The 54,835-nt window shown below is 64.7% G+C and carries 60 protein-coding genes and 1 pseudogene (2 of these 61 cut by a window edge); 14 read left to right on the top strand and 47 right to left on the bottom strand.

The annotated features are described in order from the left end of the window. The 9 genes from tolA to aspS all read right to left on the bottom strand — a co-directional run. On the bottom strand, positions 1 to 1,089 hold the 5' portion of the coding sequence (gene tolA, locus CCZ28_RS07615; RefSeq protein WP_140217294.1) for a cell envelope integrity protein TolA. Its footprint begins 15 nt before the window's first position; the window shows 1,089 of its 1,104 coding nt (coding positions 1-1,089); it begins with the start codon at positions 1,087 to 1,089; the stop codon falls past the left edge of the window. Further along, positions 1,089 to 1,535, bottom strand: coding sequence for a protein TolR (tolR, locus tag CCZ28_RS07620; RefSeq protein ID WP_058761239.1), 447 nt, complete (start codon positions 1,533 to 1,535; stop codon positions 1,089 to 1,091). The genes tolA and tolR overlap by 1 nt, the downstream gene beginning before the upstream one ends. An 11-nt stretch (positions 1,536 to 1,546) precedes the next feature. Then, positions 1,547 to 2,239, bottom strand: a complete 693-nt coding sequence (gene tolQ / locus CCZ28_RS07625; RefSeq protein WP_140217295.1) for a protein TolQ — start codon at positions 2,237 to 2,239, stop codon at positions 1,547 to 1,549. A 2-nt stretch (positions 2,240 to 2,241) separates the two neighbouring features. After that, a complete protein-coding gene (gene ybgC / locus CCZ28_RS07630; RefSeq protein ID WP_140217296.1) occupies positions 2,242 to 2,691 on the bottom strand; it encodes a tol-pal system-associated acyl-CoA thioesterase in 450 nt (149 codons plus the stop codon). A gap of 51 nt (positions 2,692 to 2,742) precedes the next feature. Beyond that, the gene (ruvB, locus tag CCZ28_RS07635) at positions 2,743 to 3,795 is read right to left on the bottom strand and encodes a Holliday junction branch migration DNA helicase RuvB (protein WP_140217297.1); all 1,053 of its coding nucleotides are present in this window, start codon (positions 3,793 to 3,795) and stop codon (positions 2,743 to 2,745) included. 4 nt (positions 3,796 to 3,799) lie between these two features. Beyond that, entirely contained in the window at positions 3,800 to 4,402 is a 603-nt protein-coding gene (ruvA, locus tag CCZ28_RS07640) for a Holliday junction branch migration protein RuvA (RefSeq protein ID WP_140217298.1), read from the bottom strand. A gap of 45 nt (positions 4,403 to 4,447) precedes the next feature. Then, positions 4,448 to 5,011, bottom strand: coding sequence for a crossover junction endodeoxyribonuclease RuvC (ruvC, locus tag CCZ28_RS07645; RefSeq protein ID WP_058761244.1), 564 nt, complete (start codon positions 5,009 to 5,011; stop codon positions 4,448 to 4,450). Beyond that, a complete protein-coding gene (locus CCZ28_RS07650; protein ID WP_058761245.1) occupies positions 5,011 to 5,757 on the bottom strand; it encodes a YebC/PmpR family DNA-binding transcriptional regulator in 747 nt (248 codons plus the stop codon). The genes ruvC and CCZ28_RS07650 overlap by 1 nt, the downstream gene beginning before the upstream one ends. A gap of 107 nt (positions 5,758 to 5,864) precedes the next feature. Continuing rightward, complete coding sequence (aspS, locus tag CCZ28_RS07655; RefSeq protein ID WP_140217299.1) at positions 5,865 to 7,640, bottom strand: aspartate--tRNA ligase; 1,776 nt, start codon at positions 7,638 to 7,640, stop codon at positions 5,865 to 5,867. 212 nt (positions 7,641 to 7,852) lie between these two features. On the opposite strand from aspS, the gene CCZ28_RS07660 reads away from it, so the two are divergent. The 3 genes and pseudogenes from CCZ28_RS07660 to CCZ28_RS24665 all read left to right on the top strand — a co-directional run bounded on the left by CCZ28_RS07660 (position 7,853) and on the right by CCZ28_RS24665 (position 9,134). Next, a complete protein-coding gene (locus tag CCZ28_RS07660) occupies positions 7,853 to 8,323 on the top strand; it encodes a Dps family protein (RefSeq protein WP_058768012.1) in 471 nt (156 codons plus the stop codon). A 166-nt stretch (positions 8,324 to 8,489) separates the two neighbouring features. Next, positions 8,490 to 8,798, top strand: a pseudogene (locus CCZ28_RS24875) (cold shock domain-containing protein membrane protein); the annotation flags it as partial. A 120-nt stretch (positions 8,799 to 8,918) separates the two neighbouring features. Continuing rightward, the gene (locus tag CCZ28_RS24665; RefSeq protein ID WP_160923550.1) at positions 8,919 to 9,134 is read left to right on the top strand and encodes a cold shock domain-containing protein; all 216 of its coding nucleotides are present in this window, start codon (positions 8,919 to 8,921) and stop codon (positions 9,132 to 9,134) included. Positions 9,135 to 9,202: 68 nt separating this feature from the next. Here CCZ28_RS24665 and CCZ28_RS07670 read toward each other — a convergent pair whose 3' ends face one another. Continuing rightward, on the bottom strand, positions 9,203 to 11,293 hold the full coding sequence (locus CCZ28_RS07670) for an LTA synthase family protein (RefSeq protein WP_140217300.1): 2,091 nt from the start codon (positions 11,291 to 11,293) through the stop codon (positions 9,203 to 9,205). A gap of 313 nt (positions 11,294 to 11,606) precedes the next feature. On the opposite strand from CCZ28_RS07670, the gene CCZ28_RS07675 reads away from it, so the two are divergent. Genes CCZ28_RS07675 through CCZ28_RS07700 form a run of 6 tightly spaced genes read left to right on the top strand, consistent with a single transcriptional unit; the run spans position 11,607 to position 18,241 of the window. Next, complete coding sequence (locus CCZ28_RS07675) at positions 11,607 to 12,566, top strand: AAA family ATPase (RefSeq protein ID WP_140217301.1); 960 nt, start codon at positions 11,607 to 11,609, stop codon at positions 12,564 to 12,566. Position 12,567: 1 nt separating this feature from the next. Beyond that, a complete protein-coding gene (locus CCZ28_RS07680) occupies positions 12,568 to 13,506 on the top strand; it encodes a DUF58 domain-containing protein (protein ID WP_140217302.1) in 939 nt (312 codons plus the stop codon). After that, positions 13,503 to 13,997 carry a DUF4381 domain-containing protein gene (locus CCZ28_RS07685; protein ID WP_140217303.1) on the top strand — a complete coding sequence of 165 codons (495 nt, stop codon included), beginning with the start codon at positions 13,503 to 13,505 and terminating at the stop codon, positions 13,995 to 13,997. The genes CCZ28_RS07680 and CCZ28_RS07685 overlap by 4 nt, the downstream gene beginning before the upstream one ends. Then, positions 13,990 to 14,988, top strand: coding sequence for a VWA domain-containing protein (locus CCZ28_RS07690; RefSeq protein WP_140217304.1), 999 nt, complete (start codon positions 13,990 to 13,992; stop codon positions 14,986 to 14,988). Before CCZ28_RS07685 ends, CCZ28_RS07690 begins: the two co-directional genes overlap by 8 nt. Then, on the top strand, positions 14,985 to 16,655 hold the full coding sequence (locus CCZ28_RS07695) for a tetratricopeptide repeat protein (protein WP_140217305.1): 1,671 nt from the start codon (positions 14,985 to 14,987) through the stop codon (positions 16,653 to 16,655). The genes CCZ28_RS07690 and CCZ28_RS07695 overlap by 4 nt, the downstream gene beginning before the upstream one ends. Further along, positions 16,652 to 18,241 (top strand): BatD family protein, encoded by a 1,590-nt coding sequence (locus CCZ28_RS07700; RefSeq protein WP_140217306.1) that lies wholly within the window; start codon positions 16,652 to 16,654, stop codon positions 18,239 to 18,241. The genes CCZ28_RS07695 and CCZ28_RS07700 overlap by 4 nt, the downstream gene beginning before the upstream one ends. Here the strand turns inward: CCZ28_RS07700 and CCZ28_RS07705 are convergent. Continuing rightward, entirely contained in the window at positions 18,229 to 18,894 is a 666-nt protein-coding gene (locus CCZ28_RS07705) for a YceH family protein (protein ID WP_140217307.1), read from the bottom strand. The two genes, CCZ28_RS07700 and CCZ28_RS07705, sit on opposite strands and share 13 nt — an antisense overlap. A gap of 243 nt (positions 18,895 to 19,137) precedes the next feature. After that, on the bottom strand, positions 19,138 to 20,043 hold the full coding sequence (yedA, locus tag CCZ28_RS07710) for a drug/metabolite exporter YedA (protein WP_140217308.1): 906 nt from the start codon (positions 20,041 to 20,043) through the stop codon (positions 19,138 to 19,140). A gap of 153 nt (positions 20,044 to 20,196) precedes the next feature. On the opposite strand from yedA, the gene CCZ28_RS07715 reads away from it, so the two are divergent. Continuing rightward, positions 20,197 to 20,634, top strand: a complete 438-nt coding sequence (locus tag CCZ28_RS07715; RefSeq protein ID WP_140217309.1) for an Lrp/AsnC family transcriptional regulator — start codon at positions 20,197 to 20,199, stop codon at positions 20,632 to 20,634. Between the two features lie 57 nt (positions 20,635 to 20,691). Here the strand turns inward: CCZ28_RS07715 and CCZ28_RS07720 are convergent, their stop codons facing one another. Beyond that, on the bottom strand, positions 20,692 to 21,480 hold the full coding sequence (locus CCZ28_RS07720) for a DUF2076 domain-containing protein (protein WP_140217310.1): 789 nt from the start codon (positions 21,478 to 21,480) through the stop codon (positions 20,692 to 20,694). A gap of 287 nt (positions 21,481 to 21,767) precedes the next feature. Between CCZ28_RS07720 and CCZ28_RS07725 the strand changes: the two genes are divergently transcribed. Continuing rightward, complete coding sequence (locus CCZ28_RS07725) at positions 21,768 to 22,334, top strand: cysteine hydrolase family protein (protein ID WP_140217311.1); 567 nt, start codon at positions 21,768 to 21,770, stop codon at positions 22,332 to 22,334. A 30-nt stretch (positions 22,335 to 22,364) separates the two neighbouring features. After that, the gene (locus CCZ28_RS07730) at positions 22,365 to 23,009 is read left to right on the top strand and encodes a YciC family protein (RefSeq protein ID WP_140217312.1); all 645 of its coding nucleotides are present in this window, start codon (positions 22,365 to 22,367) and stop codon (positions 23,007 to 23,009) included. A gap of 28 nt (positions 23,010 to 23,037) precedes the next feature. Here CCZ28_RS07730 and CCZ28_RS07735 read toward each other — a convergent pair whose 3' ends face one another. Continuing rightward, on the bottom strand, positions 23,038 to 23,577 hold the full coding sequence (locus CCZ28_RS07735) for a DUF2058 domain-containing protein (RefSeq protein WP_140217313.1): 540 nt from the start codon (positions 23,575 to 23,577) through the stop codon (positions 23,038 to 23,040). 172 nt (positions 23,578 to 23,749) lie between these two features. On the opposite strand from CCZ28_RS07735, the gene CCZ28_RS07740 reads away from it, so the two are divergent. Beyond that, positions 23,750 to 24,673, top strand: a complete 924-nt coding sequence (locus CCZ28_RS07740) for an aspartyl/asparaginyl beta-hydroxylase domain-containing protein (protein WP_140217314.1) — start codon at positions 23,750 to 23,752, stop codon at positions 24,671 to 24,673. 23 nt (positions 24,674 to 24,696) lie between these two features. Here CCZ28_RS07740 and CCZ28_RS07745 read toward each other — a convergent pair whose 3' ends face one another. The 14 genes from CCZ28_RS07745 to flhA form a co-directional block, all read right to left on the bottom strand. Next, positions 24,697 to 25,113: a DUF2802 domain-containing protein gene (locus tag CCZ28_RS07745; protein ID WP_140217315.1), complete on the bottom strand. Its 417-nt coding sequence runs from the start codon at positions 25,111 to 25,113 to the stop codon at positions 24,697 to 24,699. Beyond that, positions 25,113 to 25,592, bottom strand: a complete 480-nt coding sequence (locus tag CCZ28_RS07750) for a chemotaxis protein CheW (protein ID WP_058761264.1) — start codon at positions 25,590 to 25,592, stop codon at positions 25,113 to 25,115. The genes CCZ28_RS07745 and CCZ28_RS07750 overlap by 1 nt, the downstream gene beginning before the upstream one ends. Before the next feature lie 76 nt (positions 25,593 to 25,668). After that, positions 25,669 to 26,601 (bottom strand): chemotaxis protein CheW, encoded by a 933-nt coding sequence (locus tag CCZ28_RS07755; protein WP_140217316.1) that lies wholly within the window; start codon positions 26,599 to 26,601, stop codon positions 25,669 to 25,671. A gap of 57 nt (positions 26,602 to 26,658) precedes the next feature. Beyond that, positions 26,659 to 27,447 (bottom strand): ParA family protein, encoded by a 789-nt coding sequence (locus CCZ28_RS07760; RefSeq protein ID WP_140217317.1) that lies wholly within the window; start codon positions 27,445 to 27,447, stop codon positions 26,659 to 26,661. A 35-nt stretch (positions 27,448 to 27,482) separates the two neighbouring features. After that, complete coding sequence (gene motD / locus CCZ28_RS07765; protein ID WP_140217318.1) at positions 27,483 to 28,346, bottom strand: flagellar motor protein MotD; 864 nt, start codon at positions 28,344 to 28,346, stop codon at positions 27,483 to 27,485. 11 nt (positions 28,347 to 28,357) lie between these two features. Then, positions 28,358 to 29,098, bottom strand: coding sequence for a flagellar motor protein (locus CCZ28_RS07770; protein ID WP_140217319.1), 741 nt, complete (start codon positions 29,096 to 29,098; stop codon positions 28,358 to 28,360). 34 nt (positions 29,099 to 29,132) lie between these two features. Beyond that, positions 29,133 to 30,248, bottom strand: coding sequence for a protein-glutamate methylesterase/protein-glutamine glutaminase (locus CCZ28_RS07775; RefSeq protein WP_140217320.1), 1,116 nt, complete (start codon positions 30,246 to 30,248; stop codon positions 29,133 to 29,135). An 83-nt stretch (positions 30,249 to 30,331) separates the two neighbouring features. After that, positions 30,332 to 32,596, bottom strand: coding sequence for a chemotaxis protein CheA (locus CCZ28_RS07780; RefSeq protein WP_140217321.1), 2,265 nt, complete (start codon positions 32,594 to 32,596; stop codon positions 30,332 to 30,334). Between the two features lie 26 nt (positions 32,597 to 32,622). Next, the gene (locus tag CCZ28_RS07785; protein WP_140221303.1) at positions 32,623 to 33,411 is read right to left on the bottom strand and encodes a protein phosphatase CheZ; all 789 of its coding nucleotides are present in this window, start codon (positions 33,409 to 33,411) and stop codon (positions 32,623 to 32,625) included. Between the two features lie 19 nt (positions 33,412 to 33,430). Next, the gene (locus tag CCZ28_RS07790) at positions 33,431 to 33,805 is read right to left on the bottom strand and encodes a chemotaxis response regulator CheY (protein WP_169853335.1); all 375 of its coding nucleotides are present in this window, start codon (positions 33,803 to 33,805) and stop codon (positions 33,431 to 33,433) included. A gap of 87 nt (positions 33,806 to 33,892) precedes the next feature. Beyond that, positions 33,893 to 34,633, bottom strand: coding sequence for an RNA polymerase sigma factor FliA (gene fliA / locus CCZ28_RS07795; protein ID WP_099049413.1), 741 nt, complete (start codon positions 34,631 to 34,633; stop codon positions 33,893 to 33,895). Next, entirely contained in the window at positions 34,630 to 35,460 is an 831-nt protein-coding gene (gene fleN / locus CCZ28_RS07800; protein ID WP_140217322.1) for a flagellar synthesis regulator FleN, read from the bottom strand. The genes fliA and fleN overlap by 4 nt, the downstream gene beginning before the upstream one ends. Before the next feature lie 92 nt (positions 35,461 to 35,552). Then, positions 35,553 to 36,881 carry a flagellar biosynthesis protein FlhF gene (flhF, locus tag CCZ28_RS07805; protein ID WP_140217323.1) on the bottom strand — a complete coding sequence of 443 codons (1,329 nt, stop codon included), beginning with the start codon at positions 36,879 to 36,881 and terminating at the stop codon, positions 35,553 to 35,555. Between the two features lie 10 nt (positions 36,882 to 36,891). Next, positions 36,892 to 38,991 carry a flagellar biosynthesis protein FlhA gene (gene flhA / locus CCZ28_RS07810; protein WP_240795278.1) on the bottom strand — a complete coding sequence of 700 codons (2,100 nt, stop codon included), beginning with the start codon at positions 38,989 to 38,991 and terminating at the stop codon, positions 36,892 to 36,894. A 250-nt stretch (positions 38,992 to 39,241) separates the two neighbouring features. Here flhA and sodC point away from each other — a divergent pair, with 250 nt between their 5' ends. Continuing rightward, positions 39,242 to 39,769: a superoxide dismutase family protein gene (gene sodC / locus CCZ28_RS07815; protein ID WP_140217325.1), complete on the top strand. Its 528-nt coding sequence runs from the start codon at positions 39,242 to 39,244 to the stop codon at positions 39,767 to 39,769. Here sodC and flhB read toward each other — a convergent pair. The 19 genes from flhB to rfbC form a co-directional block, all read right to left on the bottom strand. Next, a complete protein-coding gene (gene flhB, locus CCZ28_RS07820) occupies positions 39,762 to 40,910 on the bottom strand; it encodes a flagellar biosynthesis protein FlhB (protein ID WP_140217326.1) in 1,149 nt (382 codons plus the stop codon). The two genes, sodC and flhB, sit on opposite strands and share 8 nt — an antisense overlap. A gap of 190 nt (positions 40,911 to 41,100) precedes the next feature. Further along, entirely contained in the window at positions 41,101 to 41,877 is a 777-nt protein-coding gene (gene fliR / locus CCZ28_RS07825; protein WP_140217327.1) for a flagellar biosynthetic protein FliR, read from the bottom strand. A 3-nt stretch (positions 41,878 to 41,880) separates the two neighbouring features. Beyond that, on the bottom strand, positions 41,881 to 42,150 hold the full coding sequence (gene fliQ, locus CCZ28_RS07830; protein WP_058761277.1) for a flagellar biosynthesis protein FliQ: 270 nt from the start codon (positions 42,148 to 42,150) through the stop codon (positions 41,881 to 41,883). A gap of 27 nt (positions 42,151 to 42,177) precedes the next feature. After that, positions 42,178 to 42,975, bottom strand: coding sequence for a flagellar type III secretion system pore protein FliP (gene fliP / locus CCZ28_RS07835; protein ID WP_140217328.1), 798 nt, complete (start codon positions 42,973 to 42,975; stop codon positions 42,178 to 42,180). Beyond that, on the bottom strand, positions 42,972 to 43,385 hold the full coding sequence (gene fliO, locus CCZ28_RS07840) for a flagellar biosynthetic protein FliO (protein WP_140217329.1): 414 nt from the start codon (positions 43,383 to 43,385) through the stop codon (positions 42,972 to 42,974). Before fliO ends, fliP begins: the two co-directional genes overlap by 4 nt. Before the next feature lie 3 nt (positions 43,386 to 43,388). Next, a complete protein-coding gene (gene fliN / locus CCZ28_RS07845; protein ID WP_058761280.1) occupies positions 43,389 to 43,853 on the bottom strand; it encodes a flagellar motor switch protein FliN in 465 nt (154 codons plus the stop codon). A 56-nt stretch (positions 43,854 to 43,909) separates the two neighbouring features. Continuing rightward, complete coding sequence (fliM, locus tag CCZ28_RS07850; protein ID WP_058761281.1) at positions 43,910 to 44,881, bottom strand: flagellar motor switch protein FliM; 972 nt, start codon at positions 44,879 to 44,881, stop codon at positions 43,910 to 43,912. A gap of 8 nt (positions 44,882 to 44,889) precedes the next feature. Continuing rightward, the gene (gene fliL / locus CCZ28_RS07855; RefSeq protein WP_140217330.1) at positions 44,890 to 45,411 is read right to left on the bottom strand and encodes a flagellar basal body-associated protein FliL; all 522 of its coding nucleotides are present in this window, start codon (positions 45,409 to 45,411) and stop codon (positions 44,890 to 44,892) included. Positions 45,412 to 45,531: 120 nt separating this feature from the next. Then, positions 45,532 to 46,935 carry a flagellar hook-length control protein FliK gene (locus CCZ28_RS07860; RefSeq protein ID WP_140217331.1) on the bottom strand — a complete coding sequence of 468 codons (1,404 nt, stop codon included), beginning with the start codon at positions 46,933 to 46,935 and terminating at the stop codon, positions 45,532 to 45,534. A gap of 77 nt (positions 46,936 to 47,012) precedes the next feature. Then, the gene (locus CCZ28_RS07865; protein WP_140217332.1) at positions 47,013 to 47,369 is read right to left on the bottom strand and encodes an Hpt domain-containing protein; all 357 of its coding nucleotides are present in this window, start codon (positions 47,367 to 47,369) and stop codon (positions 47,013 to 47,015) included. Positions 47,370 to 47,414: 45 nt separating this feature from the next. Continuing rightward, positions 47,415 to 47,858 carry a flagellar export protein FliJ gene (gene fliJ / locus CCZ28_RS07870; RefSeq protein ID WP_140217333.1) on the bottom strand — a complete coding sequence of 148 codons (444 nt, stop codon included), beginning with the start codon at positions 47,856 to 47,858 and terminating at the stop codon, positions 47,415 to 47,417. A gap of 6 nt (positions 47,859 to 47,864) precedes the next feature. After that, positions 47,865 to 49,211, bottom strand: a complete 1,347-nt coding sequence (gene fliI / locus CCZ28_RS07875) for a flagellar protein export ATPase FliI (protein ID WP_140217334.1) — start codon at positions 49,209 to 49,211, stop codon at positions 47,865 to 47,867. Continuing rightward, complete coding sequence (gene fliH / locus CCZ28_RS07880; protein ID WP_205894648.1) at positions 49,201 to 49,980, bottom strand: flagellar assembly protein FliH; 780 nt, start codon at positions 49,978 to 49,980, stop codon at positions 49,201 to 49,203. Before fliH ends, fliI begins: the two co-directional genes overlap by 11 nt. Positions 49,981 to 50,047: 67 nt before the next feature. Continuing rightward, positions 50,048 to 51,058 (bottom strand): flagellar motor switch protein FliG, encoded by a 1,011-nt coding sequence (fliG, locus tag CCZ28_RS07885; protein WP_140217336.1) that lies wholly within the window; start codon positions 51,056 to 51,058, stop codon positions 50,048 to 50,050. Next, positions 51,045 to 52,856, bottom strand: coding sequence for a flagellar basal-body MS-ring/collar protein FliF (gene fliF, locus CCZ28_RS07890; protein ID WP_140217337.1), 1,812 nt, complete (start codon positions 52,854 to 52,856; stop codon positions 51,045 to 51,047). Before fliF ends, fliG begins: the two co-directional genes overlap by 14 nt. Before the next feature lie 14 nt (positions 52,857 to 52,870). Then, positions 52,871 to 53,209, bottom strand: coding sequence for a flagellar hook-basal body complex protein FliE (fliE, locus tag CCZ28_RS07895; RefSeq protein ID WP_140217338.1), 339 nt, complete (start codon positions 53,207 to 53,209; stop codon positions 52,871 to 52,873). Between the two features lie 144 nt (positions 53,210 to 53,353). Further along, complete coding sequence (locus tag CCZ28_RS07900; RefSeq protein ID WP_140217339.1) at positions 53,354 to 53,656, bottom strand: ComEA family DNA-binding protein; 303 nt, start codon at positions 53,654 to 53,656, stop codon at positions 53,354 to 53,356. Between the two features lie 58 nt (positions 53,657 to 53,714). Continuing rightward, entirely contained in the window at positions 53,715 to 54,629 is a 915-nt protein-coding gene (gene rfbD / locus CCZ28_RS07905; RefSeq protein WP_140217340.1) for a dTDP-4-dehydrorhamnose reductase, read from the bottom strand. Further along, on the bottom strand, positions 54,626 to 54,835 hold the final stretch of the coding sequence (gene rfbC, locus CCZ28_RS07910) for a dTDP-4-dehydrorhamnose 3,5-epimerase (protein WP_074528261.1). The gene runs 327 nt beyond the window's last position; only the last 210 of its 537 coding nucleotides appear in the window; its start codon lies beyond the right edge, outside the window — the gene reads right to left on this strand; the stop codon is at positions 54,626 to 54,628. Before rfbC ends, rfbD begins: the two co-directional genes overlap by 4 nt.

Consider the following 54,835-nt stretch of genomic DNA (forward strand, 5'->3'; position numbering starts at 1 on the left):
CTCCGGTTTGAAGATCATGCGACGCTGACGATACAGCTGATCGAAGGTTTTGCGATCCAGCTGCTGCAGCTCACGGATACGACCGACGTTACGCACGGCCGACACCGCTGAATTATCGAATTCCTTGTTGCCACTGGAGCGGGTCACCGTAGCGCTGGTGATGGTGCCATCCGGCAGCATATTGATCTGCACCTCGACACTCATACCGTTGCGTGCCGATTGCGGACGGGTCCACTGCTCGCTGACCAGACGCACGATCAGGTCATCGAAGCTGGACGCCACCTCGTCACCCTGCTCATCGGCCAGGGCCTGCTGCCGCTGGGTGTCTTCAGACAACAATTCGGCCAGGGCCTGCGCCTTCTTGTCTTCCGCTGCCTTGCGTGCAGCTGCCTGGGCAGCCTTCTTCTTGGCTTCGTCAGCCGCTTTCTTCTTCGCCGCTTCCGCAGCCGCTTCCTTCTTGGCGGCCTCGGCAGCAGCCTTTTGTTTGGCTTCTTCCGCAGCCTTCTGCTTGGCAGCTTCTGCGGCTTTCGCCTTGGCCGCTTCATCGGCCGCCTTTTGCTTGGCGGCTTCGTCGGCTTTCTTCTTGGCGATATCCGCCTGCTTCTTCTGCTCGGCAGCCTGCTTGGCTTCCGCCACCGCCTTGGCAGACTCGGCCTGCTTCTCGGCTTCGGCCTTGGCTTCAGCGGCTTTGGCCGCCGCTTCGGCTTGCTGCGCCTTTCGAGCGTCGTCGGCTTTCTTTTGTTCCGCGGCCTCTTGCTGGGCTTCCTTCTGTTGCTGAGCCGCCTTGGCCGCCGCCGCTTCGCGCTGGGCTTCCTGTTGCTGGCGACGTTGCTCCAATTGCTCCTGCTCGTACTGTTTGGCCGCTGTCTTCTTCGCTTCCCCGGCCAGTTTCTGCTCGGTCTGGACCTGGGCTGAGCTCTTGGATTTGAGCTGCACCAGGGTCGCCTGGACGATCGGGCGGGACTCGGGCAGCTCAGGGGCAAAGGCGAAGCTGACGAACAGCAGGCCGAATATCAGCACATGCAGGGCAACCGCCCAGATGACCGGCCAGAAATAACTTTCGGACGACGAACGCTCGCGGTGTCGCATCAAGGCGCCTCGGTAATCAACCCGACGTTGGGCACGCCGGCCTGCTGCAAGGCACCCATGGCGCCGGCGACGACCCCATAGTTGGCGGCCTTGTCACCACGGATGAATACCTGGGTGTCCGGACGCTGACGCATGATGGCACCGACTTGCTGACTCAGTTGTGACAGGGATACCGCAGTCGCGGACTTGGCCTTCTGATCCGTATCCACCTCGGAACCGACGTTCCAGTAGTAGGTACCGTCGGCCTTCACCGACACGGTAAGGATCTGCTTGTTGTTGTCCTGCGGCAGGGCCTGGCTGTCGACCTTGGGCAGGTCGACCTTCACGCCCTGGTTGAGCATGGGCGCAGTCACCATGAAGATGACCAGGAGCACCAACATCACGTCGATGTAGGGCACCACGTTCATTTCGGCGACGGGTTTGCGTTTCTGGCGGCGAGGGACCATGGGATACCTCTTTATTCGTCGCTGGTGTGGACTTTGCGGTGCAGGATGGCCTGGAATTCGTCCGCAAAGGTGTAGTAGCGGTTGATCAGCAGTTCCGAGCGGGCAGCAAAGCGGTTGTAGGCCACGACCGCGGGAATGGCGGCGAACAGACCGATGGCGGTGGCGATCAGGGCTTCGGCGATGCCGGGGGCCACGGTGGCCAGGGTCGCCTGCTGCGCGGTGGACAGGCCACGGAAGGAGTTCATGATGCCCCAGACGGTACCGAACAGACCCACGTAGGGGCTGGTGGAACCGACGGTGGCCAGGAACGGCAGGGCTTGTTCGAGCTTCTCTTCCTCACGGGAGATGGCTACGCGCATGGCCCGAGCGACACCCTCCATGACGGCATCCGGATCGACACCGGACTGCTGGCGCAGACGGGAGAATTCCTTGAAACCGGCACGGAATATCTGCTCGACACCGGAATCCGGATCGGGGTTGCTGCCGGCCTGGCGATAGAGCTTGGACAGATCGATACCTGACCAGAATTTCTCTTCGAAGGCGTCCAGCGCACGCTTGGCTGCGCGCATGGCGTTGCCGCGCTGGATGATCATGATCCAGGACGTGACGGAGGCAGCGACCAGTATGAGCATCACCAATTGCACCACCAGACTGGCGTTGGCGATGAGGCTCCACATGGACGAATGGTCGACGTTGGGTTGCACGCTTAATCTCCTGATTGAATTGACGCCGGATTTCCGGCAAGAACCGTTCGCATGGCTTCGGGCATGGCCCTGGGCCTGAAGCTGTCGGCACGCACACAGGCGACCGTCACCCACCCTTCACAGAGCAGGACATCATCCCTAGCCCGCCTGACCTCCTGGTGAAACCTGAGGCTGGCGCGCTTCGCTTCGACCACCTCGGCACCGATCAACAACTCGTCATCCAGGCGCGCGGGCGCATGGTAGCGCGCTTCGCTGCTGTGGACGACGAAGAGTAGATTGTCCCGGGCGAGTTCGGACTGGGCATAGCCCAGCGCGCGCAGTCGCTCGGTACGGGCGCGTTCCATGAACTTGAGGTAGTTGACGTAGTAGACGATGCCGCCGGCATCGGTATCTTCGTAATAGACACGACACCTGAGGACGGGCGGCGACGGGCTCCGCGATTGCGCGTGCATACTCTAGAACCTAGCCTCGCCGTTGCCAATCAGAAATGTTCGCAACTGCATTTAGTTACCATTGACCTCGAACAGATCGGGCGTACCGCCCTGGGCCAGACGCGTCGGCAGGTTGAGACCGAAGTGCAGATAGGCGTGCCGGGTCACCACCCGTCCGCGCGGCGTGCGCATGATATAGCCTTGCTGGATCAGATAGGGTTCCAGCACGTCTTCGATGGTGTGACGCTCTTCGCTGATGGCGGCGGCGAGACTGTCCACGCCGACCGGGCCGCCGTCGAACTTGTCGATCATGGTCAGCAGCAGGCGACGATCCTGGTGGTCGAAGCCCTGGGCATCGACGTCCAGCAGATCGAGGGCGCGGCTGGCGATGTCGTGACTGATGTGGCCCTGCCCACGGACTTCGGCGAAGTCCCGTACCCGGCGCAACAGGCGGTTGGCGATCCGCGGCGTACCCCGCGCCCGACGAGCGATTTCCAGGGCGCCTTCGGCTTCGATGGCCAGCCCCAGGATGCCGGCGGAACGGGTGACGATGGTGGCGAGGTCCGCGGTACCGTAGAACTCCAGGCGCTGGACGATCCCGAAGCGGTCACGCAGCGGGTTGGTCAGCATGCCGGCCCGGGTGGTGGCCCCGACCAGGGTGAAGGGCGGCAGATCGAGCTTGATGGAGCGCGCGGCCGGGCCTTCGCCAATCATGATGTCGAGTTGGTAGTCCTCCATCGCCGGATAGAGTACCTCTTCGACGATGGGCGACAGCCGATGGATCTCGTCGATGAAGAGCACATCGCCCGCTTCCAGGTTGGTCAGCAGAGCGGCGAGATCACCCGGGCGCTCCAGTACAGGGCCGGAGGTGCTCTTCAGGGAAACTCCCATTTCCTGGGCGATGATGTTGGCCAGGGTGGTCTTGCCCAGACCGGGCGGGCCGAAGATCAGGGTGTGGTCGAGGGCCTCTCCCCTGCCCTTGGCGGCCTGGATGAACAGCCCCATCTGGTCGCGCACCACCGGCTGGCCGATGTAGTCCGCCAGGCGCACCGGGCGGATGGCGCGGTCCTGGAATTCTTCACGGTCGCGGCCGCTGCCCGAGATGAGACGATCGGTTTCTATCATGGGATCAGACCATGCCCTTCAGGGCGCGACGGATGAGTTCCTCGCTGGAAAGGTCTTTCCCTTCCACGGCGGCGACGGCGCGACTGGCTTCCTGCGGTTTGAAGCCCAGGGCGACCAGGGCGCTGACCGCATCGGCCTCGGCACTGGCAGCGACCGGCGCCTGGTTCGGCAGCACCAGGGGCGCGATGGTGGGCAGATTTTCCCAGGCCTTGAATCTGTCCTTCAGTTCGACCAGCAGGCGCTCGGCGGTCTTCTTGCCCACCCCCGGCACCTTGACCAGGACGGAGGTGTCCTGGGCCTGAACACAGCGAACCAATTCATCCACCTCGAGACTGGACATCAACGCCAGGGCCAGCTTGGGGCCGACACCATTGAGTCGGATCAGCTCGCGAAACAGCTCACGCTCGCGTTTTTCCCCGAACCCGTACAGCAGGTGCGCATCTTCCCGTACCACGAGGTGGGTATGCAATGTGACGACCTCACCCTGGGCCGGCAGCCGATAAAGGGTCGTCATGGGCACCTCGACCTCGTAGCCGACCCCGCCCACGTCGAGCAGGAGATGGGGCGGCTGCTTGTCCGCCAGGGTGCCACGTAGACGACCGATCACAGGGATACCTTCCTACCGTTGGAGCGAGATGTTTGGCGGATGAGACTAGAGGCGCAGGCGACCGCCACGACGGCGGGTCGCGAGCAGGCCATGGGGCACCAGGCTCTGCCGGGTATGGGCATGGCAGAGGGCGATGGCCAGGGCATCGGAGGCGTCGATCTGGGGCTTCTCGGTCAACCGGAGCAGGTGCATGACCATCAGCATCACCTGCTGCTTGTCCGCTCCGCCGCTACCGACCACGGCCTGCTTGACCTGGCTCGCGGTGTATTCGCTGATTTCCAGGCCACCCTCGGCACCGGCGACGATGGCCGCGCCGCGGGCCTGACCCAGCTTGAGCGCCGAGTCGGCGTTGCGCGCCATGAACACCTGCTCGATGCCCATGGTCACCGGCCCGTATTGGGCAATGACATCGCGCACGCCGCGGTAGACGATCTGCAGCCGCTCCGGCAAGGGACCGTTGCCCGTGCGGATGCAGCCAGAGGCCACGTATTCGCAGCCACGCCCGGTGTCGCGCACCACGCCAAAGCCGGTCAGCCGGGAGCCGGGGTCGATCCCCAGCACCAGGGTTCCGCCAGCCGGGTCGAACGGCGCGCGCTCATAGAGGGACATCAGCCGAGCTGCGCCATGACGTCGTCGGGAATGTCGGCGTTGGAGTAGACGTTCTGCACGTCGTCCAAGTCTTCGAGCATGTCGATCAGCTTGAGCACCTTCTGCGCCGTTTCCAGATCCAGGGTCGCGGAGGTCGAGGGGATCATGGTCACCTCGGCTTCGTCGGCCTTGTAGCCGGCAGCGGTCAGGGCTTCGTTGACGGCGATGAAGTCGGCGAAGCTGGTGAAGACGTCGATGGAGCCATCATCGTTGGCCACCACGTCATCGGCACCCGCTTCCAGGGCGGCTTCCATCAGGGCGTCCTCGTCCAGGCCGGGCGCGTAGCTGATCTGGCCCTTGCGCTCGAAGAGGTAGGCCACCGAGCCATCGGTGCCCAGGTTGCCACCGCACTTGTTGAAGGCATGACGAACCTCGGCCGCGGTGCGGTTGCGGTTGTCGGTCATGGCTTCGACGATGAGGGCGACACCGCTCGGGGCGTAGCCTTCATAGGTCAGCTCCTCGACGTTCTCGCCTTCGCCGGCGCCCACGCCGCGGGCGATGGCCCGGTCGATGGTGTCGCGGGTCATGTTGGCGGTGAGCGCCTTGTCCACGGCCAGGCGCAGACGGGGGTTATCCGCCGGCACGCCGCCGCCCTGGCGCGCAGCCACGGTCAGTTCACGGATGATCTTGGTGAAGATCTTGCCTTTCTTGGCGTCCTGACGCTCTTTGCGGTGCTTGATGTTGGCCCATTTGGAATGACCGGCCATGAGCTACTCCATTGTCTTGACGAGAACTGCGCCGGGCGACTAGGCCATGCGCAGTGGAACGAAGAAACGGAAGGCGCCCTCCTCGGGCCGCCCTCCTCCGGTATGGCTTATTCCGCCTTGGGCTGCTCGCGCAGGCGGATATGCAGTTCGCGCAGGGCCTTGGCGTCGACCGCGCTGGGCGCCTGGGTCATGACGTCGGCGGCGCTCTGGGTCTTCGGGAAGGCGATGACTTCGCGAATCGACGAGGCGCCGGTCATCAGCATCACCAGGCGATCCAGGCCGAAGGCCAGACCACCGTGGGGCGGGGCGCCGAATTTCAGGGCATCCAGCAGGAAGCCGAATTTCTCTTCCTGCTCTTCCTCGCTGATCCCCAGCACCTCGAAGACGGCCTGCTGCATCTTCTTGTCGTGGATACGGATGGAACCGCCGCCCAGCTCGGTGCCGTTGAGCACCATGTCGTAGGCGCGCGACAGCGCGGCACCGGGGTTGGCCTTGAGCTCGTCCGGGCTGCACTTGGGCGAAGTGAAGGGGTGGTGCATGGCGGTCAGGCTGCCGTCGTCGTTCTCCTCGAACATCGGGAAGTCGATCACCCACAGCGGCGCCCACTCGCAGGTCAGCAGCTTCAGGTCGTGGCCGAGCTTGATGCGCAGCGAGCCCAGGGCCTCGGAGACGATCTTGGTCTTGTCCGCACCGAAGAAGACGATATCGCCATCGACCGCATCGACGCGGTCGAGGATGACGTTGATGTTGTCCAGCGGGATGTTCTTGACGATCGGCGACTGCAGACCCTCGACCCCGGCGGCACGCTCGTTGACCTTGATGTAGGCCAGACCCTTGGCGCCGTAAATGCCGACGAACTTGGTGTAGTCGTCGATCTGCTTGCGCGGCATGCTCGCCCCGCCCGGTACCCGCAGGGCAGCGACGCGGCACTTGGGATCGTTGGCCGGACCGGCGAAGACCTTGAAATCGACGTCCTTGAGCTGGTCTTCCACGTCCACCAGCTCCAGCGGGATACGCAGGTCCGGCTTGTCCGAGCCGAAGCGACGCATGGCTTCGGCCAGGGTCATGTGCGGCAGTTCGCCGAACTCGACGTCCAGGACTTCCTTGAACAGGTTGCGCACCATGGTCTCGGTGATGTCCATGATGTCTTGTTCATCGAGGAAGCTGGTCTCGATGTCGATCTGGGTGAATTCCGGCTGGCGGTCGGCGCGCAGGTCCTCGTCGCGGAAGCACTTGGCGATCTGGTAGTAGCGGTCGAAGCCGGCGACCATCAGCAGCTGCTTGAACAGCTGGGGCGACTGCGGCAGGGCGAAGAAGCTGCCGGGATGGGTGCGGCTGGGCACCAGGTAGTCGCGGGCACCCTCGGGGGTGGCGCGGGTCAGGATCGGCGTCTCGACGTCGAGGAAGCCGTTTTCGTCCAGGTAGCGGCGGATGCTGGAGGTGATGCGCGAGCGTAGCTTGAGCTTCTCGGCCATTTCCGGGCGACGCAGGTCGATGAAGCGGTAACGCAGGCGGGTTTCCTCGCCGACGTCGGTGTATTCGTTGAGCGGGAACGGTGGGGTTTCCGCCTCGTTGAGCACGTCCAGCTCGTAGCCCAGCACCTCGATGGCGCCGGACGCCATGTTGGCGTTGCGCGCGCCTTCGGGACGCAGCCGCACCTTGCCGGTGATCTTGACCACGTACTCGCTGCGCACGCGGTCGGCCTTGGCGAAGGTCTCGGCGCGATCCGGATCGAACACCACCTGGGCCAGGCCTTCGCGATCGCGGATGTCGAGGAAGATGACCCCGCCGTGGTCACGGCGGCGGTGGACCCAACCGCAGAGGGTGATTTCCTGGCCGTCCAGGCTCTCGTTCAACTGGCCGCAATAGTGGCTGCGCATCATGATGGTGTTTTCGCTTCTCTAGAACAGGCTGAATGCGTGGAGGCGCCAAGCCGGCAAGACCGGGCGCTCGACAGAACGGGGGATTCTATATCATCCGTCACGATTTTACCGTAGCAGGCCACGCAGCTCGACACGTGAACACTGGCTAAACGGCCAGCGGTTCTGTGATAGCCTCGAAGCCTTTCGCAACCGACCGCACAGGAGCCATAAGAATGGAAATCAACATCGGAATCGCTGAACAGGATCGCGCCGAGATCGCCGCCGGCCTGTCGCGCCTCTTGGCCGATACCTACACCCTGTACCTGAAGACCCATAACTTCCACTGGAACGTAACCGGGCCGATGTTCAACACCCTGCACCTGATGTTCGAGACCCAGTACACCGAACTGGCGGTGGCCGTGGACGACATCGCCGAGCGTATTCGCGCCCTGGGTTTCCCGGCGCCCGGCACCTATGCCGCCTATGCGCGCCTGTCGAGCATCAAGGAAGAGGAAGGGGTACCGGACGCCCAGGAGATGATCCGCCTGCTGGTCCAGGGCCAGGAAGCCGTGGTGCGTACCGCCCGGGGCATCTTCCCGCTGCTGGACAAGGTCAACGACGAGCCCACCGCCGATCTGCTGACCCAGCGCATGCAGACCCACGAGAAGACCGCCTGGATGCTGCGCAGCCTGCTCGCCGCCTGACTTGCCCCACTGTCGCGGGCCACGGCCTGCGACAGTGCCACGATTGAGCCGCCTTCACCTTTTCGGTTTAATAAGGACGCGCGTTCTGCGCCGGGTCACGCCGCTGCCATGCATCGCCTTGGCAGTTTCGGCAGACCCGCGTTCTTGACTCCAAGGTGATTTCACATTGAACACGTTATCTACTGTCCATGTCGTGGTGGGCGCTGCTGCGCTCTTGTTATCGGCTATTCCCGGACTGCAGTCCGACACCTCTTCCTTCGATCAACCCGAGTCCATCCATCTGGCCCTGCTGGGTCTTGCCACCCTCCTCTTCACTCCCTTCTCCCGCAGCCGCAGCAGCGGCACCCAGAAAATCGCCAGCGCCCTGCTGGTGCTCGCCGTCGTGGTGCAAACCTTCATCCTGCTCGCACCGCTCTCCCACATCGGCGGCGTACCCGCTGAATTGCTGCCCCTGGGCATGACCCTGGTCGCCGCCCTGGCCAGCCTGCCGGAGAAGTTTCGCGCTCCGGCCAGCGGCACCGCCGCAGTCGAACCCGAGGCGCGTCCGCGGCCGACGGTTCGCCCGACTCCGGTCGCCGCCGCCCCGGCACGTCCGCTGGCCGATGACCGCGAGCGCGGCACGGTGAAGTGGTTCAACACCTCCAAGGGCTTCGGCTTCATTTCCCGCGACACCGGCGACGATATCTTCGTGCATTTCCGGGCGATCCGCGGCGAAGGCCACCGGGTACTGATGGAAGGTCAGCGCGTGGAGTTCTCGGTGATCCAGCGCGACAAGGGTCTACAGGCCGAAGACGTGGTCATCGCGGCCTGATCCTGCCGGCAAAAACAAAGGCCGCCCTCGGGCGGCCTTTGTTTTTGGGCGTGAGTCCGGGGCGGCAGTTACTGACGCTGGGCCGCGGCGGCCTTGCTGTCGGTCATGCCGGTGGTGTTGCCCAGCAGGCTGGCGGTGGCGGTCTGGATGAAGGCTTCCAGGCGCTTCTGCAGCTCGGGCACGCTGGCATCGCCCTTGACCACCTCGCCACCGGCCTCGGTGCCCAAATGGTAGCGATAGAGCACGGCGTCGCGATCACGCGGCTTGACCAGGATGCGGTCACCGGTCACCAGGGCGACGGTCTGGTCGCTACCTGAAGGCTTGATCACGGCGACGCCCTGGTCGCCCTGGGGCAGGCCGAGCAGGTCGCGACCCCAGCACTGGTGCTGGGTCGGCTGGCCGAAGCGGGCCAGGACGGTGGGTACCACGTCGATCTGGCTGCCCACGGTGTCACGGCGGGCGCCGAAGGTTTCCTGCACGCCCGGACCGATCAGCAGCAGCGGCACGTTGAAGCGCGACAGGTCCATCTCGGTGATCTGCTCGTTGTTGCCGAAGCCGTGGTCGCCGAGGATCACGAACAGGGTGTTCTTGTACCAGGGTTCGTTTTTCACCTTGGCGAAGAATTGGCCCAGCGACCAGTCGGCATAGCGCATGGCGGTGAGGTGCTCGTCGAGCGAGCCGTGGCCGGTGACCGGCGTGACCGGCAGGTCCTTGGGCAGCGCATAGGGCGTATGGTTGGACAGCGTCTGCAGCAGCGCATAGAAGGGCTTGCCGTCCGGCGCCTTGGCCAGCTTGTCCAGCTCCTGCACCGATCGATCGAACATGTCCTGGTCGGAAACGCCCCAGGTCGGGTCCATGAACACCGGGTTGACGAAGTCCTCACGCCCGACGAAGCGGGTCATGCCCTGGTTGCTGAAGAAGCCGGACTGGTTATCCCACTGGAAGTTACCGTTGTAGACGTAGACGTCGTCGAAGCCCCGGGTGCTGAGCAGTTGCGGCAAGCCGGAGAACTGGTGGGCGCCTTCGGGCATGCGCATCAGGTACTCGAAGGCCGGCAGGTTGGGGAAGCAGGCCATGGTGGCGAACATGCCCTGGTGGGTATGGGTGCCATTGGAGAAGAAGCGGGTGAACAGGGTGCCCTGCTTGGCCAGGGCGTCGAAATTCGGCGTGATGCCGTCTTCGTTGCCCAGCGCGCCTATGTAGCGACCGGCCATGCTTTCCATGAGGATCACCACCACGTTGCGCACCTGGGGCAACTTGCCTTCGGCAGGCGGCGTATAGATGCGGCGGATGGCGGCCTTGTCGGCGTCGATCAGTTCATCGCGCGGGGTCAGCAGCATCTGCCGGGTGACGGCCAGGGCGTCGGCGGCCGGCATGGTCGCTTTCCAGCTGTTGTCGCGGTGATCGGAGAAGCTGTTCTCGGCGGCATTGATCAGGGTCAGGGTGCCGTTCAGGCCGAGGTGATTGGCGAACATCGAATCGGTGGTATAGGCATCGCCCCAACGCAGCGGCGGGCCGGATCTCAGGGTGCCCCGGGCGGCAATGACCGCCACCACCAGGCAGAGCAGGAACACCGCACCCCGGCGATACCAGACCGGTGGACGCGGCGCGGCATAGCGGCGGGTGGCCCGCTCGACGCCGAAGAACACCAGGCCCAGCAGCAGCGTCGCCACGGCCCAGGCCAGGAGCAGACGCACCACCGGGAAGCCGTTCCAGATCATGCTGGTGACGGTATGCAGGTCTTCCTGCATATATTGGAACACCAGGCTGTTCAGGCGCTGATGGAATTCCCGATAGAAATTCAGCTCGCCAACGCCCAGCAGCAGGCAGAGGCTGGCGGCCAGGGTGAACCAACCGGCCTGCAGGCGCCGGGCAGCCATGGCTCTGGCGCTCAACAGGCAGAGCAGCGAGGGCACGCAGAGATAGACCACCAGGCGCAGATCGAAGCGAGCACCGTTGAAGAAGGCCTCGGCGAAGGTGGCGAAGGGCGAATTGCCGATCAAGTCCTTGTTGTAGCCCAGCAGCGCCAGGCGCAGCAGGGTGAACATGACCATCAGGGCCAGGGCGCAGCCGAGCACGAAGCTCAGGTGGCTGCCCAGCGTCGGCACCGGCCGGACGCCGGTGGCGCGTGGGGATTGGGGGACTTCCGTTTGCGACATGAAAACACCTTGTCAAAGGGGCGGGGATTCGCGGCGGCGAGCCGCTCGGCGACGACGGCGAGGACGTCTCGCGCGCGGCCGGCAGGCGGAGGAGTTTAACCGGCCAGCTCCGCGGCGCCAGCTCTGCCGCGTCGGCATTTGGCGCAACGAGTTGCCGGTCGCGCCGGAAATCGCGCAGCCTGACGCAGCTGTCGTCAAATTTTCGTCAAGGGATTGTCTGGAGACGACCTCGGCGCAGGCATGGGCGGCGGCCAGCGCTTGCAGTAAAATCCAGCACCTTTTCACCGCTCCAGCGCCGTATTCAGGATGCCCCATGGCTCACCGTGACGCTCTGCAGGTGCTTCGCACCTATCTGACCAGCCAGATTCTCGGCCAGGAAACCCTGGTGGAGCGGCTGCTCATCGCAGTGCTGGCGGATGGACACCTGCTGGTGGAAGGCGCGCCGGGGCTGGCCAAGACCAAGGCCATCAAGGACCTGGCGGAAGGCCTGGAGGCGGACTTCCACCGCATCCAGTTCACCCCCGACCTGCTGCCCGCCGACATCACCGGCACCGAGATCTATCGGCCCGACACCGCGAGCTTCTCCTTTCAGCAGGGGCCGATCTTCCACAACCTGGTCCTCGCCGACGAGATCAACCGCGCGCCGGCCAAGGTGCAGTCCGCGCTGCTGGAGGCCATGGCCGAGCGCCAGGTGAGCATCGGCCGCACCTCCTACGCCCTGCCCGAGCTGTTCCTGGTGATGGCGACCCAGAACCCCATCGAGCAGGAGGGTACCTATCCCCTGCCCGAGGCCCAGCTCGACCGCTTCCTGATGCACGTCAAGATCGGCTATCCGGATGCCGCGGTGGAGCGGCGCATCCTGGCCCAGGCCCGCGGCGAGGCCCTGGATGGCGAGACCCTGCCGACCGAGCGGGTCAGCCAGGCGGCCATCGCCGCGGCACGCCGCGAGGTATTGAGCCTGTACATGGCCGATGCCGTGGAGGAGTACCTGGTGCAGCTGATCATGGCGACCCGCACCCCGGGGCGCTTCGACCAGGATCTGGCGCACTGGATCACCTACGGCGCCAGCCCGCGTGGCTCCATCGCCCTGGATCGTTGCGCCCGCGCCCACGCCTGGCTCGCCGGCCGCGATTTCGTCAGTCCGGAGGATATCCAGGCGGTGGTGTTCGATGTATTGCGCCATCGCATCATCCTGTCGTTCGAGGCGGAGGCCGCTGGCGTCGACCACGACCGGGTGGTGCAGCGCATCCTCGATCTGGTGGCCGTGGCCTGAGATGGCCGAGCGCAACGGCGTGACCCTGGGCCTGGCCGAGCTCATCGAGATGCGCCACCGGGTGGTCGAGGTGCAACTGTTTTCCGCCGCCGGACGCCGCAGCCCGCTGATCGGTCTGCACCACTCACGCCTGCGTGGCCGCGGCGTGGACTTCGACCAGGTGCGCGCCTACCAGCCCGGCGACGACGTACGAGCCATCGACTGGCGCGTCACCGCCCGCACCCGCGAGCCCCACACCAAGTTGTTCCACGAAGAACGCGAACGTCCAGTCTATCTGCTGCTGGAGCAGAGTCCGCGCACCTTCTTCGGCACCGGCCAGCAATTCAAGTCGGTCTTGGCCGCGCGGCTGGCGGCACTGATCGGCTGGGCGGTGCTGGAACACAACGACCGAATCGGCGGCATGATCTTCGGTGGCGAGCGCCTGCACGAGGTACGCCCACGCCGTAGCAAGCAGAATCTGCTGCGCTTCTTCGACCATCTGCTCAACGCCAATCGCGCCTTGCAGGACCCGGCACTGGCCCAGGTACCGCGGATCAGCTTCAACCAGGTCTTGCGCCGCGCTCGGGAGGTGCTGCGCCCGGGCAGTCTGGCCCTGGTGATCTGCGACGAGCGCAGCCTGGACGTGGCGACCGAGCAGCACCTCACCCTGCTTTCGCGGCACAGCGATCTGGTGCTGCTGCCGCTCTCCGATCCGCTTGATCACGCCCTGCCCCAGGCCGGCCTGCTGCGCTTCACCAACGGCCAGGCCGAGGTCGAGCTGGACACCGACCGCGCCGACGTCCGCCAGGGCTATGCCGAACAGGCCGCCCACCGTCGCGAGCGCTGGACCGAGCTCAGCTTGCGCCTGGGCATTCCGCTGTTGCCGCTGTCCACCGCCGACGACCTGGTCGAGCAGCTCCGCCATCTGCTGCGCCAGCATCGTCCGGGGTATGCCTCGTGAGCCCCGGCGTACCCAATCTGGAACCGTTGCGCCTGCCGCCGGAGCCGCCCTTCTGGCCGCCCGCGCCGGGCTGGTGGCTGCTGGCACTGGTGGTGCTGGCGCTGAGTCTGTTCTTGCGGCATCGCCGTGGCCGCCGCCCGTTGGTCACCGCCCCGGTCATCGAGGAAAGCAGCGAGGAAGACCTGCGCAGTACCGCCCTGGCCGAACTGACCCGCCTGCCCCGTCCCTACGGTGCTCCGGCCGGCCCCTGGCTGCAGGCGCTCAACGCCCTGCTCAAGCGTCTCTGCCGCGCCAGCTATCCGGATCAGATCAGCCAGACCCTGAGTGGTCGCGACTGGCTGGCCTTTCTCGATTCCCGCTGCCCGGCGGCCGGCCTGACGCGCTACATGATCCTGGTGGATGGCGGCTACCGTCCGGACCTCCGGCTCGAAGACCGGACCATCGACGGCCTGCAGGATGCGGTCGCCACCTGGATCCGCAAGCATGTTTGAATTCGCCTGGCCCTGGCTCTGGCTGCTGGCACCGCTGCCCTGGCTGCTGCGCGTGCTGCTGCCCGCCGCGGACAGCGGCCAGGCGGCCCTGCGGGTCGAGTTCCTCAGCGAACTCACGCATCTCGGCGGTCGTACCGCGCGCTCCGGTAGCCTCAGCGGCGCCCGGCGTCTGCTGCCCTATCTGCTGGGCTGGCTGCTGATCCTGGCCGCGGCGGCCCGGCCACAGTGGGTGGGCCCACCCCAGCCGCTCGCCGTAAGCGGTCGCGATCTGCTGCTGGCGGTGGATGTCTCTGGCTCGATGGACACCCCGGACATGCAACTGGGTGACGAGAACGTCAGCCGCCTGACGCTGGTCAAGCAGTTGCTCGGTCGCTTCATCGACAGCCGCCAGGGCGACCGGGTCGGGCTGATCCTGTTCGGCTCCCAGGCCTATCTGCAAGCGCCCTTGACCGCCGACCGGCGCACCGTGCACACCCTGCTGGACGAAGCCCAGATCGGGCTGGCCGGGCGCAACACGGCGGTGGGCGATGCCGTGGGCCTGGCGGTCAAGCACCTGCGCAAGCGGCCGGACAACAGCCGCACCCTGATCCTGGTCACCGACGGCGCCAGCAACGGTGGGGTGGTGACGCCTGCGGTGGCGGCCGCCCTGGCGGCGAGCGAGCGGGTCCGGGTCTACACCCTGGGCATCGGCGCCGATCCGGACCCGCTCGCCACGGGGAGCACGCCGAGCGACCTCGACGAGCCCATGCTGCGCCATCTCGCCGAAGTCACCAACGGCGCCTACTTCCGGGTGAGATCCAGCGAGGAACTCGCGGCGGTGTCCCGCCAGCTCGACCGCCTCGAACCCATCCGCCAGCAGCCCGACCAGGCTCGCCCGACCAAGGAGCTCTATCCCTGGCCCCTAGCCTTGGCGCTGTTGCTCGGCCTGGCCATGGCCCTCGCCCGCCTGCCACTGCCCGAGCGCTGGCGCCGCCTGGGAGGACGCCCATGAGCGACTGGCTGCCGCTGTTCTTGCGCCCGGCCTGGCTGCTGGCGCTGCTGCCGGTCGCCCTGGTGATCTGGGCATTGCGCCAGCGCCGCCATCGTCATGGCAGTTGGCTGGCACTGCTCCCACCCGCCCTGCATCCCTGGCTGCTCAGCGACGGCGACCGCCAACGCTCGCCGCTCGGCTTGAGCCTGCTGGGCGCCGCGGGCCTGCTGACCTGCCTCGCCCTGGCCGGGCCCAGTTGGCAGCAAGGCGAACAGCAGAGCTTCCGACGTAACGATCCCCTGGTAGTGGTACTGGCGCTGACCCCGGACCTGCTCGCCACCGATGTCACCCCCAATCGCCTGCTGGCCGTGCAACGCAAGCTGCAGGACCTGCTCAAGGCGCGCCAGGATGGCGAAACCGCCATCGTCGTCTATGCCGGCAGCGCCCACACCCTGGTGCCGCTGACCGACGACCTGGCGACCACGGAAAATCTGCTGATGGCCCTGCGCCCCTCGATCATGCCGGTGCCGGGTCAGCGCGCCGATCTGGGTGTCGCCCAGGCGTTGCAGCTGCTCGGACCGGCGCCGAGTCCGAGCGCCCGCCTGCTGCTCATCGCCAGCAGCCTGGATGATCGCGAACGCCAGGGTATCGAGCGACTGTTGCAGGGCCACCTGCGCCAGCTGGCGATCCTCGGACCGGGCACGCCGCAAGGCGCCCCGGTGGCGACCGAGACGGGCAACTACCTGAGCGACGCGGCGGGCGGCATCCGCATCGCCCGCCTGGCCGAAGGACAATTGCAGGGCCTGGCTCAGGCCCTGGGGGGGCGTTATCAGCGACTGCAACGCGATGACAGCGACCTGCGCCGGCTCGGCCTGCTGGAACGCCCGGACGAGGTCAGGCTCAACGACGGCGAAGGCCCCTCGGGCTGGCGCGACCAGGGCTATCTGCTGCTCCTGCCGCTGCTGCTGGTCGCCTGTGGTGCGCGGCGCGGCTGGCTGCTGTGCCTGCCCTTCTGTCTGCTGCTGACGCCGCCACCCGCGCAGGCGGGCGGCTGGGACGACCTCTGGCTAAGACGCGACCAACAGGGCATGCAACTGCTGGGCGACGATCAACCCGCGGCAGCCGCCGAACGCTTCACCGATGAGCGCTGGCGCGGCGTGGCCCTCTATCGCAGTGGCGACTATGCCGGTGCCGCCGCCGCCTTCGCCCGCGACCCTTCCGCGGACGGCCACTACAATCGCGGTAACGCCCTGGCCATGGCCGGTCGCTACGACGAGGCACTACGTGCCTACAACGCCGCGCTGGTCCTGCGTCCGGACCTGGCCGTCGCCCTGCGCAACCGTAACCGCCTCGAGCGCCTGCTCGCCCAGCGCGCGGCCGCGCAGGCAGAGGCCGCCGCCCGCAGCCACAAGCCCCAGGCCGCCACCGCGACCAGTGTCCAGGCCGACGAGCTCAGCAGTGCCAGCAGCGCCAGTCCCGACACCACCGCCGCGGCCAGCCCGCAGTTCCAGGCCCAGGCGGGCGCGGACTGGCTGGTCAGCCCCAGCTCCGCCGACGATCCCCAGGTGGAAGAGCAACGCCAGGCGGCCGAACAATGGTTGCGGGAAATTCCCGACAATCCGGCCGACCTCTTGCGTCGCAAGTTCTGGTACCAGCAGCAACAACGTGAGGAGAACGCGTTGCAATGAAGCCCTATCCGTTGCTCGTGACCCTCGCGCTGCTGGCGCCCGCCATCCAGGCGGCCGATCTCAGCGCGCGCCTGGAGCGCAGCCAGATCGGTGAAAACGAGACCCTCGACCTCATCCTCGAAACCACCGCCCCCGCTCAGTTCGGCAAACCTGACCTCGGTCCGCTGGCGCAGGACTTCAAGGTGCTGGGCGTACGGCAGAACAGCCTACCCCCTGGCGAACGGGTGACCACCCGCTGGAACGTGACCCTGCAACCCAAGAGCAGCGGTGCCCTCACCATTCCCGCCCTCACCCTGGACGGCGCCCGCAGCCAGCCGCTGAACGTCACCGTCGAGGCGAGCGCCGCCAAGCGGCATACCCGCGAACCCGTCTATCTGGAAGCTTCCGTGGACCACACCAAGGTCTACGTGCAGGCGGAGACTATCCTCACCATCCGCCTCTATCACGCGGTGGCGCTCTATGACGACCACGTGCTGACGCCGCCTACTCCCAGCGATGCCCGGGTCGATCCGCTGGGTACGCCGCAGGTCTACGAGCGCGACATCGATGGCGTGCGGCATGGGGTGATCGAATGGCGCTACGCCATCCATCCACTGCAAAGCGGCACCCTGGTGCTGCCGCCCCAGACCTTCAGTGCCACCCTGGCCGGCGGTATCGACGACAGCTCGCGAGCCGGCCAGCCGATCCAGTTGCGCACCCAGGCCTTGACCCTGGAGGTCCAGCCCCAACCGGCAAGCTATCCACCACAAACGCCCTGGCTGCCAGCGCGCAGCCTGACCCTGACCCAACAGTGGAATCCGGCGCCGGAAAACGCCCGCGAAGGCAGCGCCCTGACCCGGACGCTGCAATTGCGTGCCGAGGGGCTGGCGGCGAGCCAACTACCGCCGCTGGTACTGCCCGAGGTCGCGGGCTTGAAACGCTACGCTGAACAGCCGCGCTTGTCCGTGCAGGCGCAGCCCAGTGGACTGGTCGGCCAACGCGAAGAGCGCATCGCGCTGATCCCGACCTCCACCGGCGACAAGCTGTTGCCGCCGGTGGAGGTGGTCTGGTGGAACACCGAGACCGATACCTTGGAGCGGGCGACCTTGCCGGCGCAAACCTTGGTGGTCGCTGAAGATCCGACCCTGCAACCCGCCCCCACGCAGACCACGGCCAAGGCCAAGGCCGCCGGCGGCGAACGCGGTCTGTGGCGCTGGCAACTGGCGACCGCCTTCCTGGCGCTGACCACCCTGCTGGGCTTCGGTCTCTGGTGGCGGGCGCGGCGCCAGCCGGCCGTCTTGCCGGCGACACCGGGCGTGGACAGTCGCCTGCAACGCGAAGACCTGCTGCGCGCCTGCCAAAGCAACGATCCCCATGCCACTCGCCACGCCTTGGACGCCTGGGCCCGGCAGCAACCGGAAACCCTGGCCGCCATGGGTGCCCGCTTCGAACCGCTGGCCGCCGCCCTCGACGACCTCAATGGCGCGCTGTACAGCGAAGCCGGTCAGCGCTGGCAGGGCGAGACGCTGTGGCAGGCGATCAACGCCCTGCCACCACTCACGCCCGAGGCGGTCCATCACACCCTGCCGCCGCTCTATCCGCGCTGAGCGGCTTCCTCCAGGCGCGCCAGGCGCTCTTCCAGCGTGGCGATCCGGGCCTCCAGAGCCTCCAGCCGTCCTTCGCGACCACCCGCTGACGCCGCACCTTCGCTGGCACTGCCCAACTGAGCGATCTGGGCTTCGCGTTCCGCGGCACTGCCGAACAGATGCAGGTAGCGCTCTTCGCGCTGCCCGGGCTGACGGCCGAGACCAACAGCCAAGCCGCGGGCGATCAGGCGCTCCAGGTGATGGCGCACCTGCTCGGTATCGTCGAAGGCATGCATCCGCCCGCTGCGGGCGAGCAACTCACCCAGGGTCTGGGGGCCGCGCAGGAACAACAGCGCACAGAGCACCCACTGCGGTGGTGGCAATTCCAGCGCCTTGTCCAGGCGCTGCTCCCAGCGATCCGCCCGACTGCCCATCACCAGACGGGCCAGGCCGCGCTCCTCCAACCGCCGCAGCCCCTGCCCCACTTCCCCTGGGGTCAGGTTGAGCACCGGCTCGCGACTGGTCTTCTGGTTGCAGGCCAGTACCAGTGCATTGAGGGTCAGCGGATAGGTTTCCGGCGTGGTCAGCTGCTTTTCGATCAGGCTGCCGAGGACGCGGACCTCGGCCGCGCTCAGCGGTTCTTCGGCGAAGGCAGGGGTGGCTTCTTGGCTCATGGCGAACTCCGCAAGGATGAGGCGCCAGCCTAGCCCGCCCTCAGACCCTGTTCAACGTCTCGCGAGCTAGAGCCAAACCAGGCCTGGGCGGCCCCGCGAAAATAGCCGAGGAAGCGGATCGGACCCGCGCTCGGGTTTACGAATGGTAAATGAGCATTGCGACGGAGCCGCCTAGGCGGGGCTGACCTTCCAGGCCATTTTCAACGCCGTTTGGCCAACGCGCAGCAGACTTTGATCAGGCTCTCAACGACGTCGCCACTGGGGCACACCGATCAGCACCACGGCACCGACGATGACCAGCATCGCCAGCATTTCCGCCGGCCCGATCCGCTCGCCGGCGAACAGGGTGCCCAGCAGCACCGCCACCACCGGATTGACGTAGGCATAGCTGGTAGCGGCAGCCGGCCGGACCCGACCCAGCAGATAGAGATAGGCGCTGAAGGCGATCAGCGATCCGAAGACTACCAGGTAGCCCAGCGCCAACCAGCCGCCCAGTGTCGGCCACTGCTGCAACTGCTCGCCACTGAACCGGCTGGCGAGCAACAGCGCGGCGCCCGCTACCAGCATCTCCACCGCGCTGGCCATGGCGCCCCGTGGCATTGGCAGGTAGCGACTCCAGATCGAGCCGAAGGCCCAGGCCGCCGCCGCGAGCAGGATCACCGCCGCGCCCAGGGGAGTCGCGCTCATGGTGTCGCCCAGATTGAGCAGCGCGATGCCCACCAGCCCGAGCGCGATACCGGCCCACTCCAGTAGGGTATTGCGCTGCCCCCAGAGCAGGCCGAACAGCAGGGTGAACAGCGGCACCGTGGCGATCGCCAGGGCCGCAACGCCCGAGGTCACGCCCCAGTGCTCGGCCAGCGTCACGCCGCCGTTGCCGACGCCCAGCAGCAGGATACCGATCACCCCGGCAGCCAGGGTTTCGCGCAGGCTCGGCCAGGGCGTGCCGCGCCAACGCAGCCAACCGAGCATGAGCAGGCCAGCCACCGTGAATCTCAGCCCCGCCATCAACAACGGCGGCCAGTGGGCGATACCGAGACGAATCACCAGATAGGTGGAACCCCAGATCACATAGAGGGCGAAGAAGGCGCCCAGCAAGGGCAGCCAGGTGGGCAGGCGCGGCGCGCTGCAGGGCGAAGCAGAGGTATCCATGCGCAACAGATTTCCAGGAGTGTCCGGTAGATATTGTAGGAGCGGGTGCGCAGGAGGCTAAGATAGAGTCACTGGAGAAACAGCCAGAATGACCTTCGACTCAGTGGCTTTTGTGGGAGCTGGCCTTCGATTCGAAGGCTCAAGGAGCAAAGCATGGATCACCTCGATCGACGCCTGATCGACCTGCTGCTAGTGGATGGCCGCGCCAGCTACGCCGAGCTGGGCCGCCGGCTGGGGCTTTCCGCGCCGGCCATCGCCGAGCGCGTCGCCAAGCTCGAAGACGCTGGGATCATCACCGGCTATGGCGCTCGCATCGACCGCCGCGCCTTGGGTTATGGCGCCGAATGCCTGGTTTCACTGCGGATGCACAGCGCCTGCAATGGCCCGCTGCTCAAGAAGCTGGAAGCCCTACCCCAACTGATCGCCTGTCACCGCGTGACCGGCGAAGACTGCCTGATGCTTCGCGCCGCCGTGCGCGACATGAGCGAGCTGGAGGTTCTGATCGACAAGCTGGCGACCTTCGGCATGAGCCGTACCGTGTTGGTGCTGTCGACGCCTTTCGAACGCCCACTGCCACTCGATACCGCCTGACGCCGTCCATGAAAAAGCCCCGGGCCTTGCGGCACCGGGGCTGTGGGGTGCTAGACGCTAGATGAAAGAGTCGTCGTCACCGTTGTCATCGAAGAAACCGCCGCCACCGTTATCACCGTAGTCGGCCGCATCCTGGAAGCCACCGTTATCCTGGAAACCGCCAGCGTCCTGGAAGCCGCCGCCATTGTCGTAGTTGCCATTGTCGGCCCAGGCATCCTGAGGACCACCACCAGCGAAGCCAGGATCGGTGGGCGTTTCGTTGATGACGTTGACGATCTCCTCGGGCTGCGAGTGATGGAACAGCCCGGAGATGGCCTGGGCCGCCAGCATGCCACCTGCCACACCGGCCGCGGTCTGCAAGGCGCCACCCATGAAGCCCCCCATACGCGACGGTGCGGCCTGGGGTGCGGCATAACCCGGTGCCGGCTGGCCATAGCCAGGAGCGGGCTGGGCGTAACCGGGGTTGGGCTGACCATAGCCGGGACGGGGCGCCGCCGGCCCCGGATCGTTCCAACCACGCGAGGGCGCGGCGTTATTGGCCGGCGCCTGGGCGTTGGACGACTGACCGCCCCCGAACAGACTGGAAAGAAAACCGCCGCTGCTGGGACGGTTCTGCTGGAGTTGCTGCATCTGACTCTCCAGCTCCTTGACGCGCTGGTCCAGTCGCTTGATGGCCGCCTCCTGGATCAGCATGGCCTGGGCCATGTAGTAAGGCGCGGCCGGCTGGTCGCGCAACCGCTGTTGAATCAGGGCCTCGGCTTCACGATCCCGAGGCGCGGTCTGGGCTTCCGTGGTCTTGAGACGGTCGAACAGACCCTCGATCAGCTGGCTTTCTTCGCGTTGCATGGTGACCCTCCCGCAGACGAGCTACTGATGGCGTTCCCCTGGGAACGGCCTGAATGTCGAAAGGCGCACCATGGTGCGCTTGCTGTCCAGATAATGGCGAACCAGCCGCTTTTCAAGATCGACCATCTTCGCGTTCAGCCTGGATTCAGCCAGATCCCGCGGCCTAGGCGTGATCGTCGGCTGCTCAGGTTTGGAAAAGACGCTGGACGGGGGAGTTCCAGGGCGCTGGCGAGACTGGACAATTGGCAGCCACTACCGGAGCCTGGCACTTTCGCCGAGGGACGACCATGCCGCCGCTGCTTCTCTTGATCGACCAGCAACAGGGTATCCGCGCTCCCCACCTGGGGCCGCGCAACCATCCCGAAGCGGAGCTGCGCATGGCCGAGCTGCTGGCCGCCTGGCGCCAGGCAAGGGCGCCCCTGGCCCACGTTCGGCACCTGTCGCGCAGTCCGACCTCGGTGTTCTGGCCCGGCCAACCCGGCGTGGACTTCCAGCCCGCGCTGGCACCCCTGCCAGGCGAGACGGTATTCGACAAGCAGGTCCCCGATGCCTTCGCCCACAGCGGCCTGGAGCGCTGGTTGCTCCAGCGCGGCATCGAAGAGCTGCTCGTCTGCGGTGTGGCCAGCGAGAATTCGGTGGAGGCCACCGCCCGTAGCGCCGACAACCTCGGCTTTCGCACCTGGGTGGCGGAAGATGCCTGCTATACCTTCGCCAAGGCCGACTTCGCCGGACGAGCCCACAGCGCCGATGAGGTCCACGCGATGGCCATGGCCAACCTCGACGGCGAATATGCCACCGTCACCTCCACCGCCCTGTTGCTCGAACGCCTGCGAGCGGGCAGGTCGTCCTGCTAGACTGCCGCCCTGCCCGTCTGGAATAGCTGCATGAACCCTGTCGATATCCTGCGCGACTCGTTGTTGTTCTTCGCTCGCAACCTGCGTCCCCTGGCCGTCCTCACCCTGCCCTGGCTGCTGCTCGAATCCCTGCTGCGCTACCAGGTGCTGGAGCGCTTCGGCGTGAGCAACGGGCTGTGGGACCTGCTGGTCAGCCTGCTGTGCTATCCGCTGTATACCGCCTCACTGCTGATCTTTCTCGAGGCGCGTACCCAGGGCACCACACCGCGGCTGAGTGGCGTCTGGGGGGCTGCGCTCTTGCTCTGGCCGCGCTTCGCCATCCTGGCGGCGATCACCTCGGGCTTGGTGATGCTGGGCTTTTCGCTATTGATCGTCCCGGGCTTCCTGATCATGACCCTGCTGGCCTTCGCCGAGAACCTGCTGGTATTGGAGGGACGGGCGCCGCTGGATGCCCTGCACGGCAGCCTGCGGATGACCCGCGGCCATTTCTTCACCTTGCTGGCCTGCATCCTGGCGACGGTATTGCCGGCCTGGCTGATCGATGCCTGGATCGCCCAGCACTTCGCCAAGGCAGCGACCCCGGAGATCATCCTGCAGACCCTCTCGGGCCTGCTGCAACTGATCCCCAGCATCGCCATCTATCGCGTCTATATGCTGGTCAGGCCCAAGACCTGAGCACCGCTCGAGGACGCGCGAGCCCGCGTCACCACATCAGGTCGTCAGGCACCTGGTAGGCGGCGTAGGGATCGTCCGGGTCCGGCTCGCCGCTCTGCACGTTGAGCAAGACCACCCGCTTGGGATCGCGTTCCTGGATGCGCTCGGCGGTCGCCCGCGGCACCACCTCGTAGCGACCCTCGTAGCGGACGATGGCGAGACTGCCCTTGCTGAGCTTGTCTCTCATCATGACGTTGACCGACAGGCGCTTGACCTTCTTGTCGTCGACGAAGTTGTAGTAATCCTCGGTAGTGAGCTTGGGCAGGCGACTGGTCTCGATCAACTGCTTGATCTGGGCCTGCTCGGCCTTGCGCCTCTTCTTCTCTTCCTGGGCCCGATTGAGTTCCTGGTCCTTGGCCAGTTTCTCCGCCTGGGCCTGCTGGACGGCCAACTCCTGAGAGCGATCCTTTTCCGCCTGCCCGCGGTGCTCCATGCGGTTCTGCTTTTGCTTCTGCTTGACGGCCTGCTTGGCCTGCTTTTCATTGACCAACCCAGCTTTCAGCAGTTGGTCGCGTAGGGACATGCTCATCGATACGACTCGTCTAGATCATCCAAGAGGGGCACGACCAAAAGACCGCCGTGCGCCAGGGTGTTCATCCTGCGCAGCCGACGAACCGAGTGCAAGCCTTTCACGGGGGTGAAATAATGCGACCATTACCTATCCCGCCCCTGGTTCGGGCGCTGCCGATCAAAATTCGCCCATGATTACTCTCGCGATCGTCCTGCTCTTCGTCGCCAGCGTGCTCTTCGTCCACCTTCGCGGACAAGCGCGCCTGCCCTTCCTGCGCCAGTTGGTCAACCACTCGGCGGTCTTCGCCCCCTACAACGCGCTGATGTATCTGTTCTCCAGCGTGCCGTCCAAGCCCTACCTGGATCGCAGCCGCTTTCCGGAACTGGACGTGCTCAAGGACAACTGGCAGGACATCCGCGTCGAGGCCCTGCGCCTGTTCGACGAGGGTTACATCCGCGCGGCGGAAAAGGACAACGATGCCGGTTTCGGCTCCTTCTTCAAGAAGGGCTGGAAGCGCTTCTACCTGACCTGGTACGGCGAGCCGCTGCCCTCCGCCCAGACCCTCTGCCCGCGCACCGTGGAATTGGTACGGCAGATTCCCAACGTCAAGGGCGCCATGTTCGCCCTGCTGCCGGGCGGCAGCCATCTGAATCCGCACCGCGACCCCTTTGGCGGCTCGCTGCGCTATCACCTGGGCCTGGCTACGCCCAACTCGGATGCCTGCCGCATCTATGTCGACGGCCAGCCCTATGCCTGGCGCGACGGCGAGGACGTGATGTTCGACGAAACCTATGTGCACTGGGTGAAGAACGAGACCGACCAGACTCGCGTCATCCTGTTCTGCGACGTGGAGCGGCCGCTGCGCAATCGGCTGCTGACCCGCGTCAACCAGGCGGTCAGTCGCTTCCTCGGCAGCGCCACGGCGCCGCAGAACGTGGAAGGCGAGCGCGTCGGCGGTATCAACCAGGCCTATGCCTTCAGCAAGAGATTCGGGGATCGGATCGGCGGCGGCGTGAAGAAATTCAAACGGCGCCATCCCAAGGCCTATCGCATCGCCAAGCCAATACTGGCCGTGCTGGTAGTGATCGCCCTGTACCAGTGGATCGCCAGCTGAGGCGGCGATCCCGCGCCGGCGCTTCAGCCGGAGCGCTGTTGACGCTGCCGGTGCAGCCGCGTGACCAATTCGGCCTCGGCCTGGGACAGGCCACAGGCCTGGGTGAGATCGTCGGCGCTGGCGCCTAACCCCACCAGGCGCGCGGCCTGGGAAAACGACAGACTGGTGGGGTCGCTCTGCTCGATCTGGGTCAACCGATCGGGCAAGGGAGCGACCACCTTGGCCAATCCTTGGACCTGCTCGCCCATGCGCACCTGCCCCGCCTGGTAGGTTTCCAGACGCTTGAGCAGGATCTGCATGCGCTTGTCGACAAGGGCCTCTCGCTCGGCCAGCTTGGCCGCCTGCTGCTGCTGGCGCTGCCAGAGCAGCCAACAGCAACCGCCGAGGCCGGCACAGGCCAACCCCAGGGCGACGCTGAGCAGGATCAGCCCGACGAGCATCAGATGCTTTCCAGCTCCGACCACTCTTCTTCGGTCATCAGCTTGTCCAGCTCGACCAGGATCAGCAACTCGCCATTCTTGTTGCACACGCCCTGGATGAACTTGGCGGACTCGTCGTTACCCACGCTCGGCGCCGTCTCGATCTCCGACTGCCGCAGATAAACCACTTCGGCCACGCTGTCGACCAGGATGCCGACGACCTGCTTGTCGGCCTCGATGATGACGATCCGGGTGTTGTCGGTCACTTCGGTAGGCAGCAGACCAAAACGTTGGCGGGTGTCGATCACCGTGACCACGTTGCCGCGCAGGTTGATGATGCCCAGCACGTAGCTCGGCGCACCCGGGACCGGAGCGATTTCGGTGTAGCGCAGGACTTCCTGGACCTGCATCACGTTGATGCCGTAGGTCTCGTTATCCAGACGGAAGGTGACCCATTGCAGGACCGGATCTTCGGAACCCTGTGCGGACGTTTTTTTCATGTTCCCTAGCCTCGTCAATTACCGCACGCGCGGCGAAGCGGGCGAACCCGCTGGTTAGTTGCGGTTGGCGGGCGCCCTAGCGACGGCCGCCAACCACCTGTTCAGCGAGCGCCGCCACATCCAGCAGCGCACACATCTGATCGATCACCGTACCGGCCAGCCAGGGGCGGGTCGCACGCTGATTACGCCATTTGACCTCGGCGGGATCCAGCCGTACCGAATGGCTGACGCCGTGTACGGCCAAGCCCCAATCCAAGCCTTGCAGCGATATCACGAATCTCAGCCCCTCGCGATAGTCGTCGCGGTAGCGCTCCGGCATCACCCAGCGGGCCGTGTCGAGCACGCGCAGGTTGCCAGCCTGGCAAGGCAGCAGGCCCAGGAACCAGTCTGGCTGACCGAACAGCGGCGTCAACTCTTCGTCGGTGAGGGGATAGATGGAGCCGAGGCACACCAGGGGCGCGGCTAGTGTCAGGCCCGCGACATCGAACAGCAAGCACTCGAAGGGCTCCTCGCCCCACTCCGGCCGACCTTCCAGCTGCACGGCACCAGGCGGCACCGCACCGGTCAGCACCGGCTGGGTCGGCATATTGATGCCCAGGGCGATGCCCTCCACGCCTGGAAGCGCCGGTTCGGCGACCGGAGCCAGGTCGGGGACGCGCCAATCCAGCTCGATATCGGTCTCTGGCGCCGTAACGGGCAGCGCCGTGGGCATCAGCACCTCGGGCAGGGTCCGCTCTGCCAGGGCGACGCCCTGCAAACGCGGAGCCAGGGGGACGACCGTCGATTGACGCTCGGCGTCGCGTTCGAGCTCCTCGCGCACTGCGGCGGCGAATTCGTCTTCACTGACGCTGGCAACGGGTTCGGGCAACGCGACAGCGGGCGCCACCGCAGGAGTGACCGGCGCGGCTTCGGCGGTCGGCAGCTCCAGGAACGCATCCAGCAGCAGGGCATCGAGATAGCCCTGAAGAACACGTTGAGGACGATTGTCGAGGGACGTCGGTTGGCTCATGGCGATCTACGTGGGTTGATTGTCCAGCCTATCGGCTGGCGCAAGGGAAAACTTGAATCAGGCGACCTGGCTGCTCGGTGCACCATCCAGCAGATGCCGCAGCAGCGCCCGGTAGGCGATGACGCCGCGGCTGTTGGCTTCGTATTGCGAGGGTACCTGCCCGGAGCGACTGGCGTCGCGCAAACGGGTATCGATCGGGATGAACGCTTGCCACAACTGTTCGGGGTAGGTATTACGCAGGACCTTGAGGGTGCCGATGGACGCCTGGGTGCGCCGGTCGAACAGCGTCGCCACTATGGTGTACGGCAGCGCCTGCTTGCGCGAGCGGTTGATCATGCTCAGGGTGTTAACCATCCGTTCGAGGCCCTTGAGCGCCAGGAATTCGGTCTGGGTCGGAATCACCAGGTGCTGGCTGGCGGCCAGTGCATTGACCATCAGCACACCCAGCAGCGGCGGACTGTCGATCAACACGTGGTCGAAGTCGTTCCATAGCTGGGCCAGGCTCTTGGAGATGACCAGCCCCAAACCGCTCTGGCCGGGCGACTGCCGCTCCAGAGTAGCCAAGGCGGTACTGGATGGCAGCATCGACAGCTGGGGATGACTGGTGGGCAGCAGCAGCCGCTTCGGTAGCCCATCGGGGACCTGACCACCATGCTGGAAAAGATCGAACACGCTGTGTTCGAGGCTATCCGGATCCTGCCCGAAATAGCTGGTCAGCGAGCCATGGGGATCGAGGTCCACCAGCAACACCCGCTTGCCGGCATCACCGAGGAGACCGGCGAGGGCAACGGTGGTGGTGGTCTTGCCCACCCCACCCTTTTGATTGGCGATAGCCCAGACTCTCATGTGCAGACTTCCTCCCGACGACATGACCGGCCGGGTCAAGGTGCCGGCGCAGAGGCCGGCGACGAAGATTTGACAGGCGCCCCGCCGGGCGCTGGTTCTCCAGGCGGTGTTGCAGATTGTGTGCCAGTCGACGGATTTTGCAAGGTGCTCTGTGGGCGGAACAGATTGAGATTGCGCGAAATCAGCAGGACCACCCGTCGATTACGCGCGCGATTGGACTCACTGCTGTTGTCGGTCACCGGCTGGTAGGCCCCATAGCCCACGACCGCCAGGCGTTGCGGCGCAATGCCATTGCCGACCAGCAGGCGCACGATGCTGGCGGCGCGGGCGGCCGAGAGCTCCCAGTTGGTGGGATAGAGCGCGGTACTGATGGGACGGTCGTCGGTGTAGCCCTGGACCTGGATCGGATTCTTGTAGGGCGCCAGGATCTTGGCCACCTTTTCCAGCAGGCCGAAGGCAGGGTTGCTCGGCAGGGCATCGCCGCTGGAAAACAACAGGTTGGAACTGAGCTCGATCTCCAGCCAGGTTTCACTGGCATGCAGATTGAGCTGCCCATCGGCGATCAGGTCACCGAAGGATGAACGCACGCTGGCCGCGATCTGCTGCAGCGGATCGACAGCGGGTTGGCCGCTCGCTCCCTGGCTGTTCGACTCCACCACGGGCGGCGCGGCGCCGACCGGATGCTGATCGCCGACCGGGATCGGGTGCAGGGACCGCTCCGGTTGGCTGAAGATGCCCGACAGGCTGTCGGAGAGCACCTTGTATTTGCTCTCGTTCAACGAGGAGATGGAATACATGACCACGAAGAAGGCGAACAGCAGGGTGATGAAGTCCGCATAGGAAACCAGCCAGCGTTCGTGGTTCTCATGCTCTTCGGGACGACGGCGGCGACGAGGCATGCGGCGTCCTCCTAATCTAAGAAACCTTGCAGCTTCAGTTCGATGGAGCGGGGATTCTCGCCTTCGCCGATGGACATCAGGCCTTCCAGCAGCATCTCCCGGTAGCGCGACTGCTGTTGGGTCAGCGCCTTGAGCTTATTGCCGATGGGGATCAGCAGCAGGTTGGCGAAACCCACACCATAGATGGTAGCCACGAAGGCCACGGCGATGCCGCTGCCCAACTGCGAAGGATCGGCCAGATTCTGCATCACGTGGATCAGGCCCATCACCGCGCCGATGATACCGACCGTGGGCGCGTAGCCCCCCATGGCTTCGAACACCTTGGCGGCAGCGAGATCGCGATCCTCCTGGCCATAGAGATCGACTTCCAGAATGCTGCGCAGGGTTTCCGGCTCGGTACCATCGACCAGCAGTTGCAAGCCCTTGGCAGCATAGGGATCGGCTTCACGGGCGACCAGCGGCTCGAGGCCGAGCAGGCCTTCCTTGCGCGCCACATTGCTCCAGTTGACCACCTTGCGGATACCGCCGGTGATGTCCAGGGGCGGTGGCGTGAACACCCAGGCCAGCATGACCAGGGCTCGCCGCAACACGGGCAGCCGTGTCTGCAGCAGTACCGCGCCCAGGGTGCCGCCCACCACGATCAGCGCCGCTGGCGCATTGGCCAGGGCGGCGAAGGTACCGCCTTCGAGTAGATTGCCACCCATGATGGCGGTGAACGCCAGCAGGATGCCGATGAGACTCAGGACGTCCAAAACCAACCGCCTCGTTGCGACCGGATGCCTGCCGTCACGAACAGGCCTCGGTCAGGTACTTGCCGATATCGTCCAGCCCATAGATGGCGTCGGCCAGGTTGGCCTTGGCGATGGCCATGGGCATGCCATAGATGACGCAACTGGCTTCGTCCTGGGCCCACACCTGGCTGCCGACCTGCTTGAGCATCCGCGCGCCTTCGCGACCATCGGCGCCCATGCCGGTCAGCACCACTGCGAGCACCTTGTCGGCATAGGCCTTGGCTGCGGAGCCGAAGGTGACGTCGACGCAGGGTTTGTAGTTCAGGCGTTCGTCACCCGGCAGGATCTTCACCGTGCCACGACCGTCCACCATCATCTGCTTACCACCCGGTGCCAGCAGTGCCAGGCCCGGACGCAACTGATCGCCGTCCTCGGCTTCCTTGACGCTGATGCGACAGAGCTTGTCGAGACGCTCGGCGAAGGCCTTGGTGAAGGCGGCGGGCATGTGCTGGATGAGCACCAGGGGCGCCGGGAAATTGGCTGGTAGCTGCGTCAGCACACGCTGGAGCGCCACGGGGCCACCGGTAGAGGTACCGATGGCGACCAGCCGGTAGTGCTTGCGCTTGGGCGGCGGTGAAGCAGGAACGGCAGGTGCCTGGGGCGCATGGCTACCAGCGCTCGGTGCCGGACGCGTCGTCGGGCGGGCACTCGTCGGCGCGGGAGCCGCCGGCGCAGCGGCTGCGGCGACACTCGGGGCCACGGCGAAGCGCCGATTGGAACGGGCGATGTGATGGATCTTCTCGCACAGCAGCTTTTGCACGCTGGCGGGATTACGCGAGATGTCTTCGAAATTCTTCGGCAGGTAGTCGACCGCGCCGGCATCCAGGGCATCCAGGGTAACCCGGGCGCCTTCGTGGGTGAGCGAGGAAAACATCAGCACCGGGGTCGGACATTTCTGCATGATGTGGCGAACGGCGGTGATGCCGTCCATCATCGGCATCTCGTAGTCCATGGTGATGACATCGGGCCGTAGTGCCAGGGCCTGGTCGACCCCTTCACGTCCATTACTCGCCGTCCCCACCACCGAGATGTTGGGATCGGCCGCCAGGATCTCCTTGAGCCGACGCCGGAAGAAGCCGGAATCGTCCACCACCAGTACTTTTACCGGCATACGTTGAAACTCCTAACCTGGGGCGGCGCAGGCCACCCGATGGCGCCGAGCCCGAGGCCCGACGCCGCTAGTACCCGACCGACTCAGAGCCCGCGACGGGCGTAGCGCTTGAGCATGCTGGGCACATCGAGGATGAGCGCGATACGGCCATCGCCGGTGATGGTGGCGCCAGACATGCCGGGCGTACCCTGCAGCATCTTGCCCAAGGGCTTGATGACCACCTCTTCCTGACCGACCAACTGGTCGACCACGAAGCCGATGCGCTGGGTACCGACCGACAGGATCACCACGTGCCCCTCGCCCTGCTCCACATGGGCGGCCCCGGGTACCAGCCAGCGCTTGAGGTAGAACAGCGGCAGCGCCTTGTCGCGCACCACCACCACTTCCTGGCCATCCACCACGTTGGTGCGGGAGAGGTCGAGGTGGAAGATCTCGTTGACGTTGACCAGCGGGAAAGCGAAGGCCTGGTTGCCCAGCATCACCATCAGCGTCGGCATGATCGCCAGGGTCAGGGGCACCTTGATGACGATCTTGGAGCCCTGACCTTTGGTGGAGAAGACGTTCAGCGTGCCGTTGAGCTGGCTGATCTTGGTCTTGACCACGTCCATGCCCACACCACGGCCGGAGATGTCGGAGATCTCGGACTTGGTGGAGAAGCCCGGGGCGAAGATCAGGTTGAAGCACTCGGTTTCGGTCAGACGATCGGCCGCGTCGCGGTCGAGCAGGCCCTTTTCCACGGCCTTGTTGCGCAGCAGGTCCGCGTCCATGCCCTTGCCGTCGTCGGAGATCGACAACAGGATGTGATCACCCTCCTGCTCGGCGGAGAGCACTACACGCCCCGCGCGGGACTTGCCGTTCTCTTCACGCTCGGCCGGCCCTTCGATGCCGTGGTCGACCGCGTTGCGCACCAGGTGCACCAGCGGATCGGCCAGGGCCTCGACCAGGTTCTTGTCCAGGTCGGTTTCTTCACCGACCAGTTCCAGATTGATCTCTTTCTTCAGGCTGCGCGCCAGATCCCGTACCAACCGCGGGAAGCGGCCGAATACTTTCTTGATCGGCTGCATCCGCGTCTTCATGACCGAGGTCTGCAGGTCGGCGGTGACCACGTCGAGGTTGGACACGGCCTTGGCCATGGCCTCGTCGCCGCTGTTCAGGCCCAGGCGCACCAGGCGGTTACGCACCAGCACCAGTTCACCGACCATGTTCATGATTTCGTCCAGCCGCGCGGTATCGACCCGTACGGTGGTTTCCACCTCGGTAGCGGTCGGCCGTTCGGCCGGTACCGCGGGAGCGACCGGCTTGGCCGGCTCGGCCCGTACCGGAGCGGCTTCGGCAGCTACCGGCGCCGGCTTCGGCGTAGGTGCTGGTGCGGGCTTGGGAGCAACAGGTGCAGCAGCCACGGGCTCGGGCGCAACCGCGGGACCACTGAACTTGCCCTTGCCGTGCAGTTCGTCGAGCAGCGACTCGAATTCGTCATCGGTGATCTCATCGCTCGTCGCCGCCACTGGCGCGGCAGCGGAGGCCGCAGCGACGGGATCAGCAGCTTCGCTTGCAGCGAACTTGCCCTTGCCGTGCAGTTCGTCGAGCAGGGCTTCGAATTCGTCATCGGTGATGTCGTCGCCACCTGCGGTAGCCGGCGTAGACGCTGCCACGGGGGCCGCTACGGCCTCGGCCGGCGCTTCGCTGAACTTGCCCTTGCCGTGCAGCTGATCGAGCAGGGCTTCGAATTCGTCATCGGTGATGTCGTCGCCGCCAGCGGCAGAAACGGCCGCCTCGGTGGCAACGATCTGCTCGCCACTCGGCTCGGCGCCCAATGCATCGAGGAGATTCTGGAATTCGGCGTCACTCAGTTCCGGCTCGGCCGCGTCGGCCGCTACGGGGATCGGCGCTGGTGCAGGCGGCGCAACGGGCGCGGCAGCAACAGGCGCAGGAGTGGGCGCCACGGCGGGCGCACTGCCTGCCGGTTCGGCCAGGCGCGCCAGGGCAGCCAGGAGTTCAGGCGAGGCCGGGGTTGGCTCTTCGCGCTCCCGAACTTGGCTGAACATTTCGTTGACGGAGTCGAGGGCCTGCAGCACCACGTCCATCAATTCGGCATCTACGCGGCGTTCACCTTTACGCAGGATATCGAAGACGTTTTCCGCGATATGGCAGCACTCGACCAGCGTATGAAGCTGAAGGAATCCGGCACCGCCCTTGACGGTATGGAAGCCACGGAAAATGGCATTCAGCAGATCCATGTCGTCCGGGCGGCTTTCCAGCTCGACCAATTGTTCGGACAACTGTTCGAGAATCTCGCCGGCCTCAACTAGGAAATCCTGAAGGATTTCTTCATCGGCGTCGAAGCTCATTCCTGCACTCCCAAAGAGGGTCTGGGTCAGAAGCCCAGACTGGATAGAAGATCGTCGACGTCGACCTGAGCGGCCACGACGTCTTCACGCTTATCGGCATGAATCTGCGGACCTTCACCCTTCATCGTCTTTTCTTTTCGGTTTTGTTCGATCAGTGCAGCATGATCGTGGCTGAAGCCGGTGTAGCGATCGACCTGGCTGGCCATCATCACCAGCTTGACGAGGTCTTTCTCGATCTGCCCGACGAGATTGACCACCCGCTTGATCACCTGCCCGGTAAGATCCTGATAGTCCTGCGCCAGGAGGATGTCGTTGAGCTTGGCCGACAACTGGCCGGCATTGCTCTCGGTGTGGCTGAGGAAGATATCGACGCGCTTGGCCAAGTCGCGGAACGCATCGGCGCCTATTTCCCGACGCATGAATTTCTTCCAATCCTCGTGCAGTGCACGGGCCTCGTCACCGAAGTTACCTACCAGCGGTGCGCTCTCCTCCACCAGATCCATGGTCCGGTTGGCAGCGTTCTCGGTCATCTTCACCACATAGGAGAGACGATCGGTGGCATCGCTGATTTGGGAGACCTCTTCGCCGGCCATGCCGCGCGGATCGATCTCGAAGTTGACGATGGCGTTGTGCAGCTCGCGGGTCAGCTTGCCGACTTCCTGGTACAGACCGCGGTCGCGTAACTGATTGAGTTCGTTGATGAGTTGAACGGCCTCGGCGAAATCGCCGCTTTCGAGGCGTTTCACCAGTTCCTGGGCGCGCTGTTTTAGATTCGATTCGAAGTCACTGAAGGTATTGCTGCCAAGCTGATCCATAACGTCCCCGCGGCTTTCTTCAGCCATTCACCCGCTCGAAGATCTTGTCGATCTTTTCTTTCAGCACCTGCGCAGTGAAAGGTTTGACCACGTAGCCGTTCACGCCGGCCTGGGCGGCTTCGATGATCTGCTCGCGCTTGGCTTCGGCGGTCACCATCAGCACCGGCAGCGTCTTCAGGCGCGCATCGGCCCGGACTTGGCGCAGCAGGTCGATGCCGGTCATACCGGGCATGTTCCAGTCGGTGACGAGAAAGTCGAAATTACCGCTCTGCAGCATCGGCAGGGCGGTGTTGCCATCATCCGCCTCGGCGGTATTGGTGAAGCCCAGATCACGCAGCAAATTCTTGATGATGCGTCTCATCGTGGAAAAATCGTCCACGATGAGGATTTTCATGTTCTTGTCCAAGTCGACCTCCGTCCTAATTCGCACACGCGCCGTGACGCGCGCCTAAGCAATCGTAGTAGCCTGAGTACCAGCCCGTTAACGTGAACGCCAATCCGCCAGCCGAGCCCGCAGGCGCGCCGCGCATTGACTGTGGAGCTGGCAGACCCGGGATTCGCTCACTCCCAGCACCTCGCCGATTTCCTTGAGGTTGAGTTCCTCGTCGTAATACAGCGAGAGCACCAGGCGTTCACGCTCCGGAAGATTGGCGATGGCGTCGGCCAGAGCCTTGCGGAAGCGCTCGTCTTCCAGGCCGCGACCGGGTTCGAGTTCATGCGAACCGCTCTCCTCGAGCCCATGCTCACCCCCCTCCATAAGGTCGTCGAAACTGAACAGGCGACTCCCCATGGTGTCGCCAAGGATGCCGTAGTACTCATCCAGACTCAATTTAAGTTCGGCCGCGACCTCGGAATCTTTAGCGTCGCGACCAGTGCGCGCTTCCACCGCCCGAATGGCGTCGGTGACCATGCGCGTGTTGCGGTGGACCGAGCGCGGGGCCCAGTCGCCCTTGCGGACCTCGTCGAGCATGGCGCCGCGGATACGGATGCCGGCATAGGTCTCGAAGCTAGCGCCCTTGCCGGAGTCGTATTTGCGCGAGGCCTCGAGCAGCCCGATCATACCGGCCTGCATCAGGTCTTCGACCTGGACGCTGGCCGGCAAGCGTGCCAACAGGTGGTAGGCGATGCGCTTCACCAACGGCGCATAGCGGTTGATGAGTTGCTCCTGCTGGGTACGTTCCGAAGTTCTGCTGTACATGCGAAGCCCGCTGGATGCTGTCATGCGTGAGTACCGATGGCTGGTTGCACAAGGCGCTCGACAAAGAACTCGAGGTGGCCGCGCGGATTGGCCGGCAATGGCCAGCCATCGACTTTTTGCGCCACCGCACGAAAGGCCAGCGAGGCCTTGGCACGCGGAAAGGCTTCGTAAACGGGGCGTTGTTTCTGTACCGCCTTGCGCACCGCCTCGTCGAACGGAATGGCGCCCACGTATTGCAGGGCGACATCCAGGAATCTGTCGGTCACCTTGGTCAGCTTAGCAAAGAGATTGCGACCTTCCTGGGGCGTGAGCGCCATGTTCGCCAGGACCCGAAAACGGGTGACGCCATGGTCGCGATTGAGCAGCTTGATCAGGGCGTAGGCATCGGTGATGGAGGTGGGTTCGTCGCACACCACCACCAGGACTTCCTGGGCGGCGCGGACGAAGCTGACCACCTGATCGCCGATGCCGGCGGCGGTATCGACGATGAGCACGTCGAGATTCTCGCTGATGTCGCTGAAGGCCTGGATCAGACCGGCGTGCTGGGCCGGCGTCAGATTGACCATCGCCTGGGTGCCCGAGGCCGCCGGGACGATGCGGATACCGCCGGGCCCCTGCAGCAGCACGTCGCGTAGATCGCACTCGCCGGAGATGACGTCGGCCAGGGTGCGCTTGGGCGAAAGCCCCAGCAGAACGTCGATGTTGGCCAGGCCCAGGTCGGCGTCGAGCAGCATGACGCGCCGCCCGATATCAGCCAGGGCCAAGGCCAGGTTGACCGACACATTGGTCTTGCCGACACCGCCTTTACCGCCCGTTACCGCGATGACTTGGACGGGATGCATGCTACCCATTGCCTGATACCTTTGATTGAAATCCGTCACACTTTAGACTAAGTGCATTTGGCGTGCCCAGGCATGCGATGCACCTCTACCGTTTGTCTGCGCTAGCCGGCGCGGCGGGCGGCGTTTTGATACAGGCCGGCGAACATGCCCGCCATGGTTTCTTCGCTCGGTTCTTCCGGTGCCTGCAGGCTCACCGCGCGGCTCACCAATTGGTGGCTGCGGGCCGCATGCAGGTCGTCCGGGATACGCGGACCGTCGGCGATGTAGGCCACCGGCAGGCGCTGGGTGATGGCCAGGCCCAGGGCTTCACCGAGGCTGGCGGCTTCGTCCAGCTTGGTCAGCACGCAGCCGCTCAGGCCGCACCGCCGATAGCTGTGGTAGGCCGCCTTGAGTACCTGGCTCTGGCTGGTAACACCCAGCACCAGGTAGTTGCGAATCTTCAGCTGGCGATTGGCCAGGGCTTCGAGCTGGACCTTGAGCGCCGGATCGTTGGCGGGCATGCCCGCGGTGTCGATCAGTACCAGGCGCTTGCGTGCCAGGGGCGCCAGGGCCTGGGCCAGGGACTGACCCGGATCGACCAGGGTCACCGGCACGTCGAGGATACGGCCGAGGGTCTTGATCTGCTCCTGGGCGCCGATACGGAAGCTGTCCATGCTGACCAGCGCCAGGCTCTGCGGTCCGTACTTGAGGACATAGCTGGCGGCGAGCTTGGCCAGGGAGGTGGTCTTGCCCATGCCAGCCGGACCGACGAAGGCGACGATGCCGCCCTCCTCCAGGATCTTGGCGTCAGTGGTCTTGGCCAGTTGTGCGAAATTCGCCAGCAGCATGCGCCAGGCGTGGCGCGGCTCCTGAATCTTGGCCACGCTGTCGAGCAGGTGGCGGGCCAGGTCGGCCGGCAGCCCCATGCGCTGCAGACGGCGCCAGAGTCCGGCTTGCTGCGGACGGGTGGACTGCACCTGAGTCCAGGCCATGGAGCCGAGCTGGACTTCCAGCAGTTCGCGCAGGCCGCTGAGTTCGCTGCGCATGGCTTCCAGGGCACGGCGGTCTTCCGGCGCGCTGCTGGCAGCGGGCGCGGCGGCGGCCGGCTGGGGCGCGCGCGGCGGTGCGATCACCGGCTCACGACGGCTGTCGGCGGCGTTGATGGCGCTGAGCAGCTGCTTGTCCTTCGGTACGGCCGAGGGCACGCCCGGCGCGCGAATGCTGAGGTCGGCATGGGCCTGGGCGATCTTCGCGTGGGTCTTGCGCAACTCCGCCTGCAACTCGGCATTAGGCGCAGCCGGTGCCGGAGCCTGGTAGTCCAGGGCCGCGGTCAGCTCGACCCCGCCGGCGACCCGACGGTTGCTGAGGATGGCGGCATCCGGGCCCAGCTCGTCGCGTACCAGTTTCATGGCTTGACGCATATCGGCGGCGAAGAAACGTTTGACTTGCATGATCTAGACCTCAGCCATTCTGGCCAACGGTAGCGACGATGGTGACCTGCTTGTTGTCCGGAATTTCCTGGTAGGCCAGTACACTCATATTCGGCGCCGCCATCCGTGCGAAGCGGGACATCATCCCGCGGATCGCACCGGCTACCAGCAACACTACCGGCTTACCCATCATTTCCTGACGCTGCGCCGCCTCGACGAGGGAACGCTGCAGTTTTTCCGCCATGCCAGGCTCGAGGAACATGCCGTCCTCAGCGCCTTGACCGGCCTTCTGCATACTACTTAGCAACATCTGTTCCAACCTTGGCTCAAGGGTGATAACAGGCAGCTCAGGCTCCATTCCAACGATGTTCTGGACGATTGCGCGGGACAGGGCGACCCGTACCGCACCGGCGATCGCGGCGGGATCTTGACTCCGCGGACCGACGTTGGCGATGGCTTCGGCAATGGTACGGATGTCGCGGACCGGTACCTGCTCCTGCAGTAGCTGCTGGAGGATCTTGAGCAGGGTCGACAGGGAGACGATGCCGGGCACCAGTTCCTCGGCCAGCTTGGGCGAACTCTTGGCCAGTACCTGCAGCAATTGCTGGACTTCTTCGTGGCCGATCAGCTCGTGGGCGTGCTTGAAGAGAATCTGGTTGAGGTGAGTGGCGACCACGGTGCTGGCGTCGACCACGGTGTAGCCGAGGGACTGGGCCTGGTCGCGCTGAGTGACGTCGATCCAGACGGCCTCGAGGCCGAATGCCGGATCCTTGGCGGCCACCCCGTTGAGGGTGCCGTAGACCTGACCGGGGTTGATGGCCAGTTCGCGATCAGGATAGATCTCGGCCTCGGCCACGCTCACGCCCATAAGAGTCAGACGATAGGCATTGGGCAGCAGGTCCAGGTTGTCGCGGATATGCACCGAGGGCATGAGGAAACCGAGGTCCTGGGAGAGCTTCTTGCGCACGCCCTTGATCCGCGCCAGCAACTGGCCACCCTGGTTGCGGTCGACCATGGGGATCAGCCGGTAACCCACTTCCAGACCGACCATGTCCACCGGCGTCACGTCGTCCCAGCCCAGCTCCTTGGCCTCGGCCGGACGCTGCACGGGGGCCAGGTCCTGCTGCTTCTTGGTTTCCGCCTCGGCGGCCTGCTTGGCTTGGCGCTGACGCTTGTAGATCAGCCAGGCGCCAGCGGCGGCGGCACCGCCCAGGCCGAGGAACGGCAGGTGCGGCATGCCCGGCACCAAGCCCATGGCGATGATGATGAAGGCCGATACCGCCAGCGCCTTGGGCGAGGCGAACATCTGACGATTGACCTGCTGGCCCATGTCTTCCGAGGACGATACCCGGGTCACCATGATGGCCGCGGCGACCGACAGCAAGAGCGACGGCACCTGGGCGACCAAGCCGTCACCGATGGTCAGCAGGGCGTAGATACGGGCGGCGTCGCCGAACGGCAGGCCGTGCTGGGCCATGCCGATGGCCATGCCGCCGATGAGGTTGATGAAGAGGATCAGCAGGCCGGCGATGGCGTCACCGCGGACGAACTTGCTGGCACCGTCCATGGAACCGTAGAAGTCGGCTTCCTGGCCCACCTCGGTCCGGCGCTTCTTGGCTTCGGCCTGGTCGATGATGCCGGCGTTGAGGTCGGCGTCGATGGCCATCTGCTTGCCGGGCATGGCGTCCAGGGTGAAACGAGCCGACACCTCGGAGATGCGGCCGGCACCCTTGGTCACCACCACGAAGTTGATGATCATGAGGATGGCGAACACCACCGCACCGACCACGTAGTTACCGCCGACCACCACCTCACCGAAGGCCTGGATGACCTTGCCCGCGGCGTCGTGACCGTCCTGGCCGTGCAACAGCACTACGCGGCTCGAGGCCACGTTCAGCGCCAGGCGCAGCAGGGTCGAGACCAGCAGGATGGTCGGGAAGACGGCGAAATCCAGCGGCCGCAGGGCGTAGACGCTGACCAGCAGGACCACGATCGACAAGGCGATGTTGAAGGTGAACAGCACGTCCAGCAGGAACGGCGGCATCGGCAGGGTCATCATGGCGAGCATCGCCAGGACCGCCAGCGGCACGCCCAGGTTGCCGCGAGCCAGACCGCGCATATTGCCCATCATCAGGGATTTATCGACTTTCACACCCATTCCTCGCTTGCGGTGCCGTCGTCACGGAAAGTTGACGCAGCGCACTGTTCGCAAGGGCTTGAGCAAGCTCCGGGCCAACTGCTCAAAGCTTTGAAAAAGCGAGATTTTTCAGGGGAGATACAGGACTGGTAACGGATCGTCGAGAACGCCGGGTGAACCGTGCGAGAAAGCTGCGGGTCTGTCTAGGGACCCGCGCTAGCGCGCCTATCCGAGGAACCTCACAATGAAAATCTGGACCGCGACGCTGTTGGCCACCTGCCTGGTGGGCACCGCCCAGGCCGCTGAATCCCTGACGATTCCCATGAACAAGATCTCGACCGACGGTGTTGGCGAGAGCGTCGGCAGCGTTCAGGTGACCCGCTCCAAGTACGGCCTGGTCTTTACCCCCGATCTCAAGGGTCTGGAGCCCGGCATCCACGGCTTCCATGTGCATACCAAGCCCAACTGCGGCCCGGCCGACGTCGACGGCAAGTTGACCGCCGGTGGCGCTGCAGGGGGTCACCTCGATCCGCGCAACACCGGCAAGCACAGCGCGCCCTGGTCGGATGACGGCCACCTGGGTGAATTGCCGGCGCTCTATGTGACGGCCGATGGCCAGGCGACCCAACCGGTGCTGGCCCCACGCCTGAAGCGCCTGGAAGAACTCAAGGGCCATGCCCTGATGATCCATGCCGGCGGCGACAACTATGCCGACCAGCCCAAGCCCCTCGGCGGTGGCGGCGCCCGCGTGGTCTGCGGCGTCGTCAAGTAGGAGGCTTGCCCTGCTCGTCCCGGCGCAGATCCGGCGGGATGGGCAGATCGGCCAGCTTGGGCTTGCGCCCGCGCCCGGCCCGGAATTGCCTGAGCTGATAGACGTAGGCCAGGACCTGGGCCACGGCCACGTACAGCCCGGCGGGAATCTCCTGGTCCACTTCCGTGGAGTAGTACACCGCCCGGGCCAGACCGGGTGACTCCAGCAGGGAAACCTGGTGTTCCTGAGCGATCTCGCGGATCTTCAGGGCGGTGAAGTCGCTACCCTTGGCCACCAGTACCGGCGCCCCGCCCTTGGCCGCGTCGTATTTGAGCGCCACGGCGAAGTGAGTCGGGTTGGTGATGACCACATCGGCGCTGGGGACCTCGGCCATCATGCGCCGCTGCGCCATCTGCCGCTGCATCTGGCGGATCTTGCCCTTGACCTCGGGCTTGCCCTCGCTGTCCTTGTATTCGTCCTTGATCTCCTGCTTGGTCATCATCAGCTTCTTGCGGTTGCTGAGGATCTGGAAAGGAACGTCTATGGCGGCGATGATCAACAAGCCCATGGCCAGCAACAGGGTCGCGTGCCCCACCACCTGCATGCTGTGCAGCAGCGCTTGCTCGAGCGGCAGCTTGGCGATCTGCAACAGCGCCGTACGCTCGTTCATCAGCACCAGCACCGAAACGCCAAGGATGATGACGAATTTACCCAGGGCCTTGAGCAGCTCCACCAGGGAATTCTTGGAAAACATCCGTGCGATGCCGGACAGCGGATTCATCCGGCTGGCCTTGGGTGCTAATACCTTGCCGGAGAACAGAAAGCCGCCCAGGGCGATGTGGCCGACGATGGCGCAGATGACTACCAGGACGATCATCGGCAGCATGCCTACCATGGCCGCCTTGCCCGAGGCCAACAGGAAGGTGCCCATGAAGCGCTCGTCCATCACCTCCTCGCGGCGCAAGGAAAAATTGGCGCGCATCACCTCCAGCAGCTTGCTGCCGAGGAAGGCGCCATACATCAGCAGACCGCCCACACCCGAGAGCATGACGGCTACCGTACCGAGTTCGCGTGAGCGCGGGAGCTGACCTTCCTCCCGAGACTCACGCTTGCGTTTGTCGGTTGGGTCTTCTGTGCGGTCTTCGCCATCGGATTCAGCCATGCGGCATATCTCCTAGTGTGGTGTCTCAGAAGTTCGCGCAAGAATTGGCGAGTGATTTTTTGCGGTTCGGCGCCCCGATGTGGGCCAGACGCCGCGACGAGTCATAGCAGGGCTATGGCGAGGAGTGGCAACGCCGTCCACGCCGAAAAAGCGCCGCCAAAATTGTGCAGACAACTTCTGAGACATCACACTAGCGGGCTCGGGCGAGTTCGCGCAGCCACTGCAGCGCCTCGCTGGCGAGACTTTCATAGTGAGACAGGATATCCGCGGTGCCGAGCCAGACGATGATCATGCCCAGCACCACGATCAGCGGCATACCGACGGAGAAGATGTTCAGGGAAGGCGCGGCGCGGGTCATGATGCCGAAAGCGATGTTGACCACCAGCAGCGCGGTGATCGCCGGCAAGACCAGCAGGATACCGGCGCCCAGCACCCAGCCCAAGCGGCCGGCCAGCTGCCAGAAGTCGTCGACGTTCAGGGTGCTGCCCACCGGCAGGGTGACGAAGCTTTCCGCGAGGATCTCGAACACCACCAGGTGACCGTTCATGGCCAGGAACAGCAGGGTCACCAACATAGTGAAGAATTGCCCCATCACCGGCGCCGAGGCGCCGTTGACCGGATCGATCATGGAGGCGAAGCTCAGGCCCGCCTGGGTGGAGATGATCTGGCCGGCCATCACGAAGACGTGGAAGAACAGCTGCAGGCTGAAGCCCATCATCGCGCCGATCAGGATCTGCTCGACGATCAGCGGCATGGCCTGCAGGCTGATGGCATCCACCTGCGGCATGGGCGGCAACGTGGGGACCAGCACCAGGCTCAGGGCCAGGGCCAGGTACATCCGTACCCGCACCGGTACCAGGGTGGTCCCGATGATCGGCATGGTCATCAGCAGCGCGGCGATGCGGAACAGCGGAAACAGGAAGCTGCCGACCCAGCCGCCAATCTGGGCGTCGCTGAGTTCGAGCATGGCCTAGCCGATCAGCCGCGGAATATTGGTGACCGAGGTCTGGATGAATTCCATCAGCTGCCTGATCATCCAGGGCCCGAGGACGATCAGCGTCAACAGGGTGACGATCAGCCGTGGCAGGAAGCTCAGGGTCTGTTCGTTGATCTGGGTCGCCGCCTGGAAGATCGCCACGATCAGGCCGACGATCAAGCTCGGCACCACCAGTACCGTGACCAGCAGAGCGGTGAGCCAGAGACCCTGGCGAAACAGATCGACGGCGACTTCAGGGGTCATTGCGCTTCTCCACGCGAAGAGGCACCGCTAGACGGTGCCGAAGCTGCTGGCCAGGGTGCCCATGATCAACGCCCAGCCATCGACCAGCACGAACAGCATCAGCTTGAACGGCAGGGAAATGATCATGGGCGACAGCATCATCATGCCCATGGCCATCAATACGCTGGCGATCACCAGGTCGATCACCAGGAAGGGAATGAAGATCATGAAGCCGATCTGGAAGGCGGTCTTGAGTTCGGAGGTGACGAAGGCCGGTACCAGGATCGACAGCGGTGCCTGGTCGGGGCTGGCGATGTCGGTGCGCTTGGACAGGCGCATGAACAGATCAAGATCCGACTGCCGGGTCTGGGCCAGCATGAAGTCCTTCATCGGCACCTGCGCCCGGTTGATGGCGTCCTGGGCACTGAGTTGTTCGTTCAGATAGGGCTGGACGGCCGTGGTGTTGATGCGGTCGAACACCGGCGCCATGATGAATAGCGTCAGGAACAGCGCCATGCCCACCAGCACCTGGTTGGACGGCGTGGTCTGCAGACCCAGCGCCTGGCGCAGGATGGCGAAGACGATGACGATGCGGGTGAAGCTGGTCATCAGCATGACGAACGCCGGGATGAAGCTCAGCGCCGTCATGATCAGCAGGATCTGCAGGCTGACCGAATACTCCTGCTGCCCCTGGGCGTTGGTGCTCAGGGTGATGGCGGGGATGGACAGGGGATTGCCCTGCCCGGCCTGCTGCGCCAGCGCCAAGGGCGCGAACAGCAGCACAGCCAACCCCAGCAGCCAGCCCAGGGTGCGCCCCAGGCCGGCCGGTAGACGCGAGAAAATCATGGTTTCGCCTTGGGATCGCGACTGATGAGTTCCAGCAGACGCTGGGCGAATTCGGGTGGAGCCGCGTCCGTCTCGCCCAGGCGCACCGGCTCGCGCAGGGTATGCAGCGGCGTGATACGGCCACCGGCGACGCCGATCAAGAGCTGCTCCTGACCGACCTGGACCAGCACCAGCCGCTCGCGCGGGCCGAGGTGCTGGGTCGAGATCACCTTGATCGCCTGCTGGCCGCGCGGCCCCTGCTGCTGCACGCGACGCACCAGCCAGGCCAGGCCGAGAATCAGGCCGATCACCAGCAACAGGCCGAGCAAAAGTTGCCCGAGTTGCGTCCCCACATCCAGCCCGGGGCTGGTGGCTTCGGCAGCATTCGCGGTCAGGGGCAGCACACTCAGCGGCAGGAGCAGACTCTTCATGGGTCACCGCAGCTTCTTGATACGTTCCGTGGGGCTGATGACGTCGGTCAGACGGATCCCGAACTTCTCGTTCACCACCACCACCTCACCATGGGCGATCAGCGTACCATTCACCAGCACATCCAGCGGCTCGCCAGCCAAACGGTCGAGTTCGATGACTGAACCCTGGTTGAGCTGCAGCAGGTTGCGGATGGAGATGTCGGTATGACCGACCTCCATGGAAATGGTCACGGGGATGTCGAGGATCACATCCAGATTGGGACCTTCCATACCGCTCACTGCCAATCCTCCGCTGCTCTGGCCGAATTCCTCGACCGGCGCCTTGGGCGGCTTGGGCGCCTCCGGCGCCACCGGTGCAGTACCTTGAGCCATCAGGGCATCGATATCGTCCTGGCTGGCATCGCCGGCCTCGGCCAGGGCCGCGGCCCACTCGTCCGCCAGGGCTTGTTCTTCGGGGTTGTCTGCCATCGTCTGTGTCTCGCGCTACGCCAGGCCTTGGCCCGGACGGAAAAAACGGTTGTCGCTCAGCGGCCGCGGCTGACCGGTTCGAGAATCTGCAGGGCCAAATTGCCCTTGCGCGCGCCCATCTTGACCTTGAAGGTGGGCATGCCATTGGCTCTCATGAGCATCTCTTCGGGCATTTCCACCGGGATCACGTCGCCGGGCTGCATGTTGAGGATATCGCGGAGTTTGAGTTGGCGCCGGACAACCGTCGCCTCCAAGGGCACTCGCACGTCCAACAGGTCCTCGCGCAAGGCCTTCACCCAGCGCTCGTCCTGGTCGTCCACGTCCGACTGGAAACCGGCATCGAGCATCTCGCGGATCGGCTCGATCATCGAATAGGGCATGGTCACGTGCAACTCGCCGCCACCGCCGTCCAGTTCGATGTTGAAGGTGCTCACCACCACCACCTCGCTGGGGCTGACGATATTGGCCAGTGCCGGGTTGACCTCGGAGTTCATGTATTCGAACTGGCAGTCGAGCATCGCGCCCCAGGCTTCCTTGAGATCGATGAAGCATTGGTCGAGCACCATGCGCACCACGCGCAGCTCGGTGGGGGTGAACTCACGACCCTCGATCTTGGCGTGACGGCCATCGCCGCCAAAGAAGTTATCCACCAGCTTGAACACCAGCCGGGCATCGAGAATGAACAGCGCGGTCCCGCGCAGCGGCTTCATCTTGACCATGTTGAGGCTGGTGGGCACGTACAGCGAATGGATGTATTCGCCGAACTTGGTGACCTGCACCCCACCGACGGAAACGTCAGCCGAGCGCCGCAACAGGTTGAACATGCTCACCCGGGTATAGCGGGCGAAGCGCTCGTTGATCATTTCCAGGGTCGGCATGCGCCCGCGGACGATGCGATCCTGGCTGGTCAGGTCGTAACCCTTGATCGCCCCTGGCTCGACGTCGGTCTCGGTCTCGACGATGCCATCGTCGACCCCGTGCAGCAGGGCATCGATTTCATCCTGGGAGAGCAGATCTTGCACGGCCATGGCGTTACCTATTGCAGGACGAGATTGGTGAACAGTACCTGTTCGATAGCAGTATGGCCGGTCAGTTTCTTGGCCAGTTCCTGAACCTTGGTCGTCGCCTGCTGGCGCAGCATTTCCTTACCGACCGGGGTGAGCAGGCTATTGAAGTCCTGTCCGGAGAAGAGCATGACCAGTTGGTTGCGCACCTGGGGCAACTGCTCCTTGAGCGCATCCATCTGCGCCTGGTCGCGCCCCATCAGGGTGACCGTGACCTGCATGTAACGCTGGCGACCATCGGCGTTGTAGTTGACCACGAAAGCCGGCACCAAGGGTTGGTAGACCGCGGCCAGATGGACCGGTGCCGCCGGCGCGGCGGGTGCGGCATGCTCGGGTTCGGCGCCTTTCTTGCCCAGCAGGAACCAGGTCGCCCCCACCGAGGCGCCAATGACCAGCAGCAGCGCCACGACGATGATGATGATGAGTTTGAGCTTGCCTTTGCCCTTGCCTTCCGCGGGTGCGCCTTCTGCTGCGGGTGCCTGCTTCTTCGCCATATGTACTCGACTGCTGCTTGTCTGAAGCGCCCCGGTAACGAAGGGCGCGGCTAACTTATTGATGCGAAGGGGATATAGCAGGTGCGGCCGACGCTGTCACCTGGCAGCCGGTCATGGCCATCAGGCGTAGTAGTCGACCAGGCTGCGCGCGCCCAGGGTTGCCGTGCCACGCGTCTCGGCCACGCTGGCCACGGGCTCCTCTTCTCCGCCGCTGGAGGCGCCACCACGGCCCCGCCGCGATCCATCGTTCTGCGCGCCTTGCTGCGACTGTTGCCAGGCCTGACCGGAGGATTGATCGGAGACGTTGACGTTGGACAGGTTCATGCCTTGCTGGGCGAAGAGCTCCCGCAGCCGCTGGCTACCGTTGTCCAGGGCCTCGCGGACGTCCGCGTGGGGACTGGTGAAGGTGACCTGGGTCTGGTCCTGGGTCATGTCGATGCGCACCTCCAGCTTACCCAGTTGCGCCGGCTCCATCTGGATGTCGGCGGTTTTGAGGTTCTGGCTGGACATCCACATGACCTTGTCCACCACCGCCTCGCTGAAATTGCCGGCCTGGGGATTGAGCGCCTGGCCGGGTACCGTCGCCGTGACGGGGCGCGCGGTCTGCGCTGGTGTACTGAGCGACTGCGACAGCGCGGTGAGCTTGTCGGCGAAGGCCTCGGGCTTGCTCGGGATCGCCGCGTCCTTGCCGGCATTGCCCTGATCCAGGGTCGCAGCCAGTGCCGCCGCGGTGGCAGCCTGGTCAGCGCCAGGCACAGCGGCAGGCTGGCCCGGCAGCAGGGCGTTGAGCTGGTTGGCCGCCAGGTTGTTGGCGGTCGTCGCGGCCTTGTTCGCCTCGCCCTGGGCTTGCGGGCCCTGGCCGAGCACCTGTGCCAGTCCGGCATCCTGGGCCAGTTGGTCGCCAGGCTTGCCAGCAGTTGTAGCGCCAAGTTGCGTACCGGCCGCAGGCGTCTGGGTACCAGCCGCTACCGACCCGGCGAGGATGGCGGCGGGATCCAGGGCTTGAGTGGTCTTGGTCGTCGCGCCAGAAGTCGTCTCGGCAGAGGTCGCCGTCGTCTGAGCGGGCGTGGGAGTAGGTGCGGGGAATTGGCCGCTGATCCCGAGCAGGAACAGGGGATCCAGTGCCGCATCTTCGGGTTCTTCGGGCTCCTCGTCCTGGGCCACCGGCAAGGTCTTGCCGTCGTCGCCCTTGGCTGCCACCTTGTCATCGGTTTTTGCCGCCGAATCGGTCGAAGGCTTGGCGTCCGTCGTACGGTCGTCGTCATCGTCACGCTTCACGCGATTATCGTCGTCACGCCCACGGGCAGGTTCGCTCTTGCGTGCCTGGCTGGTGTCCTTGGTATCGCTGGTGTCGCGCGGCTTCTCGCTGCGCGCCGGCTCACGCGGCTGCTCCTGAGCGAAGACGTCGGCGAAGCGCTCCTGCGAAGCCGGGCGATCCTGGGGAGTCGGGGTCTTGGGCACGGCCCTGCCGGTAGCGGTGGCAGGGCTTGCGGTGTTCAACAGGAAATCGGGCACGACGGCCATGGAATGCTCCGAATGACGGGTTTTCTAGAACCTAGCAAGGAGCGCGCCAGCTCTAAACGCCAGCGCTTTGACGAGTCTCAGGTCGCGTAGCGCTGCCGCTCGACCTTGAAGAGAATACGCACGATGGCGAACTCACGCTCGATCGCGGAGATGCCCATAGCCAATTCAGCCGTGGAGGCCCGCCGCCGCGCGCCCTCCTCGACGTCACGGCACAGCTGCGCCAAGGGCATGGCGCCCATGTTGCCGGCACTGCCCTTGAAGCTGTGAGCGAACTGGCGAACCTGTTCGGGATCGCCGCCAATCACGCTGCGCTTGAGGGCGGCGATCCGCTCTTCGCAATCGACGAGAAAGGTTTCGATGAGTCCGACGTACTCTTCTTCCATGCAATCGCGCAGGCTGGCGAGCGTATCCGGATCGAGATGACTGGCAAGCATCGGTTTCTCACTGACTACAGGACAGAGGACGCAGGGGTTGGTGGCTTACAGATAGGCCGACCGTGCCCGCTGAGCATACTCGTCCATCTGTTTCTGTTCGCGCTTGTCTTCGACCAGGCGCTGCTCCTGCTTGTAACGTTCGACCAGCTTGCGTAGTCCCTCCAAGCGCGCATAGCGTTCCTGCCATTGGGTGCGGGCCTTGGCCACCACGTCACGATGCCACTGGGCGTTGCGCTCCTGCTGACCGATGGCTTCTTCCAGCTGACTGAGAAAGCGCTGGTAACCGATCAGCCACTGACCAGTGACGCCGCGGCTGCCATTCACCACCAGCCGCTGCTGGTAGTCCTCGCGATAGCGCTGCAACTCGCCCAGCTTGAATTCAGCTTGTGCCAATTGCTGCTGGCACTGCCCCAGGCGCTGGGCGGCGTCACGCTCTTCGCGCTCGCTCATTTCCACCACGGGACCCAGACGTTCGGCTCTGCCTTTCATGATCTATCAGCCTCCCAATACGGCTTGGAGATTGGCGGCGCTCTGTTCCAGCGACTCGCTCTCGTGCAGACCCTGACGCAGGAATTGCTGCATCGGCGCATAACGGGCGATCGCCAGATCGGTTTCGGCATTCCCGCCAGGCACATAGGCACCGACGCTGAGCAGGTCCTTGGCTTGCTGGTAGAGCGACCAGAGCTGCTTGACGCGCTGGGCATTGCGCAAATGCTCCGGACTGACCACCTGGGGCATCACCCGACTGATGGACGCCTCGATGTCGATGGCGGGATAGTGGCCCTCTTCGGCCAGCCGCCGCGACAGCACAAAGTGACCATCCAGCACCCCCCGCGCCGAGTCGGCGATGGGATCCTGCTGATCGTCCCCTTCCGACAACACAGTATAGAACGCCGTGATCGAACCCCCACCCTTTTCCGCGTTGCCGGCCCGCTCCACCAGCCGTGGCAGCTTGGCGAACACCGAGGGCGGATACCCCTTGGTCGCCGGCGGCTCGCCGATGGCCAGGGCGATCTCCCGCTGCGCCTGGGCATAGCGGGTCAGGGAATCCATCAGCAGCAGGACATTCTTGCCCTTGTCGCGGAAATACTCGGCGATACGGGTGCAATACATGGCCGCACGCAGGCGTAAGAGCGGCGCATCGTCCGCCGGCGAGGCGACCACCACCGCGCGCTTGATGCCCTCCTCACCCAGGATATGCTCGATGAATTCCTTCACCTCACGGCCCCGCTCGCCGATCAGCCCGACCACGATGATCTCGGCCTTGGTGAGGCGGGTCATCATGCCGAGCAGCACGCTCTTGCCGACGCCGGTACCGGCGAACAGCCCGAGGCGCTGGCCACGCCCCACCGTCAACAAACCGTTGATGCTGCGAATTCCCACGTCGAGGGGCTCACTGATGGGTTCGCGCTTGAGCGGGTTGATGGTCGGACCATCCATCGGCACCCAGTCCTCGGCGCGCATGCGCCCCTTGCCGTCCAGTGCATTGCCCAGGCCGTCGAGTACCCGACCGAGCATGGACATGCCCATGGGCAGGCGGCCGGTGTCAGGTACCGGCACCACGCGAGCGCCAGGTGCGATGCCGGCGAGGCTGCCCACCGGCATGAGAAAGGTCTTGTCGCCATTGAAGCCCATCACCTCGGCTTCGACTTCCACCGGCTGATAGCCACCACCATTGATCAGTCGGCAGCGACTGCCCACGGCGGCGCGCAGGCCTTCCGCTTCCAGGGTCAGACCGACCATACGCAGCAGGCGGCCCTCGATCACCGGCTGCTGCTCGACCCGGATGGCTTCGTCGTAGCCACTCAGCCGCCGCCCGAAACTCAAGCGTTCAAGACGCATGGGGCGCCTCCTCGATATCGATGTGCAGATCGGGGTCCTGGGGCTGGGTCGCCTGGTGACGCTGCTGCTCGGCGAGCTGGGTCAACGCCTGGGCCAGCCGCGTCTCGATACTGGCGTCGATGACACTGCTCTCGGTCTCGATCCGGCAGCCACCCGGCATCAGCGTCTCGTCCTCGAGGATACGCCAAGTCTCCTCGTGACGGTCGCGCAGGGCCTTCATCAATTCGAAGTCCTGGGGGCTGACCTGGATACGGATATTCTGGGCGCCCATGGGCAACAGCTTCAGTGCCGTACGCACCACCTGGCCCAGTTGGCTGGAATCGAGCTTGAGCTCGCGCTGGATGACTTCGCGGGTGATGTGCCGCACCAGCTGCACCATACCGGCTTCCAGCGCCTGATCCTGCTCGCCGATGGGATCGAGCAGATGACTCATCAGGGTTTCCAGGCTCGCCAGCCGCGCGGTGAGCGCCGCTTCGGCTTCCTGGCGGGCCTTGAGCTGACCGGCATGGTAGCCGTCACGCTCGCCGGTCACGAAACCCTCGTTATAGGCCTCCTGCCGAATTGCCTCCAGCTCTTCGAGGGTGATCGGCTGGACCTCTTCGACCGGGACCTCCTCGATCTGGGGCTCCGACTGTGGCTCCGGTTCAGGGGCGACTGCCGCCGGGGCTTGCGCGGGCTCGTCGAAACTGTCGAAGGCCGGCAGCCGCCAGACATCGACAGCCTCCAGGTCCCGCGCCCTGATCAGTTCGCTCGCCGATTCTTTGCTCATCACCTATCCGTCAGAAAACCGCTACTGACAGGACAATAGCAAAGCCCAGGCCAACCCCTGCATAGGGTCAGACCATTTCCTCGCCACCCTTGCCGCCCAGGACGATCTCGCCAGCATCGGCCATGCGCCGGGCAACAGCGAGCACCTCTTTCTGCGCCCCCTCCACCTCGGATAGCCGTACCGGCCCCTTGGCTTCCAGGTCATCGCGCAACAACTCGGCGGCACGCTTGGACATGTTGCGGAAGAATTTCTCCTTGATGCCCTCGTCGGCGCCCTTGAGCGCCAGCACCAGGACATCGGACGATACCTCGCGCAGCAGGGCCTGGATGCCGCGGTCGTCCACGTCCGACAAATTGTCGAAGACGAACATAAGATCCTCGATCTGCCCCGACAGATCCTGATCCGCTTCACGGATCGAATCCATCAGCGGTCCTTCGACCGAGCTGTCCAGGTAGTTCATGATATCGGCCGCGCGCTTCACGCCGCCCAGGGCGGTACGGGTGGTGCTGGCGCTGCCGGAGAACTGCTTCTCCAGGATCAGGTTCAGCTCCTTGAGCGCCGCCGGTTGCACGGTGTTCAGCGACGAGACGCGCAGGACGATGTCCAGGCGCACCTTGTGATCGAAATGGCCGAGCACCTCCGCCGCCTGGTCCGGGTCCAGGTAGGCCACCACGATGGCCTGAATCTGCGGGTGCTCGTAGCGGATCACGTCCGCCACCGCCCGCGGCTCCATCCACTTCAGGCTGTCCAGGCCGCTGGTGTTGCCGCCCAGCAGGATCCGGTCGATCAGGCCACTGGCCTTGTCCTCGCCCAGCGCCTGGGTCAGCATCTTGCGGATATAGCCATCGGCACCGACACCCAGACTGGTCTGATCGCCGACCACCTCGATGAAGTCGCCGAGCACCCGCTCGACCTGCTCACGGTTGACGTTGCGCATCTGAGCCATGGCCGTGCCGACCTTCTGCACCTCCTTGGGCCCCATGTGCCGGAGGATCTGCGCAGCGTCGGCCTCACCCAGCGACAGCAGGAAGATGGCGGCCTTCTCGACCTGGGTGAGTTGCGCGTCATTCGTCGCCATTGATCCAATCCTTCACTACCTGGGCTACACGGCCCGGATCATCGTTGACCAGCTGCTTGATGGCCGTCAGCTGGGCGTCGTAGCCCTCGCTGGGGCTGGGCAGCAGCAGCGGCGCCGGACCCGCCAGACTCACCTTGTCATCGGCCAGGTCGTCCGAGAGGCCGTCCAGCCCACCGGCGCCGAGGGCACCGGCACCACCCGCCGCGGCCAGGGCAGCGGCGTCCTTGGCATTGCCACCGGACAGATTCTTCAGTACCGGGCGCAGTACCCCGAAGACTAGCACCAGGATGAACAATACACCCAGTGCCTGCTTGACCACGCCCCAGAACCAGGGCTGCTGGTAGAAGGGAATGCTCTCGATCTCTTCCTGTTGTACCGGAGCGAAAGGCGCATTGATTACGCTCACGCTGTCGCCACGGCTGGCATCGAAGCCCACGGCGTCCTGCACCAGGCGGGTGAAGCGCGCCAGGTCTTCGGTGCTCCAAGGTTGATGGCTCACCTTGCCAGCCGCATCGACCTTGATCTGGTCGTCGAGCACCACCGCGACGGAAAGCCGACGCAGACGGCCCTGCTGCTGACGGGTGTAGCTGACACTGCGATCCAACTCGTAGTTGCGGGTGTTCTGCTCACGCTTGTCGGTCGGGTACGGCAGGGTAGCCGGCAGGTTGGTCTTGCTGTCGTAAATGTATTGGTCGTTGGCATCACGTAGCGGCTGGCCCGGAGCGATGTAGTTCGCGCCGCCACCGCCCTGGGCACCGGCCTTCTCCGGGGTCGAGGACGGCCCGGGCGGCTGGTTCGACAGTGCGCCCGGCACGCCCTGGGCGCCACCGCCGGAAGTCTGGCGCTGCTCGCTGTTCTGTTGCTCACTGCGCAGTGCCGGTTGATCGGGATTGAATTGCTCGGCAGTGGATTCCACGGCGTTGAAATCCACGTCCGCCGCCACTTCCGCCTTGAAACGACCGTTACCTACCACCGGCAGCATGATGTTCTGCACACGCTGGGTCAGGGAGCTTTCCATCTTGTGGGTGTAGTCGAGCTGCTTGCCGGCGATCGACAGCTCGGACATGTTCTGCTGGTCGGACAGCAACTGCCCCTTTTGGTCGACGACGGTGACCTGCGACTTATCCAGGTTCGGCACGCTGGTAGCGACCAGATTGACGATAGCCATGACCTGACCGGCATCCAGGGTACGGCCGGGATACATCTCGACCAGCACCGAGGCGCTCGGCTTGCGCTCGTCGCGGACGAACACCGAACTCTTCGGAATCGCCAGGTGCACCCGGGCGGCCTTGATGCCGTTGAGGCTGGAGATGGTGCGGGCCAGTTCGCCTTCCAGGCTGCGCCGGTAATTCGCCGCTTCCATGAATTGGCTGGTGCCCAGCGGCTGCTCCTTGTCCAGCAGTTCGAAGCCGACGTTGCCGTCCGCGGGGGTGATACCGGCGGCCGCCATCTTCATGCGGGCACGACCGATGTCGTCGGCCTTGACCAGCAAGGCGCCGGAATTCGGATCGACCTTGTAGCCGATGTCCGCCGCGCCCAGGGCCTGCAGCACCTGGTTGGCATCCAGGCCGTTCATGCTGGTGTACAGCGGGCGATAGTCGGGCTGCTGGGTCCAGAGCACCACGGCGAAACCCAGGGCGACACTGGCCGCCAGACCAATCAGCAGACCCAGCTGGCGCAGCAGCGGCATTTCCGCCAGGTTGTCGAGAAAGCTGAGGCCCAGCAGTGGCTTCTTGGGCTTTTCTTCCGCGTCGGGCTTGGCGGTGGGGACGGGTACGTTGGTAAGAGCGTCAGCCATTTTCTAGACCGTCCTCAAATCGACATTTGCATGATGTCTTGGTACGCCTGAACGAACTTGTTGCGTACCTGGGTCAAGGCCTGCACGGACACGCTGGCCTTCTGCGAAGCGATCATGACTTGAGTGAGGTCGACGCCGCCCTGCCCCAGCTCGAAGGCCTTGGCCATTTCGCTGGCGGTCTGCTGGGTTTCATTGACGGAGCCCACGGCCTTGCTGAGCATGTCGGCGAAGCTCGGGCCCTGGACCTGTTCGGTGCCGGCAGGCGCTGCGACGGCTTTCGACCGGGCCATGGCTTCGGTCTGCATGGAACGCATTTCCAGCATCAACCGATTGAACTCGACACCTTGAACCATTTGCTCTGCTCCTCTGGCACGGAAAGTTGACGCCGTACCCACTCGTGTCAGAGATAGAGCAATGCCTGTGCCAGATCCTAAAAATCCAGCCAAAACAATGGTTTGGTAGAAAGATGCAGAGGGACGGTTAAAGTTTGCCGAAAATCAGTCGACGCTCAAACTGGCGCGGTTACGCTGCAGGAGCTTCTTGCCGATGCCCTTGACTTCGAGCAGCTCATCCACCGAGGCGAAAGCGCCGTGACTCTGACGATAGTCGACGATGGCCTGGGCCTTGGCCGCTCCAATGCCTTGCAGCCGTTGCAGGGCAACGACATCGGCGACATTGATATTGAGCGGCGCCTGTGGGGCGTCGGTAGATGTTTTGGTCGTTGCGCCCGCGACCGTTTCGCAGCCGAGCGCCCAGGGGCTGAGCACCACCCACAACAGCACTGTCCATAGCAGTCTCATAGAGGAACCTCCTGTTCCACTGTTCGCTCCGGTTAGCTTAAATCGCCCTACCCGGCTGTCAACTCACCAGGACTCCGGCCCGTTCCCGTTCGCTCTTGAGTGCCATCAGCGTCTGTCTCACCCCCTGACGCCAATCGCTGGGCGCGATACCGAATTGCCGCTCCAATTCGCTGGAGTCCAGCATGGAATAGGCGGGCCGCTTGGCCAGGGTGGGAAACTCGGACGTGGTGATACCGGTGATGAGCGGTGCGCGCTCCAGTACGCCGACTTCCTGGCCTGCGTCTATGATGTAGCGGGCGAAATCGCACCAGCTCAGACCGCTGTCACCACCGAAGTGGTAGAGCCCGTAGGCCGCCTGCTCGGGCTGCGACCGAACGCTCGCAGCGATCTGCAGCAGCGCATCGGCGATATGCCCGGCATAGGTGGGGCAACCCACCTGATCGCTCACCACCCGCAACTCGTCGCGGTCAGCGGCAAGGCGCAGCATGGTCTTGAGAAAGTTGTTGCAGTGCTCGCTGAACACCCAGGCCGTTCTCAAGACCACGGCACGGGGGCAGGCGGACAGCACGCGATTCTCCCCTTCCAGCTTGGTCATGCCGTAGACACCGGACGGGCTGACCGGATCGTCGATCCGGTAAGGCGCCGTCGCGGTACCGTCGAACACGTAGTCGGTGGAGAGGTGCAGCAGGGCGATACCGGCAGCCCCACAGGCCTGGGCAAGGACCGCGGGACCCTCGATGTTCCCGCGGGCGGCGATCTCCGGCTCCTGCTCAGCCTTGTCGACCGCCGTGTAGGCGGCCGCGTTGATCACCACGTCAGGCCTGAATCGCTCGAGATGGCTGGTTACCGAGCCTTCGTCAGCAATATCCAGAGTGGCACGTCCATGGGCCTCCCATGCCAGTTCTGAACATTGAAGACGGTCAGTCAGACAGCGTCCGACCTGACCGTTCGCTCCGGTAACCAGTATCTTCATCTATACAGCTCCGCCAATCGAAGTCCTTGTGCATCTTTGGCGGACAGGATGGGATCCTTGACCCGCCAGTCGATATTCAGATCCGGATCATTCCAGATCAAAGACCCTTCATCAGAGGGATCGTAATAATCTGTGCACTTGTATTCAAAATCAGCGGTTTCGGACAGCACGACGAAGCCATGGGCGAGACCCGGCGGTATCCAGAG

The organism is Pseudomonas oryzihabitans (assembly GCF_006384975.1).
Lineage (GTDB): Bacteria > Pseudomonadota > Gammaproteobacteria > Pseudomonadales > Pseudomonadaceae > Chryseomonas > Chryseomonas psychrotolerans_B.

Bases quoted from the DNA above. Each gene is read 5' to 3' on its own strand.
- fliQ (WP_058761277.1), bottom strand. From the start codon at position 42,150: ATGACCCCTGAAGTCGCCGTCGATCTGTTTCGCCAGGGTCTCTGGCTC.
- CCZ28_RS07725 (WP_140217311.1), top strand. From the start codon at position 21,768: ATGCCGCCGCTGCTTCTCTTGATCGACCAGCAACAGGGTATCCGCGCT.
- flhF (WP_140217323.1), bottom strand. From the start codon at position 36,881: ATGCAAGTCAAACGTTTCTTCGCCGCCGATATGCGTCAAGCCATGAAA.
- CCZ28_RS07675 (WP_140217301.1), top strand. From the start codon at position 11,607: ATGGCTCACCGTGACGCTCTGCAGGTGCTTCGCACCTATCTGACCAGC.
- fliF (WP_140217337.1), bottom strand. From the start codon at position 52,856: ATGGCTGACGCTCTTACCAACGTACCCGTCCCCACCGCCAAGCCCGAC.
- CCZ28_RS07745 (WP_140217315.1), bottom strand. From the start codon at position 25,113: ATGCTCGTCGGGCTGATCCTGCTCAGCGTCGCCCTGGGGTTGGCCTGT.
- CCZ28_RS07865 (WP_140217332.1), bottom strand. From the start codon at position 47,369: ATGCTTGCCAGTCATCTCGATCCGGATACGCTCGCCAGCCTGCGCGAT.
- CCZ28_RS07705 (WP_140217307.1), bottom strand. From the start codon at position 18,894: ATGAGCCAAGAAGCCACCCCTGCCTTCGCCGAAGAACCGCTGAGCGCG.
- tolR (WP_058761239.1), bottom strand. From the start codon at position 1,535: ATGGTCCCTCGCCGCCAGAAACGCAAACCCGTCGCCGAAATGAACGTG.
- ruvB (WP_140217297.1), bottom strand. From the start codon at position 3,795: ATGATAGAAACCGATCGTCTCATCTCGGGCAGCGGCCGCGACCGTGAA.
- CCZ28_RS07785 (WP_140221303.1), bottom strand. From the start codon at position 33,411: ATGGATCAGCTTGGCAGCAATACCTTCAGTGACTTCGAATCGAATCTA.
- fliH (WP_205894648.1), bottom strand. From the start codon at position 49,980: ATGAGCAAAGAATCGGCGAGCGAACTGATCAGGGCGCGGGACCTGGAG.
- CCZ28_RS07680 (WP_140217302.1), top strand. From the start codon at position 12,568: ATGGCCGAGCGCAACGGCGTGACCCTGGGCCTGGCCGAGCTCATCGAG.
- fliG (WP_140217336.1), bottom strand. From the start codon at position 51,058: ATGGCGACGAATGACGCGCAACTCACCCAGGTCGAGAAGGCCGCCATC.
- CCZ28_RS07650 (WP_058761245.1), bottom strand. From the start codon at position 5,757: ATGGCCGGTCATTCCAAATGGGCCAACATCAAGCACCGCAAAGAGCGT.
- CCZ28_RS07760 (WP_140217317.1), bottom strand. From the start codon at position 27,447: ATGAGAGTCTGGGCTATCGCCAATCAAAAGGGTGGGGTGGGCAAGACC.
- fliR (WP_140217327.1), bottom strand. From the start codon at position 41,877: ATGCTCGAACTCAGCGACGCCCAGATTGGCGGCTGGGTCGGCAGCTTC.
- flhB (WP_140217326.1), bottom strand. From the start codon at position 40,910: ATGGCTGAATCCGATGGCGAAGACCGCACAGAAGACCCAACCGACAAA.
- fleN (WP_140217322.1), bottom strand. From the start codon at position 35,460: ATGGGTAGCATGCATCCCGTCCAAGTCATCGCGGTAACGGGCGGTAAA.
- fliO (WP_140217329.1), bottom strand. From the start codon at position 43,385: ATGAAGAGTCTGCTCCTGCCGCTGAGTGTGCTGCCCCTGACCGCGAAT.
- fliA (WP_099049413.1), bottom strand. From the start codon at position 34,633: ATGACAGCATCCAGCGGGCTTCGCATGTACAGCAGAACTTCGGAACGT.
- fliL (WP_140217330.1), bottom strand. From the start codon at position 45,411: ATGGCGAAGAAGCAGGCACCCGCAGCAGAAGGCGCACCCGCGGAAGGC.
- CCZ28_RS07690 (WP_140217304.1), top strand. From the start codon at position 13,990: ATGTTTGAATTCGCCTGGCCCTGGCTCTGGCTGCTGGCACCGCTGCCC.
- CCZ28_RS07660 (WP_058768012.1), top strand. From the start codon at position 7,853: ATGGAAATCAACATCGGAATCGCTGAACAGGATCGCGCCGAGATCGCC.
- CCZ28_RS07775 (WP_140217320.1), bottom strand. From the start codon at position 30,248: ATGCCGGTAAAAGTACTGGTGGTGGACGATTCCGGCTTCTTCCGGCGT.
- flhA (WP_240795278.1), bottom strand. From the start codon at position 38,991: ATGATGGGCAATATGCGCGGTCTGGCTCGCGGCAACCTGGGCGTGCCG.
- fliM (WP_058761281.1), bottom strand. From the start codon at position 44,881: ATGGCCGTGCAAGATCTGCTCTCCCAGGATGAAATCGATGCCCTGCTG.
- CCZ28_RS07780 (WP_140217321.1), bottom strand. From the start codon at position 32,596: ATGAGCTTCGACGCCGATGAAGAAATCCTTCAGGATTTCCTAGTTGAG.
- CCZ28_RS07755 (WP_140217316.1), bottom strand. From the start codon at position 26,601: ATGAGCCAACCGACGTCCCTCGACAATCGTCCTCAACGTGTTCTTCAG.
- rfbD (WP_140217340.1), bottom strand. From the start codon at position 54,629: ATGAAGATACTGGTTACCGGAGCGAACGGTCAGGTCGGACGCTGTCTG.
- CCZ28_RS07670 (WP_140217300.1), bottom strand. From the start codon at position 11,293: ATGTCGCAAACGGAAGTCCCCCAATCCCCACGCGCCACCGGCGTCCGG.
- CCZ28_RS07860 (WP_140217331.1), bottom strand. From the start codon at position 46,935: ATGGCCGTCGTGCCCGATTTCCTGTTGAACACCGCAAGCCCTGCCACC.
- CCZ28_RS07735 (WP_140217313.1), bottom strand. From the start codon at position 23,577: ATGAGCATGTCCCTACGCGACCAACTGCTGAAAGCTGGGTTGGTCAAT.
- aspS (WP_140217299.1), bottom strand. From the start codon at position 7,640: ATGATGCGCAGCCACTATTGCGGCCAGTTGAACGAGAGCCTGGACGGC.
- CCZ28_RS07790 (WP_169853335.1), bottom strand. From the start codon at position 33,805: ATGAAAATCCTCATCGTGGACGATTTTTCCACGATGAGACGCATCATC.
- CCZ28_RS07715 (WP_140217309.1), top strand. From the start codon at position 20,197: ATGGATCACCTCGATCGACGCCTGATCGACCTGCTGCTAGTGGATGGC.
- yedA (WP_140217308.1), bottom strand. From the start codon at position 20,043: ATGGATACCTCTGCTTCGCCCTGCAGCGCGCCGCGCCTGCCCACCTGG.
- fliJ (WP_140217333.1), bottom strand. From the start codon at position 47,858: ATGAAAGGCAGAGCCGAACGTCTGGGTCCCGTGGTGGAAATGAGCGAG.
- CCZ28_RS07720 (WP_140217310.1), bottom strand. From the start codon at position 21,480: ATGCAACGCGAAGAAAGCCAGCTGATCGAGGGTCTGTTCGACCGTCTC.
- motD (WP_140217318.1), bottom strand. From the start codon at position 28,346: ATGCCTCGTCGCCGCCGTCGTCCCGAAGAGCATGAGAACCACGAACGC.
- CCZ28_RS07750 (WP_058761264.1), bottom strand. From the start codon at position 25,592: ATGAAAAAAACGTCCGCACAGGGTTCCGAAGATCCGGTCCTGCAATGG.
- CCZ28_RS07695 (WP_140217305.1), top strand. From the start codon at position 14,985: ATGAGCGACTGGCTGCCGCTGTTCTTGCGCCCGGCCTGGCTGCTGGCG.
- sodC (WP_140217325.1), top strand. From the start codon at position 39,242: ATGAAAATCTGGACCGCGACGCTGTTGGCCACCTGCCTGGTGGGCACC.
- fliP (WP_140217328.1), bottom strand. From the start codon at position 42,975: ATGATTTTCTCGCGTCTACCGGCCGGCCTGGGGCGCACCCTGGGCTGG.
- CCZ28_RS07700 (WP_140217306.1), top strand. From the start codon at position 16,652: ATGAAGCCCTATCCGTTGCTCGTGACCCTCGCGCTGCTGGCGCCCGCC.
- CCZ28_RS07740 (WP_140217314.1), top strand. From the start codon at position 23,750: ATGATTACTCTCGCGATCGTCCTGCTCTTCGTCGCCAGCGTGCTCTTC.
- fliE (WP_140217338.1), bottom strand. From the start codon at position 53,209: ATGGTTCAAGGTGTCGAGTTCAATCGGTTGATGCTGGAAATGCGTTCC.
- ruvC (WP_058761244.1), bottom strand. From the start codon at position 5,011: ATGTCCCTCTATGAGCGCGCGCCGTTCGACCCGGCTGGCGGAACCCTG.
- CCZ28_RS07730 (WP_140217312.1), top strand. From the start codon at position 22,365: ATGAACCCTGTCGATATCCTGCGCGACTCGTTGTTGTTCTTCGCTCGC.
- CCZ28_RS07900 (WP_140217339.1), bottom strand. From the start codon at position 53,656: ATGAGACTGCTATGGACAGTGCTGTTGTGGGTGGTGCTCAGCCCCTGG.
- fliI (WP_140217334.1), bottom strand. From the start codon at position 49,211: ATGCGTCTTGAACGCTTGAGTTTCGGGCGGCGGCTGAGTGGCTACGAC.
- fliN (WP_058761280.1), bottom strand. From the start codon at position 43,853: ATGGCAGACAACCCCGAAGAACAAGCCCTGGCGGACGAGTGGGCCGCG.
- ybgC (WP_140217296.1), bottom strand. From the start codon at position 2,691: ATGCACGCGCAATCGCGGAGCCCGTCGCCGCCCGTCCTCAGGTGTCGT.